This window comes from Stenotrophomonas sp. BIO128-Bstrain (genome assembly GCF_030128875.1).
Classification (GTDB): domain Bacteria; phylum Pseudomonadota; class Gammaproteobacteria; order Xanthomonadales; family Xanthomonadaceae; genus Stenotrophomonas; species Stenotrophomonas bentonitica_A.
Genome location: NZ_CP124620.1, coordinates 3,772,214 through 3,828,751, shown reverse-complemented (window position 1 = coordinate 3,828,751; position 56,538 = coordinate 3,772,214). Strand labels below are relative to the sequence as shown.

Below are 56,538 nucleotides of genomic sequence, written 5' to 3'. Positions count from 1 at the left end.
GCGCCAGGTCTTCCGGGCGCTCGAAATAGGCTTCGTCGAAGGCGTGCAGGGCGGCCTGCTCCTCATCGGTCATCGCGCCGTACAGGTCGGTCAGTTCCTTGATTTCCGGGTCGTCCTCCAGCCGGTCCAGCAAGCCACGCATCCCTGCCAGGATCGCGTGGGTCTGCACCGCACCCATTGCCTGCAGCGCGCGCAGCGCCAGCTGGCAGGTCGGGTCGCCCCAGTTGCACAGGAACTGCATGAAGCCCCCGTTGTTGATGTCCGCCTCCATGCGCCACAGCGCGACCAGGTGCTGGTCTACATCGGACAGCGCATCCAGCGCCCATCCGGCCGATTTCAGCCGCGCCAGGGCCGCCTCGTAGCGGTCGTCCCACACCTGGTTCGGCACATCGACCACGCCCTCCTTGCGCGCGGGAAGCAGTGCCGGCCAGTTCACGCCCAGCCCATCGGGCGTGAGCACCCACTGCGCGCGCTGCAGGGCATCGGCCTCGTGCAGCGCAGGTGCCCAACGTAAGGGTTGCCGGGTGCGCCGGCCATCGGCGAGGGCCAGCAGGACGAAGTCGTCGTCGAAATCGACGGTGGCCACGCGCAGGGAAGCGAAAACATCGGTCATGCGGGTCAGGATACCGGACCGGCCAGCGCGCTCACACGTCGCCGCCGTCTTCCCAGCCTTCGCCCGTGCCCTTCTGGAATACGCGGTCACCGTCCTGCACCTCACCGGCCGGCAGATGGTCCTTCGCCTCCAGCCCGGCATAGATCGGGGTGAAGTCCGGCGCGGTGGCCTGCATCAACTGCTCGAAGCTGTCGATGACGAAGTAGGTCTTCTGGAAGGTGTCGATCCGGTAGCGGGTGCGCATGATCCGCTCCAGATCGAAACCGATCCGGTTCGGTGCGGCCGACTCCAGCGAGTACAGCGATTCGCCCTTGGACGACACGATGCCGGCGCCGTAGATGCGCAGGCCCTCATCGGTGTTGATCAGCCCGAATTCCACCGTGTACCAGTACAGGCGGGTGAGGTGCTGCAGCGCCTCCGGGCCGATGGCATGTGCCTTGACGCCACCACGGCCGTACTCGGCCATGTAATCGGCGAACACCGGGTTCATCAGCAGGGGCACGTGCCCGAACAGGTCATGGAACATGTCCGGCTCGGCGATGTAGTCGATCTGGTCCGGGCGGCGGATCCACCAGGTGACCGGGAAACGGCGGTTGGCCAGGTGGTCGAAGAAATCCAGTTCCGGCAGCAGCCCCTCCACACCCACCAGGGTCCAGCCGGTGGCGGCGCCGAGCACCTCATTGAGCTGGTCGAAGCGCGGGATCATGTGCGCGCTCATGCCCATCTCGTCCTGCGCATGCAGGAACTCCTTGCTGGCGCGGCCGACCAGCAATTCGCGCTGGCGCTGGAACAGGGTGCTCCAGGTCGCGTGGTCGTCGGCGGTGTAGCTGTCCCAGGGCTGTTCCACGATAGCAGTGGTATAGACCGGCACGTATCCCTTGTCGGTCTGCTGGTGTTCGACGCGGCGGGGGGCGGTGGCGGTTTCCATCGTGGTGGTCTCCTGGGAAGTCATCTGTCGATGCTAGGGCAGGGCGCGCGCAAGAGGTTTGCAAAGTTGCGCGGATATGGCCTGTTGGCGCAATATCATTGCGTCCACATCATGTTGCGGGGCAGCAATGACCGGAGATGCCCAGTTCGACCGCACGGATCTGCGCTTGCTGGCGGAAATCCAGCAACACGGGCGTGCCACCAACGCCGAGCTCGCCGCCCGGGTCAACCTGTCTCCGTCGGCCTGCCTGCGGCGGGTCCAGCGGCTGGAAAGCGAGGGCGTGATTGCCGGGTATGGCGCCCGCCTTGAGCCGCGTCAGATCGGCCTGGGCCTGCAGGCCTTCGTCCGCGTGCAGCTGGAGAAACACGACCAGCACGCCATCGGCGTGTTCGCCGACAGCGTCGTGGAATGGGATGAGGTGGTGGCCTGCCACGCGCTCACCGGCGACATGGACTACCTGCTGCACATCTATGTGCGCGACCTGGAGCACTTCTCCAGCTTCCTGCTCGACAAACTGCTCAATGCCGCCGGCGTGGCCGACGTCAATTCCAGCTTCGTGCTGCGCACGGTCAAGGAATTCCGCGCGCTGCCGTTGTCGCAGCTGGAATGACGCCGATCGCCCTCGCGATCGCACGGTAGAGCCGACCGTTGGTCGGCTGCTCCAACCCCATGGCCCCGCGGCAACGTCGCTCGAACGGCAGCCGACCAACGGTCGGCTCTACCGGTGGCGGGGTTTCAGCCCTCGCACTTTTCCTTGCGCCCCATCAGCCGGCCCACGCGCGAAGGCGCATCGCACTTGGGCTTGGGCGGCGGCGGGGCGAGCGCGGCGGCACGCGCCTTCTGCAGCTGCTGGACCTTGGCGCGGATCTGCGGCATCGCCGCCATCGCGGCCTTCTCGCCTTCCAGGATCGCGTTGTTGCGCTGGCCGAAATCGGCCGCGCCGATGTCCAGCACCTTGGGCCGGATGATCACGTCCGCGCGTGCCAGTTCCTGCTCGCCCAGGCGCTGGCCCATGATCGAGATCGACTGGTTGACGATGCCGAGCATGCCGGTCGGCGCCTTGCCGCTGGCCTTGCTGGAGATGTCCACGGCGATCACGATGTCCGCGCCGAGCTGGCGCGCCGCATCGACCGGCACCGGGCTGACCACGCCGCCGTCGATGTAGTTGTACTTGCCGATCTTCACCGGCTCGAACACGCCGGGGATGCTGCTGGAGGCGCGCACGGCCTGGCCGACATTGCCACGCACGAACACGGTGCGCTCGCCGGTTTCCAACTGGGTGGCGACCGCGGCGAACGGCTTGCTCAGCTTCTCGGCGGGGCGGTTGTCGACCTGGGCGTTGACGTAGTCCTGCAGCTTCTGGCCCTGGACCAGGCCACCGGAGAACAGGCGCACGTCGCGGATGCTGGCTTCATCCAGGGCCACCGCCTTGGACTGCATCTGGAACGCGTCCATGCCGCTGGCATACAGCGCGCCGACCACGCTGCCGGCGCTGGTGCCGGATACCACCACCGGTTCGAAGCCGTTGGCCTCCAGCATCTTGATCACCCCGATATGGGCGAAGCCCTTGGCCGCGCCGCCGCCGAGCGCGATGCCGATCTTGACCGGCTTGGCCGGGGTCACCGGCACGGCCGCCGGCGGCGGGGTGGGGCGCACGGGATCACCGCCGCAACCGGCCAGCAGGCCGAGCAGGGCAACGGACAGCGTCAGGCGGGTACGGCGCAGTGAGGTCATCGGCGTGGCAACGTGAATGGGCATCGAGGGCCGCCAGCATACCGAAGCGCTGGCGGACCCGGCAGGGCGGCAGGGCAGGGCATTCAGGCGATGACCGGGGATGTCGGGACGCGATCGCCGTCACAACGCGCAGGCTCGGGAGCAGGTAATGAATAGCCGTTGTTTGCGGCTCTGTTGCTGTACTGCAACAATTGTCTGGTAGCGCCGGTCCACCACCCCTCCCAACACAGCCTAAACGCCATGTTCCCGAACCGCACTGCCCACGGCCGTTTCCCGTCCGTGCACCCGCTCGCTGTCGCGCTTGCCGCCCTGCTGCCATTGACGGCCGCAGCCCAGGACGCCCCCGCCACCAAGGATCCGGTTGCCCTCGATACGCTGCAGGTCACGGCGCAACGCCGCGTCGAAAACGCCAAGGACGTGCCGGTCTCGATCTCGGCCATCCAGGGTGAAAAGCTCGACGTGCTCGGTTCGGCCGGCGATGACATCCGCTTCCTGTCGGCGCGTGTGCCCAGCCTGAACATCGAATCGTCCTACGGCCGTGCCTTCCCGCGTTTCTACATCCGCGGCCTGGGCAACACCGATTTCGACCTCAATGCCTCGCAGCCGGTCTCGCTGGTGTATGACGATGTGGTGCAGGAAAGCCCGCTGCTGAAGGGCTTCCCGCTGTTCGACCTGGCCGGTGTTGAAGTGCTGCGCGGCCCGCAGGGCACGCTGTTCGGCCGCAACACGCCGGCCGGCGTGGTCAAGTTCGATTCGGCGCGTCCCTCGCAGGATGCCGACGGCTACATCAAAGTCGCCTACGGCAGCTACAACACCTGGAACACGCAGGGTGCTTACGGCGGCCCGCTGACCGACCGCTGGTCGGCACGCGTGTCCGCGCTGTACCAGCGCCGCGACGACTGGGTCACCAACACCCGCCAGGGCGCCCCGGCGCAGGGCTTCGAGGGGTATGACGAAGCCGCTGCCCGCGTGCAGTTCCTGTACGAAGGCGATGATGTCGAAGCGCTGTTCAACCTGCACAAGCGCAAGCTCAACGGCACCGCGCGCCTGTTCCGCGCCAACATCATCAAGCCGGGCACCAACCAGCTGGTCGAGAACTTCGACCGCGATGAAGTCTCCACCGATGGCCAGAACTTCTCCGACCTGGAAACCTGGGGCGGCAGCGCGCGCCTGAAGTGGGACCTGGGCCGCGTGACCCTGCACTCGATCACCGGTTACGAGACCGCCGAATCGCTGAACCACGGCGACATCGACGGCGGTTACGGTGCCAGCTTCCTGGGCGCCGGCAACTACGGTCCGGGCAACATCCCGTTCGCCTCCGAATCGGCCGATGGCCTGCCGCACCACCGCCAGTGGACCCAGGAATTCCGCGTGGAATCCAATGAGTGGGGCCGCTTCGACTGGCAGGCCGGCGTGTTCTACTTCGATGAAGACGTCACCATCGACAGCTTCAACTACGACTCGCTGACCCCGGGCAATCCGCAGACCGGCCACGCCGTGCAGCAGCAGCGCAACAAGGCGTGGGCGGCCTTCGCCTCCGGCGATTTCGACGTGACCGAGCGCTTCAAGCTGCGCGGTGGCGTGCGCTACACGCAGGACAGGAAGGACTTCAGCGCCAGCGTGCTGCAGGCCGTGCCGTTCGGTACGCCGGTCAGCGGCCCCTACATCGCCAAGACCGACGTCAACGACGTCAGCTGGGACCTGAGCGGCGTCTACCAGATCACCGACAACCTCAACGCCTATGCCCGCGTGGCGAAGGGCTTCCGCGCGCCGTCGATCCAGGGTCGCCTGGCCTTTGGTGGCGTCTCGCAGGCGGATTCGGAGAAGGTGATCTCGTATGAAGCCGGCATCAAGGCCGACCTGTTCGACCGCCGCGCACGCCTGGGCTTCAACGTGTTCCGCTACAACGTCGATGGCCAGCAGCTGATCGCCGTGGGTGGCAGCAACAACACCGCGACCCTGCTCAACGCGGACAAGACCATCGGCCAGGGCGCCGAGCTCGACTTCGAGGCCTACCTGACCGACCACGTCCTGCTGACCGTGGGCAGCAGCTACAACGACACCGAGATCAAGGACAAGGATCTGGCGGTGGCGATCTGTGGCGGCGGCTGCACCATCACCGACCCGACCACGGTCATCGATGGCGGCACCTACGCACTGGTCAACGGCAACCCGCTGCCGCAGGCGCCGAAGTGGATCCACAACCTGACCCTGCGCGCCGGCTTCCCGGTCAACGATGCCAGCGAGTTCTATGTCTACACCGACTGGGCTTACCGCAGCGAAGTGAACTTCTTCCTGTACGAGTCCCCGGAGTTCCGCAGCCGCTCCTCGCTGGAAGGTGGCCTGCGCCTGGGCTACAACTGGGATTACGGCCAGTACGACGTGGCCGTGTACGGCCGCAACCTGACCGACCAGGTCCGCGTGGTCGGTGCGATCGACTTCAACAACCTGACCGGCTTCCTCAACGAACCGCGCACGTTCGGCGTGGAGTTCACCGCGAAGTTCTGATGCACGACTTGCGGTAGGTGCCCACCGTGGGTGGGCACGCCCGTGAAAACGAAAACGGCGCGGAGAAATCCGCGCCGTTTTTTTTGTCATGCGCGGTAGAGCCGACCGTTGGTCGGCTGGCCTGCTTACAACGCGCTCGCCGGCCGCACCTTCAACACCGCTTCTTCGGCCGCGCAATCCCGCGCCGAATGCAGCCCTGCCTTGCGTGCCGCAGCGATCTCCTTGCGTGCCGCCAGCAGGTCACTGTTGAACGCAGCGTTGTCATGCAGGCGTGCCACGGCGGCAGCGCCCATGAAGCGGCCTTCCAGGATGTCGCTCTGCCAATGCACGTTGCAGACCAGGCGGCTCTCGCCATAGTTGCGGCCGCGTGCCTGGATCGCGTCGGCGCGGTCCGGGGCGATCTCCGAGAGGATCAGGGCCCAGGCCCAACCGATCGAGGTATGGCCGGACGGATAAGAACCATTGCCGCGCAGGTCCTTCTCGTCTTCCGGCGAGCAGGTCGGCTCTTTGTTGACCATGAACGGCCGTGCGCGCTGGTAGTGCTTCTTCGCCGTGCGGGTGGCCGCGCTGGCATCGATCCGGCTGCGTTCCAACAGACGGTACAGGGCGGGCGTCTTGACCGCATCCACGTCGACATCGATCGCGCAGGAGAACTGGTTGGCACCGGCCGGGAAGGCGAGCTCGGCGTCACGGTGGGCCTGCTCGAAGCGTGGGCTGCCGCGCAGGGCACGGGCTTCACGGCTGACCTGCTCATCCAGCGCGAAGCCGGCCGAGCCGGCCGCCGGCGGTGCCGGTACCAGTGCCAGGCTGTCCGGCACGGCGCTGCCCTGCAGGTAGCCGACCGCCTTGGTGGTGACCGACGCTTCCACCGCCGTGGTGTGCGGTGCCGCCGTTGACGAACAGCCGGCAAGGGCGGCGAGCAGGGCGGTCACCAGCATCGGGCGAACGGCAGCAGAGCGCGGGAACGACGACATCGACAGGTCTCGAAGAGGGGGAGCCGCATGATCGCAGCTTCATCCAGCCACGGGAGCGGCCGGGCGGCATCCGGCCAGATCCGGCATGGCCGTGCCGCAGTAGGGGGCCGCGGGGCCCCCTTTCGCGTTCACCCCGCGAACGCGCTCAACCGGCCGGCCTGATCCACCACCCGGATCGGTCCGCCGAACAGCTCGGACAACGGTCCATCGCGCAGCAGTTCCGCGCGTGAGCCATCGGCGAGGATCTTGCCACCGCGCAGCATCACCACCCGCTCGATCTCGGGAATGATCTCCTCGATGTGGTGGGTCACCAGCACCAGCGTGATGCCCTGGCGGGCGAGATCGCGCATGGTGGCGATCAACTGCTCGCGGGCGATCAGGTCCAGCCCGGTCGAGGGCTCATCCAGCAGCAGGGCCTGCGGCCGGTTCACCAGCGCCCGGGCGATCAGCACGCGCCGGGTCTCGCCGGCCGAGAGTTCGGCGTAGCCACGCTGCAGCAGGGGCAGGGCGCCGGTCATGGCCAGGGTTTCACGCGCGCGTTCGCGCATCTCCGGGGTCACTTCACGGAAGGCCGGCACCACGAAGCTGGCGAAGAAGCCGGTCAGCACCGCCTCTTCCACGGTCAGCCCGGGCATGTCCGAGAGATTGCTGCTCAGGTCGCCGGTGACGATGCCCAGCTGCGAGCGCAGCCGGTCCACCTGCCAGCGGTTCTGGCCGAGCACGCGCACCGCCACCGTGCCATCGCCATGCGCCAGCGGGTACAGCTCGCGGGTGATGAGCTTGATGAAGGACGACTTGCCGCAGCCATTGGGGCCCAGCAGGGCGGTGTGCTGGCCCTGTTCGATGCGAAGGCTGAGATCGTGCAGGACCCGGACCTGGCCGCGGATGACACAGGCGCGGTCGAGCTCGATCAGGGGGACGGAGGAGGCCGGCACCACCGGCGAGGCTGCGACTGTCATGAATGCGGGGGCATGCTCACGAAGGTAAGGGAGGAACTGAATGACTGCGCAAAAATGGCATCGAAGGGATGAAGTTTGCAACGTCAGGCCCCATCATGTCCGAAGGTGTACCCGTTTCCTTGCTGGCCGACTGCGGCCCGGAGTTCTGCGATGCTCGATACGCTCCTCAACTTCCTGACCGGCGGTGTCGTCGGCCTTGGCTGGTGGGGCATGGCGCTGGTGCTGCTGGTGTTCACGCAGCTCACCATCTTCGCCGTGACCCTGTATCTGCATCGCAGCCAGGCGCACCGGGGGGTGGATTTCCATCCGGTCATCGCGCACTTCTTCCGGTTCTGGACCTGGCTGACCACCTCCATGATCACCAAGGAGTGGGTGGCGATCCATCGCAAGCACCACGCCAAGGTGGAAACCGATGAAGACCCACACAGCCCGGTGACCAAGGGCATCGGCATGGTGTTCTGGCGCGGCGTGGAGCTGTACCGCGAGGCCCGCGCGATGCGTGCGGACATCGAGCAGTACGGCCGCGGCGCCCCGGATGACTGGATCGAGCGCCACCTGTACACCCCGCACGCCAATCTCGGCCCGGTCGCGCTGCTGGTCATCAACAGCGTGCTGTTCGGCCTGCCCGGCGTGGCCCTGTGGGCGATCCAGATGGCCTGGATCCCGTTCTGGGCCGCCGGCGTCATCAACGGCCTGGGCCACTGGTGGGGCTACCGCAACTTCGAATCGGCCGATACTTCCACCAACCTGACCCCGTGGGCGTTCTGGGTGGGTGGCGAAGAGCTGCACAACAACCATCACGCCTTCCCCAGTTCGGCGCGCTTCTCCATGCGCCGCTGGGAGTTCGACATCGGCTGGGCGGTGATCCGCGGCCTGCAGGCCCTGCGCCTGGCCAAGGTGCTGCGCGTAGCACCGAGCATGGACGTGCGCCCGAACATCGCCGTGCCGGATGCGGAAACCCTCAAGGCCCTGCTGTCGCACCGCTTCCAGGCGATGACCGATTACCAGCGCAACGTGTTCGTGCCGGCCCTGCGCGAAGAGGCCGCGATGGCTGGCGCCAAGCTGCGCAAGCTGCTGCCGCGCCGCATGCGCCGTGGCCTGGTCAACGACGGCCGCTGGCTCAAGCCGGATTGCCGCGCCCAGCTCAGCACGTGGGTCGAACAGCGACCGCGCATCCGCGTGCTGGTGGAACACCGTGCCCGCCTGGCGGCCCTGCTGGAAGCGCGTGGCAACGACGCCGCCGAGCGCCTGAAGCTGCTGCAGGCGTGGTGCCACGAGGCCGAAGCCAGCGGCATCGCCGCGCTGCAGAACTACGCCGCGCGCCTGAAGGGCTACGCACTGACGGCGCACTGATCGATGCGCCTCCCGACCGGGAACGTCTCCGCGAAACGCCGCCTTGTGCGGCGTTTTGCGTGTCTGGGCCTGGCCGTTGGCGTGCTGGGCGCGACGGCACAGGCGCAGGTCACCGATACCGGCAGCTACCTGCAGCGCATGGACACCGACGGCGACGGACGGGTCAGCGTGGAGGAATACGTGCAGTGGCTGCTGTACGCCTTCGATCACATGGACCGCAACGGCGATGGCGTGCTCCGTGCCGATGAACTGCCCGGCGGCAAGGGCGCCCCGATCACCCGCGAACAGCAGCGGCAGACCCTGATCCAGCGCTTCCACAAGCAGGACGCCAACGGCGATGGCTACCTGAGCGCGAAGGAACTGGCCGCGCCGCCGCGGTGAGTCTGGTCTGGCCGCCAGGTGGAGCGTTGGGCGATCATGCTCCGCATGGACGATCTGATCGACGAATGGTGTGAATTCTGCGCGGGACGCAGCGAACAGGAAACGTGGTACTTCTCCGGGCTGCTGCAGGGCGTTACCGAGGCGGAGGTCCTGACGCAGGTGTTCGCAGCCTTTCCTCACGCCGATGCGCTGGAGGCGCGCGCCTTGGACGTGCTCCAGGCCGGTCGCTGGGGCAATCATCTCTACCTCCAGCCCGCCCACGAAGGGAATGCACAGGCCCGAGCCGCCGCCGCGCGTGCGTGGCTGGACGAACTGGCGCGCGTTGCCGGCGCGAATGGCGAACCGGCGTTGCAGGCAACGCTGCTCAGCGTCCCGGTTGTCAGTACATCGTCTGATCGACTGGAAGCGGCTCGGTCCACGTCCGAACCGTCGGGCTACCTGCACGATGTGATCTGCGAGGTGGTGAGGGATGCGCGCACGCTGGACACCGCGCAGGTGGCCGCACTGGACGAGGCGCTGTACCACGTCGCTTCGGATCTGTATTTGGGCTGGTACATCTCCCAGCCGTTGGCACCTGACGCCATCGATTTCGCGCCCTATCTGGCGCTCTGGCGTTTAGGGGGAGGCAGCGCGCTGGTCCAGGATGCGTTCTTGGTCCAGGAGTGAACGGAGCGCGCGCGACGCGTTGAGTAGAATTGCCCCATGCCTGAACTGCCCGAAGTAGAAACCACCCGCCGCGGCCTGGCCCCGCATCTGGAAGGCCGCAGTGTGCACGGCGTGATCCTGCGCCGGCCCGACCTGCGCTGGCCGATTCCGCCGGAGGTCAGCGAGCAGCTGCCCGGCCAGGCAATTGAAGCGGTCCGCCGTCGCGCCAAGTACCTGCTGCTGGATACCGCCATCGGCAGCGCGGTGCTCCACCTGGGCATGTCCGGCAGCCTGCGCGTGCTGCCCGGCGATACGCCGGTGCGCGCGCACGACCACGTGGACATCAGCCTGGACAACGGCCGGCTGCTGCGCTTCAACGACCCGCGCCGCTTCGGCAGCCTGCTGTGGCAACCGGCCGGGGAAACCCATGCCCTGCTGGCCGGGCTGGGTCCGGAGCCGCTCGACGACGCCTTCGATGGCGACTACCTGTTCGCCCGCAGCCGCGGCCGCAGCGCGTCGGTGAAGACGTTCCTGATGGACCAGGGCATCGTGGTCGGCGTCGGCAACATCTACGCTGCCGAAAGCCTGTTCATGGCCGGGATCAATCCGCTGCGCGAGGCCGGCAAGATCTCCCGCGCGCGCTACCAGCGCCTGGCCGATGCGGTGAAACGGATCCTGGCCTATGCCATCACCCGGGGCGGCACCACCCTGCGCGATTTCATCAATCCGGACGGGGCGCCGGGGTACTTCGAGCAGGAGCTGCTGGTCTACGGGCGTGAAGGCGAGCCCTGCCGGCAGTGTGGCCGCCTGCTCCGCCACGCCACCATCGGCCAGCGCGCCAGCGTCTGGTGCGGGCACTGCCAGCGCTGAATCGTCGCGCGCCTGTCGCCCATCGGGCGGTATAGTCCGGCCAACGTCACCGGCGGGGGTGTGCGATGGACGAAGGACCGGATATCACCGTGTGGCTGGATTCGGCCCGGGCGGGCGACCGCGCCGCGCTCGACCGGGTCCTGACCCTGCTCTACCAGGAGCTGCACAGCATGGCCCGCCGGCAGCTGGCCGGTCAGCAGGGCCGCACCCTGGATGCCACCTCGCTGGTGCACGAGTCGTACCTGAAGCTGCTCGGCTCGCGGGGCGCCGCGCGCTTCGAGGACCGCGCGCATTTCTTCGCCTACGCCGCCTCGGCAATGCGCAGCGTGGTGGTCGATTACGCGCGCAACCGGCTGGCGCGCAAACGCGGCGGTGACCTCAAGCGGGTGGAGCTGCCCGAGAACAGCAGCAGCGGCGTGCGCCTGGATGAAGATCTGCTGGCGCTGGATGTCGCGCTGGCGCAGCTGCACGCGGTGGATGCACACCTGGCCAAGGTGGTGGAACTGCGGTACTTCGCCGGCCTGTCCGAGCAGGAAATCGCCGACCTGTGCCAACGCTCGGAGCGCAGCATCCGCCGCGACTGGCAGAAGGCGCGCATGTTCCTGCTGGCGTCGGTCGGGGAGCCCTGAAAGCCCACGCATCGTCCGGGGAGAGGACCGATGGAGGCGTCACGCTGGCGGCAGCTGTCCTGCCTGCTGGATCAATTGCTGGAACTGCCCGAACCGGCGCGTGAGCAGCGGCTGTCGCGCCTGCGTGTGGAGGATCCGGGCCTGGCCGAGGATGTGGAGCGCCTGCTCGCCCACGAGCGCGACAGCCACGAGTTCCTGGCCCAGCCGTTGTGGACCGCCGCGCCGGAGGACAGCCGGGTAGGCACGCGGGTCGGGCCGTACCGGCTGCTGCGCCCGCTCGGCGAGGGCGGCATGGGCGAGGTCTGGCTGGCCGAGCGTGCCGATGGCCTGTACGAGCGCCAGGTCGCCCTGAAGCTGCTGCGCAGCGGCTATGCCGATCCCGGCCTGCGCCAGCGCTTCAGCCGCGAACGCGAGATTCTGGCGCGGCTGCAGCACCCGAACCTGGCCCATCTGCTGGATGCCGGCGTGGATCTGCAGGGGCAGCCGTACCTTGCGCTGGCCTACGTGGAAGGCGAGCCGATCACCGAGCACTGCCAGCGCCTGGCGCTGCCGCTGGAGCGGCGCCTGCAGCTGATGCTGCAGGTCTGCGCGGTGGTCAGCCATGCGCATGCGAATCTGATCGTGCATCGCGACCTCAAGCCCTCCAACATCCTGGTCACCGCCGAGGGCGAGGTGAAACTGCTGGACTTCGGCATCGCCAAGCTGCTTGACGATGACGAGGGCAAACCGCCCGTGCATCCTCCCACCGAAGCGCGGGCGTTCACCCTGCACTACGCCGCGCCGGAACAGGTCCGCGGCGAGCCGGTCTCCACGCTGACCGATGTCTATTCCCTGGGCGTGGTGTTGTTCGAGGTGATCACCGGGCAGAAGCCCTATCGCCTGCGCCGGCACAGCGATGCGGAATGGGAGCGCTCGATCCTGGAGGTGCAGGCCCCGCGCGCCTCGGCGGTGGTGGCGCGCGTGGCGGCCGCCGGGGGTGAGCAGGCGGTGGCGGCCAGGCGCCTGTCGCGGCGGCTGCGCGGCGACCTGGATACCATCCTGCTCAAGGCCCTGCAGAAGGAACCCGGGCAGCGCTACGCCTCGGTGGAAGCGCTGGCCCAGGACCTGCGCCGCTTCCTCGAAGGCCGCCCGATCCATGCCCGGCCGCAGCACGTGGGTTACCGGCTGCGCAAATACCTGGGCCGCCACCGCTGGGGCGTGGCGCTGGGCAGCATGGCGGTGCTGGCCCTGCTCGCACTGGCGCTCACCGCGCTGTGGCAGATGCAGCAGGCCCGCCGTGAAGTGGCGCGCGCCCAGGCGATGGAGGATTTCACCGTGGGCTTGTTCGACCGGGCCGCCGGCGTGCGCCACGGCAGTTTCGATCTGCGCCAGCTGCTGGCCACCGGACAGCAGCGGGGCGAGGCGGAACTGCGTGATCAGCCACTGTCGCTGGCCGAGCTGGAAGGCGTGATCGGCCGCCTGCGGATCGGTATGGGCGACTACCAGCTGGCGCTGCAGACGCTCGATCACCAGCGCGCGCTGCTCGAGCAGGCCGGCGAGGTGCCACCGGCGCTGCAGCTGGAAGCGGTGACCCAGCGTGGGCGGGCCCTGCGCATGCTGGGGCGCTCGCGCGAGTGCGTGACCCACCTCACGCCGATGCAGGCATTGGCCACGCAGCAGCGTCTGCGGCTGCCGACGGTCGTGGCCGAGTACCACACCCAGTTGGGGCGCTGCCAACAGCTGCTGGGCTACCGCGACAACGCCCGCGCCTCCTTCGAGCAGGCGCGGGTGCTGCGCCGTGATGTGCTGCGTGATACGCAGGGCACTGCGGAGAGCCTGGCCGATCTGGCCGCGCTGGACAGCGACGATGGCCGTGCGGCGGCCGCATTGGCCGGCTACCGGCAGGCGCTGCAACTGCTGCAGGCCAAGGCCAGCGCGCGCAACCCGCAGTTGATCGCGCTGCGGCGGCACATGGGCGAGACGCTGGCCGCACAGGGCGACCTCGACGCTGCCGGGCAGGCGCTGCAATGGGCCGGCGCCGATGCGGTGGCGCTGTACGGGCCGGATCACCCGGAAACCCTGTCGATCCGTCGCCTGCGCGCGCTGCTGGCGCTGCAGCGCGGTGACCTGCAGCAGGCGCAGGCCCAGTTGCAGCAGGTGCATCGCCTGACCCGTCAGGCGCTGGGTGAACAGCATCGCGATACCGGCCTGACCTGGCATGCGCTGGGGCGGCTGGCGCTGGAGCGCGGTGACAGTGCCACCGCGATCGATGATCTGGGCCGCGCCGTGGCGATCTGGCGCCAACCCGATTGCGTCGGCCTGCTGCCGCAGGGCCTGTACGACTATGCCGCTGCCCTGGCCCAGGGCGGGCGTTGGCAGGCCGCCCTGGCCGCCCTGCATGAGGGACGCCAATGGCAGGCCGCGCAACGCGGCGACGACGATGCGTCCGTGCAGCAGGCCGATCGGCAGATGGCAGAGATCGTCAGTGCGCAGGGTGATCCACGCCAGGCCGGCGAGCAGTTGGCGGCGCTGATGCGTCGGGTGGACCGTGCCGGGCCCTCCAGCCCGGCGCTGCAGCGCGCGTTGCAGCTGGCCTGGGGCCGCAACCTGGGCCGGATGGGCCAGACCGTGGAAGCGCGCCGCGCGCTGGCGCCCTTGCTGGTGGGCGACGCCGCCGACCTGGACAGCCGTGCCCTGCGCTGGCGCGCGCGCGCGGCGATGGCGCAGCTGGACTGCGGCACCTCCCCGGCGCGTGCGCGCGAAGCACTGGGCCAGCTTCGGCAGGAGCTGCAGGCACAGTGGCCGCAGGGCGGGCAGTTGCTGCAGGAGGTGAACCGGCTGCGCCAGGACTGCGTGCCGGCGCAGGTCGCCGCCGGGCCCTGACCGTGCTGGCTGAACGCCGCCGCGCATTCACCTCGGCGAATTAACGTCTGCGTGCCTATGATGGCCGGCCCTTCCCTGCCATCGCTGCCTGCATGCAACGACGCGACTTCCTCCGCAATGCCTCCGTGGCCCTGGCCGCTTTCGGCCTGCCCGCACTGCCGGCCTGCGCCGCGCAGGGCAACCAGGTCGGCCTGCGCCGGCTGGGCCAGCCGCAGCCGTTCGATTTCGCCTCGCTCAAAGGGCAGGCCCGCGCGCTGTCCCAGGCCGCCTACCAGAGCCACAAGCGCACGTTGCCGGGCCCGGTGGAAGGGCTGGACTGGGACCAGTACCAGTCCATCCAGTACCGTCAGGACCACGCCCTGTGGGCCGACCAGCCCGGGCGTTACCAAGCCAAGTTCTTCCACCTGGGGCTGTACTTCCATTCCCCGGTGCGGATGTTCGACGTGACCGACGGCAAGGCGCAGGAACTGGCCTATGACGGCGCCGCCTTCGATTACGGCAAGAGCGGCCTGAAGGGCAGCCACCTGCCGGCCGACCTGGGCTTTGCCGGCTTCCGCCTCAATACCCGCAAGGACACCGACCGCGACTTCGCCGCGTTCCTCGGTGCCAGCTATTTCCGCGCGGTCGGCAAGGAGGGCCAGTACGGCCAATCCGCGCGCGGCCTGGCGATCGACACCGGCATGGGCAAGCCCGAGGAATTCCCGGATTTCATCGCCTACTACCTGGAGCAGCCGGCAGCGGACTCGAACACGCTGGTGGTCTACGCCCTGCTGGATTCACCCAGCACCACCGGCGCCTACCGCTTTGCGATCACCAACGGCGATGTGCTGTTGATGGACATCGACTGCGCGCTTTACCCCCGCAAGGCGATCGAGCGCCTGGGCATCGCCCCGTGCACCAGCATGTACCAGGTCGGCGAGAACGACCGCCGCATGGCCTGGGACTGGCGCCCGGAAATCCACGATACCGATGGCCTGTCGATGTGGACCGGCGCCGGCGAATGGATCTGGCGCCCGCTGTGCAACCCGTACAACCTGCGCTTCAACATGTTCGTGGACAACAACCCGCGCGGCTTCGGCCTGCTCCAGCGCGACCGCAACTTCGACCATTACCAGGACGACGGCGTCTTCTACGAGAAGCGTCCGTGCCTGTGGGTCGAACCGAAGGGGCAATGGGGCAAGGGCTCGGTGCAGTTGGTTGAAATCCCGACCGTGGATGAGACCTTCGACAACATCGTGGCGTTCTGGAATCCCGAGGCCAAGCCGCAGCCGGGCCAGGAGCTGCTGCTCGGCTACCGCCTGTTCTGGGGCGCGGAGCCGCCGGCGCGCCCGCCGCTGGCGCACTGCGTGGCCACCCGTACCGGCCTGGGCGGGGTGATCGGCAAGAAGCGCGAGTACTTCTCGTGGCGCTTCGCGGTCGATTTCGAAGGGGGCGAACTGGCCGCGATGATCGACAAGGGCGAAGTCGAGGCCGTCGTGCAGGTCAGCCGTGGCCGCACCGAGATCGTTTCGGCGCGCCCGCTGCGCGAGATCAGGGGCTACCGTGCGATGTTCGACGTGGTGCCGCCGGATGACTCGACCGAGCAGATCGACATCCGCCTGTACCTGCGCAGTGGCGGGAAAACGCTGACCGAAACCTGGCTCTATCAGTACAGCCCGCCGCCGAAGGGCGCGGCGGAGCGCACGTTGTACTGAGGCGCCGGCAACCGCCGACCCACCTCACCCGGCGCGCGGACAGGCGCCCGGGTGAAGCTGACGGGGAGGCGGGTCAACCGGCCTGCAACGGGTCGATACGGCCTTCACCGCGCATGATCTTTTTGAACTCTGCGCGGCTTACCGACACATAGCGCTCGTTGCCGCCGATCTCCACCTGCGGCCCGTCCTGCACCGCGTGGCCGTGCTCGTCCACGCGCACGGTCATCGTGGCTTTCTTGCCGCTGTGGCAGATCGTCTTGATCTCCTGCATCTCATCGGCCCAGGCCAGCAGGTACTGGCTGCCTTCGAACAGCTCACCGCGGAAATCGGTGCGCAGGCCGTAGCAGAGCACCGGGATGCGCATCTGGTCGACCACCTCGCTGAGCTGCCACACCTGGCTGCGGCTCAGGAACTGCGCCTCATCCACCAGGACGCAGCCCAGCGGGCCGTGCGTGCCGATGTCCTCGGCGATCAGCTGCTGCAGGTCGGTGTCGGGGTGGAACGCGATCCCGTCCGCCTTCAGGCCGATCCGCGAGGCGACCACGCCGTGCCCGGCGCGATCATCCAGCCGCGGGGTCAGGATGGCCACGCGCATGCCCCGCTCGCGGTAGTTGTGCGCCGACTGCAGCAGGGTCGTGGTCTTGCCGGCGTTCATCGCCGAATAATAGAAATAGAGCTTGGCCATGCCGGGATTTTATCCGTTCGGCGGCCCCGGCATGGCGCCGGATCGGTTCAGTCCCACAAGCCCGGTACCGTGGTCGGCATGCCGACCTCCACGCTCCCGGTGCCGATGGCACGCCCGGCCGCCTCCAGCTGCCGCGCCTGCCATTGCCAGTACTGGGCCGGCTGCCAGTATTCGTCCCGATAGAACACGTCCGGCTCCACGTAGCGCTGGCCGCGATCATCGCGGACCAGCATGCGCATGCCGCCGACCGAGCCGGTTCGGCTGCCGGTGACCTCACTCAGCCCGCGGCGGAGCTCACGCTCCAACCGGGGCTGGGCCACCGTGTCGCCAAACTCGGCGTACAGGGCCTGGCCTTCCTGCACCGCACGGGTCTGCTCGTCCGGGGTCAGCGCAGCCCAGTAGCGCTCACGCAGCACCAGCAGGAACTCGGTCCCGCGCTCGGCGGCCAGGTCCATCCAGGCATAGGCCAGCGCCCGGTCCTGCCCGCCGCCCTGGCCGTTCCACCACATCTCGGCCAGCGCGGCCTGGGACAGTTTGTCGGCATGGCGGGCGCCGAGGCGGTAGAAACGCCGCGCTTCCTCGAGGCGGCCGCGCGCCTGGGCCTCCTTGCCGAGCTTGCGGTAACGCAGGTCGGGGTGCCGGTTCAGGAAGGCGTCGGTGTCCTGTGCATCCTGGGCACGCAGGTCCGGCTGGCTCGACTGCCCCCAGGCGGGCAAGGCCGCGAGGGCCGCGACCAACATCCACACCCCGCGTCCTTTCCTGCTCATTGCCATGCGTCGCGTCCTCTGCGTCGATCAGGACAATGGATACCCCACCCCCGTGAAGGCGTCAATCCGGGCGGTGGCGCGTCGATGCGGGCCGACCAAGGCCGGTACAATGCCCCTCCCCTGGAGATGGCATGCACGGTCTCAATCCTCCCCAACACGCGGCAGTGATGCACTGCGAAGGTCCTCTGCTGGTGCTCGCCGGCGCGGGCAGCGGCAAGACGCGCGTGATCGTGGAGAAGATCGGCCAGCTGATCGCCAGCAAGCGCTACCCGGCGCGGCGGATCGCGGCGATCACCTTCACCAACAAATCGGCCAAGGAAATGCGCGAGCGCGTGGCCAAGCGCCTGCGCGGTGACGATGCCGATGAAGTGACGATCTGTACCTTCCACGCGCTGGGGCTGAAGTTCCTGCAGATCGAACACGCTGCGGTGGGGCTCAAGCGCGGGTTCTCCATCTTCGATGCCGACGATTCGACCGCACAGGTCAAGGACCTGATGTACGGGGCCAAGCCGGACGACATCGAGGACGTGAAGAACCTGATCTCGCGCGCCAAGAATGCCGGTCTCTCGCCCGAGCAGGCGATGGCCGCGGCACGCAGCACGCGCGAGAAGGAAGCGGCCAGCGTCTACGAGCGCTACCAGCTGCGGCTGACCGCGTTCAACGCGGTCGATTTCGATGATCTGATCCGCCTGCCGGTGCAGGTGCTGGAAGAAAACCCGGAGATCGCACTGGCCTGGCGCGAGCGCATCGGCTACCTGCTGGTGGACGAATGCCAGGACACCAACGATGCCCAGTACCGACTGCTCAAGCAGCTGGCCGGCAGCAAGGGCAACTTCACCTGCGTGGGCGATGACGATCAGTCGATCTACGCCTGGCGCGGTGCGAACCCGGAAAACCTGCAGCAGATGGCGCGCGACTACCCGGCGCTGGAAATCATCAAGCTGGAGCAGAACTACCGCTGCTCCAACCGCGTGCTGCGCGCGGCCAACGCACTGATCGCCAACAACCCGCACGAACACCTGAAGAAGCTGTGGAGCGACCAGGCCGACGGCGAGCGCATCCGCGTGTGGGAGTGCCGCAACAGCGAGCATGAAGCGGAAAAAGTGGCCGCGGAGATTTCGTTCCTGGCGACGTCCAGGAAGATTCCGTGGAGCGATTTCTGCATCCTGTTCCGCGGCAACTTCCAGTCGCGGCCGCTGGAAAAAGCGCTGCAGCTGGTGCGCGCGCCGTACCACATCACCGGCGGCACCGCGTTTCTGGAACGGCAGGAGGTCAAGGACACGCTGTCCTGGCTGCGCCTGCTGGTGAACCCGGACGACGATACGGCGTTCATGCGTGCGGTGCAGTCGCCCAAGCGCGAAGTGGGTGCCGGCACCCTGGCCAAGCTGGCCGAGCTGGCCTCGGAAAAGGATTTGCCGATGGCGCATGCCGCCGAAGCGATCGGTGCGCTCTCGCAGTTGCCGCCGCGCGCGGCCAATGGCCTGAGCCGCTTCACCGACATCCTGCGCGACCTGCGTGCGGAGATGCCCAAGCTCAGCTCCGGCGACCTGGTGCGCAAGCTGGTGAAGGAATCCGGGCTGGTCTCGGATCTGCGTAGTTCGTGCAAAGAAGAATCGGTGTACCAGCGTCGCCTCGGCAACCTGGAAGAACTGGCGCAGTGGTTCGAGGGCGGTCCGCGCGGAGCCTCCACCGCCGATCTGGCCGCGCAGCTGGCACTGCTCTCGCGCAACGACAAGGACGACGGTGGCAACCAGGTGCGGATGATGACCCTGCACGCCTCCAAGGGCCTGGAATTCCCGTACGTGTTCATCATCGGCTGCGAGGACGGCGTGCTGCCGCACCAGGTCAGCCTGGACGAAGGCAACCTGCAGGAAGAGCGACGCCTGCTGTACGTGGGCATCACCCGCGCCAAGGTGCAGCTGTGGATGAGCTACAGCAAGCTCACCCGCAAATTCGGCGAGCACGTGCGGCTCAAGCCCAGCCGCTTCTTCGAAGAGATACCGGCCGAGGAAATGCAGCGCGACGGCGCCGATCCCGTCGCCGACGCCGCGCGCAAGAAAGAGCGCGCCAACGCAGGCCTGGCCGCGATCCAGGCCCTCTTCGACTGACCCACCGCCGGGGTAGAGCCGACCGTTGGTCGGCTGCCCAAAGCGCGCCGGTTGCCGTATCCCGGCTCGAAGCGCAGCCGACCAACGGTCGGCTCTACCGGGTTTGCGGCGCGCATTGCACAATCGGCGTATCGCCTTCCACCGGAACCCGCATGTCCGCCGTGATCCAGACCGACCGCCTGCACCTGCGCCTGATCGACCCTGACCATGATGCCGCCGACATGCTGGCCCTGCTCAACGAGCCGGGCTTCATCCGCAACATCGCCGACCGCGGCGTACGCACCCTGGCGCAGGCGCGCGACTACACCGCCGAGCGCGTGCTGGGCAGCTACACCCTCAATGGCTTCGGCATGTACGCGATCATCCGCCGCAGCGACGGGGCGTGGCTGGGCAACGCCGGGCTGGTGCGCCGCGATGGATTGCCGGCGCCGGACATCGGCTACGCGTTGCTGGCCCAGTACGAGGGCAACGGGTACGCGTTCGAGGCCGCGCGCGGGGTGATGCATTACGCGCGCGATGTGCTCGGTCACACCGACCTGTACGGCATCGTGTCCCCGGACAACGTGCGCTCGGCCGCGCTGCTGCGCAAGCTGGGCATGGAGGATCGTGGCGACCTGCTGCTGCCGCCGCCACACGAGGAGGTGGTGCTGCTGTTCGCCACCCCGGGCGCGCCGGCGCCCTGACACCGGCGACGTGCACGCGCCACACCCACCCACCGGTAGAGCCGACCGTTGGACGGCTGCCCGTCACCAGCGAATCAATCAGCGACACGCGTAGAGCCGACCGTTGGTCGGCTGCGCCTCACCCGCCCAATTGCGCGCGCAATTCCGCCAGCTGCTCCTGCAGCTCGGCCACCGTGGCCTCCAGCTGCTGCACGCGCGCTTCCAGCGCCGGGCTGCCACCGCCACCACCACCGCCCGACGAAGACCCCTTGTAGCTCTCGGCCAACGCCTGCACATCCACCGGGCCACCCAGCAGGTGCATGTAGCGGTCTTCGCGCTGGCCGCTGGCGCGCGGCAGCTGCACCGCCAGACCGCGCTGGATCATGCGCTCGATGTGGTGGCGCAGTTCCTCCGCGTCCTGGAACTGGAACAGCCGCTCGCTGCGGGTCAGCAGCTCGTTCACCGTCTGCGGGCCGCGCAGCAGCAACAGGCCCGCGATGGCCAGCTGTTGCCGGGTCAGGTCCAGCGCACTGCCGGCGCGATGCTCGTAGCGCTCGGCGCGCGAGGAAAACTGCTGGCGGGCCAGGCCCATGCTTTCCAGCTGGCGCAGCGCATGGTGCACATCACCGGCGGACAGGGCCATCACCGGCTCGCGCGCGGTCTTCTGGTTGGCCGCCACCTGCGCGGCGTTGACCGTGAGCGGGTAGGCGTCCGGGGTGGTCGCCTCCTTCTCGATCAGGCAGCCCAACGCGCGGGCCTGGGCCGCGCTGAGCACGGGCAGGGCAGGGGTCTGGGTGTCGTCGGTCATGGGGCGCTCCGGGGTGTTTCAGGGGCGTGCAGCATAGCCGAGCCCCGCCTTGCGCATGAATGCCGCCGGACAAGCCGGTAAACTGGCGCGAATCTGTTGCCGGTGAATGCCATGCGTCGTAGTGCTGTTTCCCTGTCCGTGCTTGCCTGTGCCGTGCTGGCACTGAGTGCCTGCAAGCGCACCGAAACCCCGGCCGATGCCGCCCCGCCGGCCGTTGCGGCTGCCGCGAGCGCCCCGGCCGCCACCGGCGATGCCGCCGTGGCCGCCAATGACAACCTCAATGCCGTGCTGTGGATGCAGCGCGCGCAGGAATACCGCGCGATCACCGAGCAGACTTACCGCGCCGCCGCCGATCACCTGGACAAGGCGCTGAAGGAACCCAACTGGGACGCGCTGGTGCCGGAAGAACGCGGCAACGCCGCCAAGGGCCTGAAGCCGGCCGTGGTGCTGGACGTGGATGAAACCGTGCTGGACAACTCGCCCTACCAGGCGCGCCTGGTGCGCGATGGCAAGGAGTACGACGAGCTGAGCTGGGACCAGTGGGTGGCCGAAAAGAAGGCCAAGGCGATTCCGGGTGTGGTCGATTTCGCCAAGGCGGCCAACGCCAAGGGCGTGACCCTGCTGTACATCTCCAACCGCGCCGTGCATCTCAAGGAGGCCACCCTGGCCAACCTGCGCGAGCAGGGCCTGCCGGTGGCCGACGACAGCGTATTCCTCGGCCTGGGCACCGTGGTGGACGGCTGCGAGCAGGCCGGCAGCGAGAAGAACTGCCGCCGCCGCCTGGCGGGCCAGAAGTACCGCGTGCTGATGCAGTTCGGCGACCAGCTGGGCGACTTCGTGGAAGTCACCGCCAACACCAACGACGGCCGCGACGCGCTGCTGCAGCAGTACCACGACTGGTTCGGCGAGCGCTGGTGGATGCTGCCCAACCCGACCTACGGCGGCTTCGAGCCGGCCCAGTTCAACAACGATTACAGCCAGTCGCGCCAGGCCCGCCACGACGCCAAGCGCGCCGCGCTGGATTACGCACCGTGAGCCGCGCGCCGCTGCCGCTGCGGGACGACGAGCGCCTGATCTTCGCGCTCGACGTGCCCGGCCGCGATGACGCGCTGGCCTGGGTCGATCGCCTGGGCGATGCGGTGTCGTTCTACAAGATCGGCATGGAACTGCTGGCCTCCGGCGAGTACTTCGAGGTGCTCGATGCGCTGGCCGCGCGCGACAAGCGCGTGTTCGTCGACCTGAAGTTCTTCGACATCCCCGCCACTGCCGCTGCGGTGATCAAGCGGCTGTCGCAGTGGCCGGTGAGCTACGCCACCATCCATGGCTGGCACCCGGCGATGATGGAAGCCTGCGCGGCCGCCAACGGCAGCGACATGCGCCTGCTGGCGGTGACCGTGCTGACCTCGATGGGCCGCAGCGACCTGGCCGGCATGGGCATCGACCGCGAGCCGGTGGAGGTGGTGGTCGAGCGCGCGCTGGCCGCCCAGGCCGCCGGCATCGATGGCGTGATCGCCTCCGGCCAGGAGGCCGGCCCGATCCGCGCGGCCACCGGCGCCGGCTTCTCGATCGTGTGCCCCGGGATCCGCCCCGGTGGCCCGGTCGGTGATGACCAGAAGCGCACCGTGGGCGTGGCCCAGGGCTTTGCCGACGGCGCCGACGCGATCGTGGTCGGTCGCCCGATCCGGCTCGCCAGCGACCCGCAGGCCGCCGCCCGCGCGATCCAGGCCGAGATCGCCCAGGCGCTCGCCGCGCGCTGAGGCAGTGACGGGGCGGAGCTGCCCCGTCACCGCCGGTTTTTCTGTACATTCAAGGGCTTGCGCATAAAGCGCAGGGTCGGCAGGTCTGCCGGCTTGCCGCTGTCACCGAACAGGCCGCAAGATGCGGACCGGTCCGGGGAGTCCGAATTCATGTCCATGTCGTTGAAGCCGTGGCAGTACCGAGGGCAGGTGTTGGCGCTGGCCCTGTGCGGGTTGGTGCTGCTCAGTGCCTGCAAGGACAAGCAGATCGATCCGGACGCGCCGGCGTCCGAGCCGGTCGCGGCCCTGCAACAGCTGGCCCAGCGGGTCGCCGACAACGATCTGGTCGGGTATGCCAAGGCAGCGGTGCCGCCGAGCCAGTACGCACGCCTGCAGGGCGCGTGGAGGCAGGGCCACAGCCGCTGGCCGCTGACCGAGCTGCCGCTGGATGGGCAGTTGCTGCCGATGCTGGCCGCGCTGTCGCGGCCGGATGCGCCGCAGCGGCTGCAGCGCTCGTTCGATACCCAGATCGCCGGCCAGGCGACCCAGGTCCGCCAAGCCGCCCACTCGATGGGACTGTTCGGCGAGCAGTACCTGCGCAACCAGAGCGAGTACAGCGACAGCGAGCGCGCCCATTACACCCAGGTGGTGAACGCGCTGAGCCGCTGGGCTGCCGCCGCGCCACTGACGGACAAGCAGCGGGCCAGGACCACCATCACCCTGCTGACGGCCACCGCGCGCACCGCCGGGCTGTCCACCGATGCGGAGCTGCAGGCGGCCGGCATGGAAGAGAGCCTGCGCCGGCTGAGTCCCTTCATCAAAGCCTTCAAGACGGCCCTGGCCAGCTACGGGCTGTCCCTGGATGAGGCGCTGACCGGGCTGCGCGGCGAGCTGACCTCCGAGCTCGGCGACGACGCCGTGGTGCGCATCCAGTACACGTTGGCCGGCGAGCAGATCGAAGCGCAGGTGCGGATGACCCGGCGCGAAGGCCACTGGTATGTGACCCGCACGCTGGAAGACACCGACGCGCTGCTGCAGGCCGCCGACGCCGCACAAGCTGAACATGACGCCCGCCAGGCGGCCGAGGCAGAAGCCGCTGCAGCGGTCAAGGACGATGCTTCCGCATCGGCTAAGCCATAATGAAGCCGATGCCGAACCAGAATCCCCTGCCTTTCCCCGGCGAAGAGCCGCCCAAGACGCCGGACGCCACGTCCTCGTCGCCCGCTACCGTGCCGTCCGACGGTGCTGCCGCCCCGGTCCCGCCGGCCGCTGGCGCGCCCGCGGAGGCCGTTGCCGTCGATGCGGAGCCGGCGGCCATCGTGCCGTCGGCGATCGTGCCCGGCACCCGCGCGCCCAGCGGCCGCCCGCCGTGGTGGTCGCGCCTGCTCGGCCGCCTGGTCGAGCCGTGGCTGTCGCTGAAGATCGAACCCGAACATCCCGGCCAGTACAACGATGGCCGGCCGGTGGTCTACGTGCTGGAGGACTACGGCCTGTCCAACGCGCTGATCCTGGACAAGGCCTGCCGCGAGGCCGGCCTGCCATCGCCGCTGGTGCCCATCGCCGGTGACCCGACCGGGCGCAAGCGCGCCTACCTGGCCCTGTCGCGCCGGAGCAGCAGCAACTCGCTGATCCCCGAGCAGCGTGGCGCCAAGACCCACTCCGACTCGCTGGCCAAGGTCCTGCAGGCGCACCGCGCCCGCGGCGAGCTGGACGTACACCTGGTGCCGGTCTCGATCTTCGTCGGCCGCGCGCCGGACAAGCAGAGCGGCTGGTTCGCGGTGCTCTTCTCCGAAAACTGGGCCCTGGTGGGTCGCTTCCGTCGCCTGTTGGCGGTGCTGCTCAACGGCCGCAGCACGATCGTGCGCTTCGCCCCGCCGATCTCGCTGCGCACCACGGTCGATGAGGGGCTGGACCCCGAGCGCACCGTGCGCAAGCTGCAGCGCGTGCTGCGCACCCATTTCCGCCGCATCCGCGAATCGGTGATCGGGCCGGACCTGTCGACCCGCCGCCTGCTGGTGGACAAGGTGCTCGACGCGGACACCGTGCGCGAAGCGATCGCCTCGCAGGCCAAGCGCGACAACTCCAAGCCGGCCGATGCCTGGAAGAAAGCCCACGCCTACGCGTGGGAAATCGCGGCGGACTACTCCAGTCCCGTGGTGCGTTCGGCCAGCTTCATGCTCAGCCATGTCTGGAACCGCATCTACGCCGGCGTGCTGGTCCACCACCTGGACAAGTTCAAGGCCGCCGCGCCCGGGCACGAAGTGGTCTACGTGCCCAGCCACCGCAGCCACATGGACTACCTGCTGCTGTCCTACCTGCTGTACGACCGCGGCATCGTGCCGCCGCACATCGTCGCCGGCATCAACCTGAACCTGCCGGTGGTCGGCACGCTGCTGCGCAAGGGCGGTGCGTTCTTCATCCGCCGTTCGATCCGCGGCAACGCGCTGTACTCGGCGGTGCTCAGCGAATACGTGGCGCAGCTGGTCGCCGGCGGTTACTCGATCGAGTACTTCGTCGAAGGCGGCCGCTCGCGCACCGGGCGCCTGCTGCAGCCCAAGGGCGGCATGATCTCGATGACGCTGCGCGCGTTCCTGCGCCAGCCGCGCAAGCCGGTGCTGTTCCAGCCGGTCTACATCGGCTATGAAAAGCTGATGGAAGGCGGCAGCTACCTGGACGAACTGTCCGGCCGGCCGAAGGAGAAGGAATCGATCTGGTCCCTGCTGTGGTCGATCCCCAAGGTGCTCAAGCAGAACTACGGCCAGGTGGTGGTGAACTTCGGCGAGCCGATCGCGCTCAACGACGTGCTCGCCCAGCGTGCGCCGGAGTGGAACGGCCAGCCGGTCGGCGAAGACGAGAAGCCCTCGTGGCTGTCCGGCACGGTGGATCACCTGGCCGAACGCATCCAGGTGCATATCAACGGCGCCGCCGACGTCAATCCGATCAACCTGCTCGCGCTGGCGCTGCTGTCCACGCCCAAGCATGCGATGGGCGAGGCGGACCTGATCGCGCAGATCGAACTGTGCAAGACCCTGTTGGTGGAGATGCCGTACTCGGACCGGGTGACGGTGACCCCGCACTCGCCGGAGCGGATCATCGCCCACGCCGAGGAGATCAACGTCCTCACCCGCATCAAGCATCCGCTCGGCGATGTGCTCAGTGTGAGCGGCGATACCGCGGTGCTGCTGAGCTACTTCCGCAACAACGTCATCCATCTGTTCACCGCCTCCTCGTGGGTGGCCTGCTGCTTCCAGAACAACCGCCGCATGAGCCGCACCGGGCTGGTCCAGCTGGGCCGTACGGTGTACCCGTTCCTGCAGGCCGAGCTGTTCCTGCCGTGGACCGAAGACGAGTTCGCCCAGCGCATCGAGCAGACCATCAACGTGTTCGTGCGCGAAGGGCTGCTGCAGAACATCAACGACGACGACGGCGGCATCCTGGCGCGCAACACCGGGCAGACCGATGAAGTCTTCCGCCTGCGTGCGATCGGCCATTCGCTGCAGCAGGCGTTCGAGCGTTATTACATCGCGATCTCGGTGCTGGTGAAGAACGGCCCCGGCACGCTGGGCGCAGCCGAGCTGGAAAGCCTCTGCCAGCAGGCCGCGCAGCGCCTGAGCCTGCTCTATGCGCCGGCCGCGCCGGAATTCTTCGACCGCACCCTGTTCCGCGGCTTCATCCAGAAGCTGCGCGAGCTGCGCCTGGTGTGGCCGGATGAAAACAGCAAGCTGCTGTTCGATGCGCGCCTGGATGCGTGGGCCAAGGATGCGAAGTTCATCCTCGGCCGCGAACTGCGCCACACCATCGAGCGTGTCAGCCCGGAAGCAGCAAAGCCGGAAGAGCCGGTCAGCACGGATTGACGACGGCACGTCGTCGATCCGACGTATCCGACGTATCCGGCCGTATCCGACGCATCGGGCGCACCGGGCGCATCCGGGCGTATCCGGATCTTGTTGCGTTCGCCAGCAATTCGTAGGTACCGACCGTTGGTCGGTACCCGCGCGCAAGCGCGGCACAAGCGTCCGGAGACCGGGCAACACGGCGTGCCCCGGCTGACCGACGCTGACCACCGTCCGAAGCCTCACGCCAAGGGTTCATGCCGCCGGGAGCAACAGCAGCCGACCAACGGTCGGCTCTACGCCGGCTCGTCTGGAATCAACATGTCTTCGAGCTTGGCGATGCAGTCCTTCAGCTGCAGCTTGCGCCGCTTCAGGCGCTTGGCCTCCAGCTCATCGTCGCCGTTGGCGGCCATGCCCAGGATCTGCTCATCCAGCGCACGGTGCTCCTGCCGGAGCGCGGCAAGGCGGGCACTGATATCGGTGGGTGTCATGGTGTCCACAAGCGCCGAGCATACACATCTGCGGTGACCGCCGGGAGTGAACGCAGTCACTTCCCGGCCCCTGTGAGGGTGCGCCCCAGCCGGTAGAATGAAGGGATGAGCGCTGCTGTCATCCGTCTGCCCGATCCCGTTCCGCGCGCCCGCGATCCGCGCGCGCCCGGCGGCGTGCAGGACCGCCTGGCACGGCAGCTGCGGCGCCAGGTGGGCCAGGCGATCGCCGACTTCGGCATGATCGAGGCGGGCGACAAGGTGATGGTGTGCCTGTCCGGTGGCAAGGACAGTTACACCCTGCTCGACATCCTGCTGCAGCTGCAGAAAAAAGCGCCGGTGCCGTTCGAACTGGTCGCGGTGAACCTGGACCAGAAGCAGCCGGGCTTTCCCGAGCAGGTGCTGCCCACCTACCTGGCCTCGATCGGCGTGCCGTTCCAGATCATCGAGCAGGACACCTATTCGGTGGTCAGCAGGGTGATCCCGGAAGGCCGCACGATGTGTTCGCTGTGCTCGCGCCTGCGCCGTGGCGCGCTGTACCGGCACGCGGCCGAACACGGCTTCACCAGGATCGCGCTGGGCCACCACCGCGACGACAGCGTGGCCACGTTCTTCCTCAACCTGTTCCACCACGCCAAGCTCTCGGCGATGCCGCCCAAGCTGCGCAGCGACGACGGCCAGCACATCGTGATCCGCCCGCTCGCCTATGTGAGCGAAGCGGATATCAGCGCCTACGCGCAGGCGCGCGCGTTCCCGATCATTCCGTGCACCCTGTGTGGCAGCCAGGACACCCTGCAGCGCCGCCAGGTGGAGCAGATGCTGCAGCAGTGGGAGCGCGACCAGCCCGGCCGCATCGACCAGATCGCACGCGCGCTGGGCAACATCCATCCTTCGCAGCTGGCCGATCCGGCGCTGTTTGATTTCATGGCATTGGGGCGCGCCGCGGCCGCGTCGTTGCCCGACCCGCCGGCCTGGGCCGGCACTGCCCACGACCCCGGGCACGCCCCCGGCCCGGCCTGAGCCACGCCGGTGCGCCCGCCCTTCCTTTCACGCTCTTACCCTGGACGTCCATGTTCTTTCGCAACCTGACGCTGTTCCGCTTCCCGACCGCCACCGATTTTTCCGAAGTGGACACCCTGCTGCCGCAGGTGCTGCTCAAGCCGGTCGGTCCGCTTGAAATGAATTCGCGCGGCTTCATCTCGCCGTTCGGCCGTGAAGAAAAAGCCGTGTTCTCGCACCGCGTCGGCGATGCGCTGTGGCTGACCGTTGGCGGTGAGGACAAGATCCTGCCGGGCGCGGTGGTCAATGATCTGCTGGCCCGCAAGCTCGAGGAGATCGAAGAGAAGGAAGGCCGCAAGCCCGGCGGCCGCGAGCGCAAGCGCATGAAGGACGACCTGCTGCACGAACTGATGCCGCGCGCCTTCGTGAAGAGCTCGCGTACCGATGCGCTGATCGACCTGACCCACGGCTACGTGGCGGTGGACTGCTCGAGCAGCAAGAAGGGCGAGAACATGATGTCCGACATCCGTGGCCTGCTCGGCAGCTTCCCGGCGATGCCGTTGAACGCCGAAGTAGCGCCGCGCTCGATCCTCACCGGCTGGATCGCCGGCGAACCCCTGCCGACCGGCCTGAGCCTGGGCGAAGAGTGCGAGATGAAGGACCCGGCCGAGGGCGGTGCGGTGGTCAAGTGCCAGCACCAGGAACTGCGCTGCGACGAGATCGACAAGCACCTGGACGCCGGCAAGCAGGTGACCAAGCTGGCCCTGGTGTTCGAGGACAACCTGTCCTTCGTGCTGGGCGACGACCTGATCGTGCGCAAGCTGAAATTCCTGGATGGTGCGCTGGACCAGCTCGAGCATGCCGACGATGACGGCCGCCGCGCCGAACTGGACGCCCGTTTCGCCCTGCAGAGCGGTGAAGTGCGCCGCCTGTTCCTGCTGCTGGAAGAGGCCTTCAAGCTGAGCAAGGCGGACTGACCGGTACCGATCAGTCCCCAGTCATGCGCCGGTCACGGCCGGCGCTATGCTGTACCCATGTCCGGATTCCTCCGCCGCCTGATTTCGCCGGCTGTCAGCACGCTGCAGCGCGATACGGTACGGCTGCGCCTGGAGGATGCCGAGATCGACGTGCTGCGGGTGCGCGATCCGCGGGCGCGCCGGATCAAGCTGAGTGTCGATGAGCGCGGTGTCCGGCTGACCCTGCCGCCGCGCGCCAGCCTGGTGATGGGCGAGCGTTTCCTCGAGCAGCATCGCGGCTGGTTGTCCGAACAGCTGCGCGGCTACCAAGCCACCAACCTCCCGCCACCGCTGGTGATCGGCGAGCCGGGTGTGCTGCCGTTGCGCGGCGAACTGCTGCCGCTGCGCTGGGAAGCCGGCCGCTACGCCACGCTGCGGGTGGACGAGCGCGGTGCCTGCCTGCACTGGCCCGCGCGCGGGACCGACGCCACCCTGCGCCGCACCCTGCGCGAGTTCTATGAAGCACAGACGCGTGCCGACGTCGGCCAGTGGCTGCCGCGCTACCTGCCCGGCCTGCCACGTGCACCGGCGCGGCTGCGGCTGAAGGTGATGTCCTCGCAATGGGGTTCGCTGGCGCCGGACGGCAGCATGGCGCTGGATCTGGCCCTGGTGCTGGGGCGGCCCTCGGCCTTTGAGTACGTGCTGGTGCACGAGCTCTGCCACCTGATCCAGGCCAATCACTCCCCGGCATTCTGGGCCGAAGTGGAGAAGCGCTTCCCGGCGTGGCACGCCGAGCGGGATTACTTCCAGCTCGAAGGGCGGCGCCTCAAGGCCACGCTGCGGCAGCTGCTGACCCCGACACCGTAACGGCGGCGGCAACGCGTGCTCCCAGCGGCCGGCACTACCGGTGCGACGGTTCCGTCAGTTCCCCATCCGCAACGCGGCCGCCTGCGCCCAGCGCGCCGCCACGCGCGGCGCGGTGATGCACACGGCCTGATCGGTCACGGTGGTGACGGCACGCTCCAGCAGCTGGATGTCAGCTTCGTGCTGGCGAGCCACGTGCGGGTCCTCGAAGAAGATCGCGCGCTGGCAATGGCCTTCCAGCACGCGGTCGGCGATCTGCGCATCACCGCCCATCGGGCCGCTCTGGTAGCGCGTCACCCATTCCTCGCCCTGTGGCCAGCCGCGGCTCCACGCCAGTTCATTGAGGCGCTGGCCGGTAGTGCCGGTGCCGACCCGGTTGCGGAAGCGTGACAGCACCTGGAAATGCTCGTCGGCGAAGGCCAGCATCGCCGGCTTCATCGCGTCGTGCGCGATCAAGGCCAGCGTGTGCTGCTCGAAAGCGTGCAGATCATCGGCGCCCGGGTCCGGCGCGAGGCCAGCGTGCAGGCGCTCGACTTCCACCCAGTCGCGCGCGGTGGCGACGGTGGAGATGAAGGGTTTGCCGTGGATCACGCACTGGCGCTTGAGCGCGGTCGCTTCGGGAAAGACCGAGGACGGGTCGACCGGGTCCATCAGATAGATGGCACCGTCCAGGGTGCGCTCCGGCGTGCCCATGCCCACCACCTCGGCGACCAGCTTCATCAGGCCGCCCTCGCGCCCATTCGGGTAGCGGCGCAGCGGCGCGAAGTCCTGCAGGAAGCCCAGCCGCTGGATCGCATCGAAGGTGCGCCCGACCGCATGCAGCTCGACACCCAGTTCGCGCAGGCCGGTATCGCTGGCGCGCAGCCAGCGGAACAACGCGGCGTGCTTGTCGTGGTGGTGCAGGCGGTTCGCGGCCAGGCCGATGCGCATGAGGGCAGTCCAGAGAAAGGCCGCGCCAGTGTAATCCGCCCAGGTTGCGGGGAAGCAAGCGTCGAACAGTGATGGAGATCACGCGTCTTCACGCAGTTTCGTAGTTGTTGCATGGTCTCGGGAGGGGCCGTATCCGACAGTGGTGGTCGTCCGTCAATCAGGAAACCCCCTGCCATGACCCTCCCCCCTTCCCCCGCCGTCTCCTCATCTTCGCCAGCCGCCTCGGAGACGGGCCGCCGCATCCGCGCGCTGGCCACGGTGCTGCGCGAGGCGCCCCAGGCCGATGCCGAGGTGCTGCTGGCCGGGCTGGCGCGCATGCTCGATGCACACATGGGCCGCGGCCACGATGATGTGGTCAGCAACCGCCGCATCCGCGACCAGCTGGACAACATCGAGCTGCTGATGGCACTGGAGATCGAGCGCGCCGGCGTGCGTCAGACGCCGGTACCGGCGGTATCGCGCGCCGCCTGAGCGGCCGCACGCGCAGTACGTGAGGGCCCGGGCGCGAGGCGACGCGCCCGGCATCGCCTCACCCCGGCACCGCAACGGCGCCGTTACGCCGAGAGCAGCTGCACGATGCTGCCGGCCGCGTCGCGGCCCTCGGCCACGGCCGTCACCACCAGGTCCGCGCCGCGCACTGCATCGCCACCGGCGAACAGGCGCGGGTGGGCGGTCTGGAACGGCAGGCGACCACTGCCACCGGCCACGATGCGGCCGTTGTTGCCGGCCTCCACGCCCTGCTCGGTCAGCCAGCCCGGCGCACTCGGCGAGAAGCCGAAGGCGATGATCACCACGTCCGCTTCCAGCAGCGATTCGCTGCCGGCGATCGGCACCGCGTTGCGGCGGCCCTGTGCATCCGGTTCGTCCAGATGCGTTTCCACCACCATCACGCCGATCACTTCATCGTCCGCGCCGGCCTCGATCGAGAGCGGCTGGCGGTTGAACAGGAAGCGCACGCCTTCCTCGCGGGCGTTGGCCACCTCGCGCGCCGAGCCGGGCATGTTGGCCTCGTCGCGGCGGTAGGCACAGGTCACCTTGGCCGCGCCCAGGCGGATCGCGCTGCGCACGCAGTCCATGCCGGTATCGCCGCCGCCCAGCACCACCACGCGCTTGCCTTCCAGGTTGGGCAGGGCGATCTGGTCCTCCCAGCCGGCGATCGGCCGGCCGTGTGCGTCGCTGCCACTGACGATGCGGCTGTTCTGCACCAGGAACGGCAGCGCCGGCAGCACGCCCTTGAGGTCCTGGCCGAGCAGGCCACCATCGGTATAGCGGTAGGCACCGGTGCCGACGAACACCGCGTCGTACTCGGCCAGCAGGTCATCGATGCTCACATCGCGGCCGATCTCCACGCCGAGGCGGAACTGCACGCCCATGCCTTCAAGCACGTTGCGGCGGCGGCTGATCACCGATTTGTCCAGCTTGAAACTGGGGATGCCGAACTGCAGCAACCCACCGATCTGTTCGTAGCGGTCATACACCACCGCCTGGATGCCGGCATGCGCCAGCTTGTCGGCACACGCCAGCCCGGCCGGGCCGGCACCGATCACCGCCACGCGCTTGCCGGTGGCTTCCACCGCGCTCATGTCCGGGCGCCAGCCGGTGGCCAGCGCGGTATCCACGATGTACTTCTCGACCGCGCCGATGGTGACCGCGCCGAATTCCTCCAGCGTGCAGCTGCCCTCGCACAGGCGGTCCTGCGGGCACACGCGGCCACACACTTCCGGCAGCGGATTGGTCGAGTGGCACAGCGTGGCCGCTTCGTGGATGCGGTTCTCCTGCACCAGCTGCAGCCACTGCGGGATCGCGTTGTGCACCGGGCACTTCCAGCTGCAGTAGGGGTTCCCGCAATCCAGGCAGCGCCCCGCCTGGAACTGCGCGTCTTCCTTGCCGAACTTGCCGTACAGCTCGCCCCAGTCGCCGGAGGTGCGCAGTTCGACCGGGATGCGCTGCGGCATCGTCCGGGGCAGATCGAGGAACTGGAAAGCTTGCTTGCGGCTCATGGGTGGGCCCTGCGGTGATGAGTTGCCGGCCAGCGGCCGGCACTGCAATGTGAGGTTGCCGGCCAGCGGCCGGCACTACAGCGGTGGGATGTGCGGCGCCGGCGCGGGGCCGGCGCCTTGACCCCGGTCAGGCGGCGCGGCGCAGCGAGTCGGTCAGCGATTCGATGCTGGCGGCCTTGGGTTTGACCAGCCAGAACTTGCCCACGTAATCGCGGAACTCGTCGAGGATCTGCTGCGCCCAGATGCTGCCGGTCAGTTCGCGGTGGCGGCTGATCAGCGTATGCAGATGCTGGCGATGGTTCTCGAAGCCCTCGGCCGAGATGCGGTGGATGTCGATCAGCTCGTGGTTGTAGCGGTCCACGAAATCACGGTCGATATCCAGCACGTAGGCCAGGCCGCCGGTGAAGCCGGCGCCGAAGTTGAGCCCGACCTTGCCCAGCACCAGCACGATGCCGTCGGTCATGTATTCGCAGCAGTGATCACCGGCGCCTTCGATCACCGCCAGCGCGCCGGAGTTGCGCACGCCGAAGCGCTCGCCGGCGCGGCCCGCGGCGAACAGCTCGCCGCCGGTGGCGCCGTACAGGCAGGTGTTGCCGATGATCGCGGTGTTGCGCGCCTCGAAGCGTGCGCCACGGGGCGGACGCACCACCAGGCGGCCGCCGGCCATGCCCTTGCCGACGTAGTCGTTGGCTTCGCCTTCCACTTCCAGCTGCAGGCCACCGACGTTGAACGCGCCGAAGCTCTGCCCGGCGGTGCCACGGAAGCGCAGCGTCAGCGGTGCATCGGCCATGCCCTCGTTGCCGTGCGTGCGGGCGATCTCGCCGGACAGGCGGGTGCCGATCGACCGGTCGGTATTGTGGATCAGGAAGCGGTGTTCGCCGCCGAGCTTGCCGGCGATCGCCGGGGCCAGCAGGCCATCCATCTGCGTGGCCAGGCTGTCCGGCGATTCGTACAGGCGCTGCGCGGCGCAGTGGCTGCCGGCGTACTCGGCCGGGTTGAGCAGGCGCGACAGATCCACCTTGACGCCCGGGCGCGGCGAGACGTCCAGCTGCTGCAGCAGGTCGGTGCGGCCGACGATCTCGTCCAGCGAGCGCACGCCCAGGTAGGACAGCCAGCCACGCACTTCCTCGGCCAGCAGGCGGAAGAAGTTCTCCACGCGCTCGGGTAGGCCGGTGAAGTACTGCGCGCGCAGGCGCTCGTCCTGGGTGGCCACGCCGGTGGCGCAGTTGTTGAGGTGGCAGATGCGCAGGTACTTGCAGCCCAGCACGATCATCGGCGCGGTGCCGAAGCCGAAGCTGTCCGCGCCCAGCAGCGCGGCCTTGATCACGTCCAGGCCGGTCTTCAGGCCGCCGTCGGTCTGCAGCAGGGTACGCCCGCGCAGGTCGTTGGCCACCAGTGCCTGGTGCGATTCGGCCACACCCAGTTCCCACGGCACGCCCGCATAGCGGATCGAACTGACCGGGCTGGCCCCGGTGCCGCCGTCATGGCCGGACACGGTGATCAGATCGGCGCCGGCCTTCACCACGCCCGCGGCGATGGTGCCGACACCGGCATGGCTGACCAGCTTCACCGAGACTAGCGCGGTGGGGTTGACCTGCTTGAGGTCGTAGATCAGCTGGGCCAGATCTTCGATGGAGTAGATGTCATGGTGCGGCGGCGGCGAGATCAGGCCGATGCCCGGCTTGGCGTAGCGCAGCCGCGCGATCAGTTCGTTGACCTTGTGCCCGGGCAGCTGGCCGCCTTCGCCGGGCTTGGCACCCTGCGCGACCTTGATCTGCAGCACTTCGGCGTTGACCAGGTACTCGGCGGTGACGCCGAAGCGGCCCGAGGCCACCTGCTTGATCTTGCTGCGCTTCTCGGTGCCGTAGCGCACCGGGTCTTCGCCGCCTTCGCCGGAGTTGCTGCGGCCGCCAAGGCGATTCATGGCGATCGCCAGCGCTTCGTGCGCTTCCGGTGACAACGCACCGAGGCTGATCGCGGCGGTGTCGAAGCGGCGGAACAGGTCTTCGGCCGGGGCCACCTGGTCCAGCGGGGTGGGCGTGGGCGCGGCCTTGAGCTGCAGCAGGTCGCGCAGCGCTGACACCGGCCGGCCATGCACGGCTTCGCAGTAACGCTGCCAGTCCGTGGCATCGCCACTGCGCGCGGCGCGCTGCAGGGTCATGACCACGTCCGGGTTGTACATGTGGTATTCGCCGCCGTGCACGTACTTCAGCACGCCGCCGACATCCGGGCGCAGCAGGTCGTTCCAGGCGCGCACGGTGAGCTCGCGGGCCTCATCGTCCAGACGGGCGAAGCCGACGCCGGCCACGCGCGAGGCGGTGTCCGGGAAGCACAGGTCCACGACCTCGTCATCCAGCCCGACGATCTCGAACAGCTGCGCGCCGCGGTAGCTGGCCACGGTACAGATGCCCATCTTGGAGATGATCTTGGACAGGCCCTTGTAGATGCCCTTGCGGTAGCGGCGGCCGATCTGCGACTGCTCGCCGCCCTTGCTCAGCTGCAGGATGCCGCGCCGGCCCAGGTCGAACAGGGTCTGGTAGGCCAGGTACGGATACACCGCGGTGGCACCGAAGCCGAGCAGGCAGGCCATGTGGTGCGGGTCGCGCGCGGTGCCGGTTTCCAGGATCAGGTTGACGTCGCAGCGCAGCCCGGCGTTGGAGAGGTGGTGATGCACCGCGCTGGTGGCCAGCAGGGCATGCACCATCGGCCGGTCGGCCACCGGATAACGGTCGCTCAGCAGCAGCATGACGATGCCTTCGCGTGCAGCCGTTTCAGCCTCGGCGCAGATGCGCTCGATGCCGGCCTTCAGGCCCTCGTCCAGGCTGTAGGACAGATCGATCAGGCGGTTCTTGTCGGCGTACTGCTCCATCTTGATCAGCTGGCGCAGCTTGCGCTGGCTGAGCACCGGCGAATTGAGGATGACGTGGTTTACCGTCTCCGCGCCGGCATGGAAGATGTTGGTCTCCTTGCCGAGCTGGGTGGACAGCGACATGACGCAGTCTTCGCGCAGCGGATCGATCGGCGGGTTGGTGACCTGCGCGAACGCCTGGCGGAAATAATCGTAGAGCGGACGGCTGTGCTGGCTCAGCACCGCCATCGGGGTGTCATCGCCCATCGAGCCGGTGGCTTCCTGCTCGGTCTCGGCCAGCGGGCGCAGGATCTGCTCGACTTCCTCGGTGCTGAGCTGGAACAGCTTGTGGTAGCTGCGCAGGGTGCGCTCGTCGAAGGGCTCTTCCACCAGCGACGGATCGATCAGCTCGGTCTGCAGGTAGGTCACGCCCTGCTGCAGCCACTGCTTGTACGGCGCGCGGCCACGGTTGATGCGGTCGATGGCGTCCGAGTCGAGCAGGTCACCACGCTTGAGGTCGATGGCCATCATCTCGCCCGGCCCCAGCTTGCCCTTGCGCACCACGCGCTCGGCCGGCACTTCCCACACGCCCGCTTCGGAGGCGACCAGGAAGTGGCGGTCGGAGGTCAGCATCCAGCGCGCCGGGCGCAGGCCGTTGCGGTCCAGGGTACAGGCGGCATAGCGACCGTCGCAGGCCACGATGCCCGCCGGGCCGTCCCACGGCTCGCTGTTGAGCCCGTAGAACTCGTAGAAGGCGGCCAGGTCGGGATCCTTGAACTCCAGCGACTGGGTCGCCGGCGGCACCAGGATGCGCAGTGCCTGGATCAGCTCCATGCCGGCGCTGACCATCAGCTCGAGCATGTTGTCCAGGCTCTGCGAATCCGAGCCGTGCATCGAAATCACCGGATCGAACTCGGCGATATCGAAGCGCGGGGTCTTCCACACCTTGCTGCGCGCCTGGGCCCAGCGGCGGTTGCCCTCGATGGTGTTGATCTCGCCGTTGTGGGCGAGCATCCGGAACGGATGCGCCAGCGGCCAGCGTGGCAGCGTGTTGGTGGAGAAGCGCTGGTGGAACACGATCGCGCTGGAGGCCAGGTCGTTGCGCTGCAGGTCCACGTAGAAGCGGCTCAGCTTGTCCGGCAGCACCATGCCCTTGTAGCTGATCGCATTCGGGCTGAGCGTGGTGACGTAGTAATCGGCGTGGTCACGCAGCTGCTGTTCGCTGCGGCGGCGGGCCAGGAACAGGGCCAGGGTGAAGGCAGCCTCGTCCTGCGTGGCACCGGCATCGACGAACACCTGTTCGATATGCGGCAGCGTGTCGCGGGCGAGCTGGCCGCAGACGCTGGGATCGGTGGGCACCACGCGCCAGCCGACCGGCTGGCAGCCGGCGTCGCGCAGCTGCTGTTCCAGCGTGTCGCGGCAGGCCTGTGCGGCGGTGGGCTCGTGCGGCAGGAACACCACGCCGGCGGCGAACCGCGCGCCAAGGGTGAGGCCGGCCTCGGCGGCGAGCGCGTTGAGAAACACGTCGGGACGGCGCAGCAACAGGCCGCAGCCGTCACCGGTGACACCGTCGGCGGCGACGCCGCCGCGGTGGGTCATGCGCGATAGCGCGGCGATAGCGGTGTCGACCAGCAGTCGGGACGGCTGGTCGTCGAGCTGGGCGACCATGCCGAAACCACAGGCATCTCGCTCATCTTGCGGGTCGTAAAGCCCTTGGCGGTTGCGGGGGGCCATCTCTGCCTCAATGTCGGGTGAGCGGCGACACTCGTCCCCGCTCAATCCGTTGAGCGCATCTGGAGGCACCGGATGACTCGACTAGAGCATAGTTGCTGCAACGCCGCAATACACGGTTGCAGGCGCAACCAAACCCTTGTGTTTCAGGGGTTTCCGCAGCGCCTGTTCAGCCGCAACGGACGCCGGCCACGACATTCTTGGCATCCACTTCCACGTTCAAGCGCTCGCCGATGAACTCCATCGTGGTCATGTCGTTGGGCTTGAGCACGCGCAGGCTGCTGGCACCGGCATCCTGCTGGGCCTGGCTGCCGATCTCGTCGGTGTAGGGCTGGCCGACCAGGCTCTGCACCTGGGTGGCATCGCAGTTGCCAACCGGCGGGGCTTCGGTGGCTTTGCCGGCTTCGTCGGTCGGCGCGGCAGCCGCTTCGGCGGCCTTCTGTGCATCGGTGGCGACCGCTTCCTGTTCGTCCATGGGCGGTGCGCTGCAGGCACCGAGGACCAACAGGGCGGGGAACAGGGCCATCAGCCCGAAAGAACGCCGCAGGCGGCGGAACGACAAGGACGACATCGGTACTCCAGGAAGCGAGCCAGTAAACCTGGGAGGATATCGCCAAGCGCGGTGTGAGGTGTTTGTGTTGCGTTATTGACGCGGTGCCGCACCGGCAGCGGCGACACTGCGCTTCCCTGATCCGCGTCGCGTCCATGAGCCCGAGCCGCACCGTCACCCCCGAAGCCGCCGCTGCCCGCCAGGCCGGCCTGCGTTACGTCAGCGATGAACTGCCCGGCATCGCCCGCCGCAAGGCCGGCAAGGGCTTCGCCTACCGCGATGCCGACGGCGCGGCGGTGCGCGATGCGGCCACCCTGGCCCGGATCCGCGCGCTGGCCATCCCGCCGGCCTACACCGACGTGTGGATCTGCGCGCTGCCCAACGGCCATCTGCAGGCCACCGGCCGCGATGCGCGAGGGCGCAAGCAGTACCGTTACCACGCTGATTGGGCGCGGGTGAGGGGCGATGGCAAGTTCGATCGCATCATTGCCTTTGGTACCGCCCTGCCCACGCTGCGCCGGCGGCTGCGCCGCGATCTGAAGCTGCCCGGCTTCCCACGCGACAAGGTGCTGGCGATCGTGGTGGCGCTGCTGGCACAGACGCTGGTGCGCGTTGGCAATGAAGTCTATGCACGTGACAACCGCTCTTACGGGCTGACCACGCTACGCAACCGCCACCTCGCGCTGGTCAAGGGCGGCCGGGCGCAGATGCGCTTCCGGGGCAAGTCCGGGCAGGCGCATGAGGTGGATGTGGATGATCGCGAACTGGTCAAGCTGATCCGTGGCTGCCAGCAGCTGCCCGGGCAGGCGCTGTTCCAGTATCGCGATGACGATGGCGCGGTCCAACCGGTGGACTCGGGCATGGTCAACGACTATCTGCACGATGCGATGGGCGAGGATTTCAGCGCCAAGGACTTCCGCACCTGGGGCGGCACGCTGGAGGCGATCCGTCAGCTTGCCGTGACCGAGCTGCCCGAACCCTCCAGTGAGCGCGCGCTGGCAGCATTGCAGAAACAGGTGGTATGCGAGGTCGCCAACCTGCTGGGCAATACACCGTCGGTGTGCCGCAAGGCGTATATCGATCCTTGCGTATTCGATGGCTGGCGGGCCGGCTCATTGAAGGCCCTTGCCGGCCTGCGTGGCGAGCGCCAGTGGGAACTGGCCACGCTGAAAGTACTCAAAGCCGCGCGGCGCACCGTCCGGCGTGCCCGCGCGGGATGAGCGTAGCGATCAGCCGCAATAGATCGCGGTGATGTTGTTGGTATTGCCGGTTTCGATGGTCAGCCGCTCGCCACCGCTTTCCGCACCGGTGGTGGATGGCACCGCGCCGCTGGCGGTCGGGCCGCTTTCCAGGCGCTGACCGCGCAGCACGATCACTTCCAGGCTGTCGCTGTCCACGCGTGCCCTTTCGACGGTTGCCGCCGACGCAGCCAGCCCGGTCGCACCGCGGACCTTGTCGATATGGCACTGGCCGGAAATGACGCCGTCGATCGGCTGGACCTGCGCGACGGGGGTGCTGCTGCAGGCGGACAAAGCGAGGACGGCCACAGCCGCGGACAGGTAACGAAGCATGCGACGTACTCCATGGGAATTGCGCTCAGGGTGCATCGGCGCCCGTATGCAGCGGATGAATCCTCTACACGGTGTGGGCACGCTCCATTCACCGTGCCTGGCCGCCCGGTTGACCATAGTGGAAGTGCGCACTGCCGACACGGGATCCCCGACACGGCGCGCATTCGAGTTTGATCCACGCATCTGATCCGGCAACAGGAGTCGAGCATGGCCACGGCCAAAACCCGTAAGACCACCAAGACCCCCACCTCCCGCAAGCGCCCGCGCCCGGCCGAAGCAGCCGCGACCGCGGCCGAACCGCGCAGCCGCACCCCGGTCGTCAAAACCGCGACCCGCAAGGCCGCCGCCACCGATCCGCGCGCTGCGCGCGTGGCGGCCCGCCAGCGCCGTCTGCAGGACCAGGAAAAGGCCAAGGACGCGCGTGCGGCGAAGAAGGCCGCCAAATCCACGACCAAGAAGGCGACCCAGGCAGGCCCGCGCCGCCAGCCGGAGAAGATGCCTGCCGAACAGTTGGCCAAACCCGGCAACGAACACGCGATGCAGCTGGCCCCGCGCTTCCTCGCGCCGGATTACCAAGGCAGCGGCAAGCTCAAGGGCAAGCGCGCCATCATCACCGGTGCCGACTCGGGCATCGGCCGCGCGGTGGCCGTGCTGTTCGCCCGCGAAGGCGCCGATGTCGCCGTGCTGCACCTGGATGAAAAGAAGGACGCCAAGATCACCCGCGAGCACGTCGAGAAGGAAGGCGCCCGCTGCCTGGTGATCGCCGGCGACGTGCGCGACCCGGCGTTCTGCAACAAGGCGGTCAAGCAGGTGGTCAAGGCGTTCGGTGGGGTGGACATCCTGGTCAACAACGCCGCCTTCCAGCTGCATTGCGACCGCCTTGAAGACCTTGAGGACGAGCACCTGCAGGAAACCCTGCAGACCAACATCGGCGGTTACATCCAGATGGCGCGCGCGGTGCTGCCGCACCTGGGCGAAGGCGCCTGCATCATCAACAGCGGCTCGGAAACCGGCCTGTTCGGCAGCAAGTCGCTGGTGGACTATTCGGCGACCAAGGGCGCGATCCATGCCTTCACCAAGGCGCTGGCCAGCCAGCTGCTGCTGCGCGGCATCCGCGTCAATGCGGTCGCGCCCGGCCCGGTCTGGACCCCGCTGAATCCCGCCGACAAGAAGGCGCCGGACGTGGCCGAGTTCGGCCAGGACAGCGACATGGGCCGACCGGCGCAGCCGGAAGAGCTCTCGCCGGCGTACGTGTTCCTCGCCTCGCCGATTACTGCCAGCTACATCAGCGGCGTGATCCTGCCGGTGATGGGCGGGCCGCGCGGCTGACGGTCGGCACCGGCGCACCCGCGCCGTAGAACGCGGCGATCTGCGGAATGAAGTTCTGCGGGTTGGCCCCGACCAGGTTGGTCAGCACCACGATGGCCAGCCCCTGGTCGGGGTAAGCAATGAACGCCGAGCGCGCGCCGCCCATGCCGGCCACCTGGCGTTGCGGGGCTCCCTGCAATACCGCCCAGCCGTCTCCCCAGGCGGAAAGGTTTAACGCCCCGCGCGGGGGACATCACCCCCAACGACCGTTCGTCGGCGCGCGCCATCCGGCACTTGACGACACCTGTAGTCACTGGCACGGTAGCGACACGTGTAGTCATAGGGAGTGCGCCATGCGCGGCAAGACCATCGGGGACCAGGAACTGGCCCTGCTGCAGTACATCGCGGAACAGGACCGCCCCAGTGTCGGGGAGGTCGCCACCGGCTTCGGGGAGCCGCGCGGGCTGGCACGCTCGACCGTGCTGACCATGATGGAGCGCCTGCGCGCCAAGTCGTACCTGAGCCGCAAGCAGGTGGACGGCGTGTACCGCTATGCCACCACCAGTGGCCAGGACAGCGTGGTGCAGGGCGCCGTGGCCAGCTTCGTGGAGAAGACGCTGCAGGGCTCGGTCTCGCCGTTCGTTGCCTTCATGTCGCACAAGGTGGATGTCAGCGATCAGGAACTGGCCGAGCTGGAAGCGCTGGTCGCACAGTTGCAGTCACGCAAGCGGGAGGGCTGAGCCATGGACACGATGATGAGTGAGCTGTTGATGCGGCTGGGCTGGACCAGCGTGCAGAGCGCGGTGCTGGTGGCGCTGGTGTGGGGCGTGTGCCGCCTGCTGCCGCAGCTGCCGGCCGCCACCCGCTGCCGCCTGTGGTGGCTGGTGGCCGCACAGGCGGTACTGGGCCTGGTGTGGAGCAGCCCGCTGGAGTTGGCCGTGCTGCCCGCACCCGCCACCATGACGGCACCCGCGGTGGCGTTGCCCGCGTTCGATGCCGCCGTGCAGGCGGCCCCGGTCGCCTACGCGCCGGCCGCGGTCGAGACGGCGACGATGGCGTGGTCCTGGCCCTCGCTGCTGCTGGCCTTGTGGGCCGCCGGCGTGCTGTTGATGGTGGCGCACAGCCTGCGGGGCTACCGCGCCAGCCGCGCGCTGGTGCGCAGCGCCACCGAGTGCACCGACGCCGGGCTGCAGCAGGCATTGCAGTTGGCTGCCGAAGCCCACGGCCTGCGCCGTGCGCCGCGCCTGAAGCTCTCCGCGCAGATCCGCTCGCCGCAGTTGATCGGCCCCTGGCGGCCGGTGCTGCTGTTGCCAGCGCGCGAGCTGCCGGCGATGTCGGCCGACGACCTGGACATGGCGCTGACCCATGAGCTGATCCATCTGCAGCGCCGTGACCTGTGGTGGGGCCTGCTGCCGGCGGTGTCGCAGCATCTGTTCTTCTTCCACCCGCTGGTGCACGTGGCAGCCCGCGAGTACGCGCTGGCCCGCGAAGAAGCCTGCGATGGCGCCGTCGTGGCCGGGCATGGCCATTGCCGCCATGACTATGGCCGCCTGCTGGTGCAGCTCGGTGTCGCGCCGCGTCCTGCGGTGGGCGTGGCCAGCGCCTCGCCCAACCTGCGCAGTCTCAAGCGCCGCCTGGTGACCCTGCAGCAGACCCGCAACGTGCCGCGCGTGGCTTCGTTGGCGATCACTGCGTTGTTCGTGGTGGTCGGCGTGGCGCCGCTGCGTCTGGTGGCTGCGCCGCCGCCGCCGCCGGCCGCACCCCAGGCACCGGTCGCGCCCAGCGCACCCACCCCGCCGGCAGCGCTGCCGGCACCGGCACCGCGACCGGCCCCTGCGGCGCTGCCCGCGCCTGAGCCTGCTCCCGCGCCGGAACCGCTGTCGGCCCCGGAACCGCCGGCCGCGCCTGCCGCACCCCGTGCGCCGGAGCCGCCGAAGGATCTGGACGACGGCATGTCCTACGTCACCCACGGCCGGCTCGACATCGGCCGGCAGCCCGCGCAGGCCTTCGTGCTGATGGGCGGCGACGACAACTTCGTCGATGCGTCCGTCGCCGACCTCAAGCAGGCCCGACGCGACGTGGGCGGCAGCGCGCCGGCGCTGTGGGTACGCCGTGGCCAGGCGCGCTATCTGATCCGCGATCCTGCCGTGCTCAGCCAGCTCAGCCGCAGCCAATCCGACGTGGCCGCGCTGGGCAACGCACAGGCTGAACTGGGCGACCGCCAAGCCGTGATCGGGCAGCAGTTGGCCAACGTCTCGATGCAGGTCACCGCAGATGCTCTGGCGGCGGTGGATGTCGAGGCGGTAGCCGATCACGTCACCCGCCAGGCCGGCCTGGATGCGGCCGCCGAGGCCAACCAGGCCGCTCGGCAGGCGGGTGCGGCGTCAGCCAGCGCCAGCCAGTCAGCACGCCAGGCGCGCGTCGCCACAGCCAAGGCGGTGGATGCCCGCCAGATCACCCTGGTGGCACGCGAGCAGGCGCAACTGGGCCGCGAACAGGCGCGTCTGGCGCAGCAGCAGAGCCTGGCCTCGGCCCGCGCCGTGCGCGAGGTCCGCACGGCCATCGATCAGGCGCTGGCCAGCGGCAAGGCCAAGCGCCTGCGCGACTGACCCCGCCTGCCTGGCACGGCGGCCCGCAGATGATGGCGGGCCGCCGCCTTCAGTCGCAGCACGCGGCAGGGTTCAGCCGGTCACCCGCAGTTGGCGCGCACGATCCTGTTCTGCGCGTCCACTTCGATGCTGAGCCGGTCTTCGCGGAAATCCATCGTCATCGCCATGCCCGGCTTGAGCACGCGGGCGTTGCGCGCACCGCTGTCCTTCACCGCTTTCTGGATCACCGCCTCGGTGGCGGTCTGCCCGGTCAGGCCGGTGAGTTTTTCCGGGTCGCATTGGGAGGCGCTGCCGGCCACCGCGGGCGGCGCGGTGGAGGTGGGGCTGTCAGCCGGCGTCACCGCCGTCTTGCCGGGATGGCTGCACGCGGCCAGCGGCAGGGCGCAGCCCAGGGCGAACAGAAGGTTCAGACGCATGTGGTGGTCCTCCCACGGTAAGGACCCGCAGTGTCCGTGGGCCGGCCTTTACACCGCGTCAATGGCCTGCAGCGCCAACGTCTCCCGGTCACGCTGTTCCTCGGCCACCAGCCGTCGCATCAACAGCGCCAGGGTCACCACGTCCTGGTGGTTGTGCTCGGCCACGCGGCGCAGGTTCACCGCGCTGCCGCCGCGCAGGTAGTTCAACCACGCCGCCGGGGCTTCCGAGCCGGGCAGGTCGTCTTCGCGCACGATCTGCAGCAGCTGGCGTTCGATCGTGGCCAGCCGGCAGTTTTCCCAGGTACCGCGATAGCGGCGGCGGGTCGGGAACAGCAGGTCGACGTGATCCAGCGGGGTGATCGGGCAGCGCTGCCGCGCCAAACGGTAGCGGGTCTTGAGCAGCGGGGCGTCGTAGCAGCGGCCGTTGTAGCTGGAGAACACCGTGCTCGGCCGCAGCCACCCGGCGAACTCGCGCAGCATCGCGGTTTCGGCGGCCATCGTGGTCATCAGCAGCTGGCGGATGCGCAGGCCATCGCCGCGCTCGGGATGGGCGTGCCAGTCCGCGGCGCCGATCATGAAGGCGCGGGTGCCGGTACCGCCGGCCAGGCCAGTGGTTTCGGTATCGAAGAACAGCAGGTCCTGTGGCTGCACCTGTTCGCCCTCGCGCTTGGCGAAGGCGAGCGACAAGGGCTCGGTGGGAATGGCCTGGGCGACGAACGACTCGATCAGGAACAGGCCCGGCGCGATCTCCTCGCCCGGTACATGGCGGTCCTTGGCGTCCTCACGCGGGTGGGCGGTGCTGAGGCTCCGCTCGCGCAGGCCGAGCAGCCGGCGCAGGCCACCGATCTCGGGCTTGCGCAGCGCGGGCGCCGGGAGGGCAGGCGCTGCCGGTGCGGTATGGCGTGCGGCCTCACCGGTGGGCTTGTGGCGGATTTCCTGCTCCACCCAGCCGAACACGGAGGCGGGCGCGGGCGTGCGCGCGCGCGCGTCGTTGGCGGCGGCCGGGAGGGGCGCGGGGGCGGCGCCGCCGGTAGCGATGGTGTCACCCGCATCGGATCGGCCCGCAGTGGCGATGGACGGATCACGGGCCGGCGCGGGCGTTGCATCACCGGCCTGCCGGCGCAGCAGGCGCAGCTTGTCCAGGCTCAGGCTCACGGGGCGACCATCTCGGCGCTCTGGCGCTCACGCTCGGCGGCAGACGGCAACGCCGCGCTGTCGAACAGCGCCAGCACCTTCAGGGCCAGTGCCTTGGGCGTGGTGGCATCGTCTTCCTGGCCGGCCAGGACCGGCCCCACGCAGGCGGGGCAGCCGGCCTTGCAGTCGCAGCCCTGCACCAGCTCGCGCGCGCGCAGCAGCAGCTCCGCCTGGCGCAGCCACAGCGGCTCGCTCAGGCCCACACCGCCGGGGAAGTTGTCGTACAGATACACCGTCGGCACGAACTGCTGCTGCAGCTCGATCGCGCTGGCATCGAACTCGGCGCCCCGCAGCTGCCCGCGGCCACTCTGGTCGGCCACCGCGAACCACGCGCCATCGCCATTGCCGACCGCCTTCTGCAGGTCGCGCGCATCGGCCATCACCGCCACCGTGGCGACGATGTGCAGCGCATACGCCGCGCCGAGGAAGCCGTCCAGCGCTTCCTGCTTGCTGTCGAACGCGGTCAGCAGCAGCGCCTGCGGCAACTGCCACCACACCGCCGTGGTGTGCAGCTCCTGGTCGGGCAGGTTGACCGGGCCGTAGCCGATGTTTTCATGGGTGTAGTAGCGGATCTTCTTGTAGCCGGCCACGCGGCGCACCACGTGCACTTCGCCGTGGTGCGAATCGCCGCGCCCGGCAATGCAGCCATCGAAGCGGTCCAGCACCTTGAGCTTGGTGAAGTCGATGCTGTCGGTGTAGTAGTCCACGTGGGTACGCGTGACATAGGCCTTGCGGCCTTCCCAGTCCAGCCGCTCCACCTGGTAGGGCGTGGACTGCACCATGTGGATGGCACCTTCGTACAGCGTCAGCGCGGCGGCGGAGTAATCCACCTCGGCGATGATCTGCTGCTTGCCGTCGCTGCGGTCCACCACCACGAAGTTGCCGTCGGCGACCGAGCGCAGGCTGACCGCGTTGGCCGGGTAGCTGTCGGCGATCCACTCCCAGCGGTCGCCCTCGCGATGCACGACCTCGGTTTCGGCCAGCGCTTCGAGGAACACCAGCGGGTCGATCGGCCCGAACGGATCGCCGGCCAGGAAGGGCAGCTCGAAGGCGGCGCAGCGGATGTGGTCGAACAGGATCAGCGGCTGGTCCGGTGCGATGCGCGCATGCTCGGGCGAGGCCTCGGCGAAGAAGTCCGGATGCCGCACCACGTACTGGTCCAGCGGCTGCGAGCTGGCCACCATCACCCCCAGCGCGGGCTGCTGGCGACGACCGGCGCGGCCGAAGCGCTGCCAGGTCGCGGCGACGCTGCCCGGGTAGCCGTTGAGGATCACCACGTCCAGGCTGCCGATATCCACGCCCAGTTCCAGCGCCGAGGTGCTGACGATGCCGTCGATGTGCCCGGCGCGCATCGCCCGCTCGGTCTCGCGCCGTTCGGTCGGCAGGTAGCCGCCGCGGTAGGCGCGGATGCGGGCCGGCTTGCGCGGGTCGTGGTCGAAGATGTCCTTGAGGTACTTGGTCAGTACTTCGACCATCAACCGGCTCTGCGCGAAGATCAGCGTCTTCAGGCCGGATTTGATCGCGATGCGGGCAATGCGGTTGCTCTGCGAGCGGGCGGACGCACGCAGGCCGAGATCGGCGTTGACCACCGGCGGGTTCCACAGCAGCACGTGCTTGGGCCCGCTGGGCGCACCGGATTCGGTGATCGCGGTGACCGGCGCTTCAATCAATGCCTCGGCATGCGCCTGCGGATTGCCGATGGTCGCCGAGCACAGGATGAACTGCGGCTCCACCCCGTAGAACGCGCAGATCCGCTTGAGCCGGCGCAGCACGTTGGTAACGTGGCTGCCGAACACGCCGCGATAGGTGTGCACCTCATCGATCACCACATAGCGCAGGTTCTCGAAGAACTGCGCCCATTTGGTGTGATGCGGCAGGATCGCCTGGTGCAGCATGTCCGGGTTGGAGACCACGATGTCGCCGTGCAGGCGGATCGCCTGGCGCGCATCGCCTGGCGTATCGCCATCGAAGGTGAAGGCTTTCACGCCCAGGTCGCCGGCGCGATTGAGCTCCAGCAGCTCGGCCACCTGGTCCTGGGCCAGCGCCTTGGTCGGGAAAAGGTACAGCGCCTTGGCCTTGCCCTGCATCGCCGCGCTGACCACGGGCAGGGTGTAGCACAGCGACTTGCCGCTGGCGGTGGGGGTGACGATGGCCACGTGCTCGCCGCGCTGGCTGGCCTCCCAGGCCTGCGCCTGGTGGCTGTAAAGCTGCTCGATGCCGCGCGCCTTCAGCGCATTGACCAGCGCGGCGGGCACATCGGCCGGGATCGGCGCGTACTGGCCCTCGCGGGCGGGAATCGTGAAGCTGCCGGTGATGCGGTCGTTGTAGCGGCGCTGCAGGCGTGCGGTCAGCAGCGCACCATCGCGCGAGGGCAGCCCATCGGTGGTGGCGAGGCGGCGTTCGGCGTCCTCGGTCCGCTTGGCGAGTTCGTAAGCCATGGTCACAACGGTCTGCAAAGGACGCTATGGAAACATGACCGCGTCTCAATGTCTGAGACATCGCGATGCGGGCCGGTGAATGGTTCAGTGCCCGCCGCGCCGGCCGGACAGCTGCCATCAACGAAACCTGACGCCGGCCTCCGTATGCTTTGAGGCCAGCCCGCAACCAACATGGATGGAGTCGCTGTGGCATTACGTGGAGAGCAAGGTGCAGCGTTGCTGGCCGGCCTGGTGCTGGCCGCTGCCGTGCAGGCACAGCAGGTGGCGCCACCCGACCCCGTGGAGCCGCCGCCTGCACCGACGCAGGGGGATGTCACCACGCTGGGCGAGGTGCGTGCGCTCAAGCCCGACGACGAACCGCTGGATCTGTACCGCTTCAAGAATCCGGTACAGGTGCAGCCGAACCGCTTCAGCCGCACCTGGAGCGAACCCCCCTCGCCCGAGCAGGTCAGCATGAGCGGTGGCTATCTGATGATGGGCATCAACAAGGGGCTGGCCGCCGCGGCGCAGGGTGTGAACAAGCTCACCGGCGGACCGGATCAGATCCAGTCCGCGAGCGCCCGCCCACCGCCGGAGTTGACCGACGACGAGCAGCGCCGGGCACAGGAGGTGTGTGTGCAGCAGGGGGGATGCCCGGCGCCGCCGGCGCGCTGATCTGGCAGGGCAGTATCGCTCCGTCGCGCGTCAAGCGGGCCTCGCCCCCCGCCGCCGCTCCATCCACCACAGCAGCCCGGCGGCAAGCACGAAGCCCAGCAACCACGGCCAACGGGCCCCCGGCGTTTCGATCACCCCGGCCGACGTCGTGGCGGCGCCCGCCGCCAGGCGCTGCGCGGTCGCGTCGCGCAGCTGCTGGCGATGCAGCGGGCGTGCCTTGGCCGGATCGAATACGTAGAACGCCTGGCTGCGCTCACCCTGCTGCAGCTGATGCCAGCCAGCCTGGTCGGGCCAATAGCCGGCGCACCGCTCGGCACCGCTGGCTGGATCGATCCGCAGGGGAATGTGCGCGCCATCCGGTGCGCGCACCTGCGCGGCCTCCTGCAGCTGGCACAGCGCCATACGCTCGCCCGCCCATGGGGTGACCGCGTCGATCCGGGGCGCCTGCGCGGCAGCAATCGGGCGGGCCACGCTGGCCAGCACGCTGCTCCACAGCTCGGCGTGGCGATCGTCGCGACCGGCCAGCACCAGTCGATAGCTGTCGGTGACCGGCAGCAGCGCAACACGGCCCCGGCCCAGCGGGCGATAGCCGCCGATCGCGTTGCCCTTGTCATCGTGCAGCAGCGGTGTCGCGTCGTTGACCGTCACACCCAGTCGCTCCAGCACCGGCAGCGCGGCCTGGTGCGAGGCCATGTCGGCTTCGTCGATGTAGGTGGTGGTGTCCGCTGCAGGTCGTTGCGGGCCACGACGCGCCTGCAGCAACGCGGCATCGGCATCGGCCGGCAGTGACAGGGGCGCGGCCTGGTTGCTGCCGGTGACGGACAGGCCCCAGCTGCGTAGCGTCTGGCGGGCGCTGTCGCCAAGCGGGCCACCGGTGCGGACGAGAACGCCCAGCCCGCTACGGGCGGCCTGCTGCAGCGTGCTGCGCTGGGCAGCGGACAGGGTGCCCAGGCTGCGCTCATCGAGCAGCACGGCATCCGTCGCCGCCAGCGTCGCCGCGGTCAGCGCGACCGGCGCATCGCCGAGCGACACCCCACCGCCGGCATGGGCGTGCGCTTGTACGGCCAGCCCCGCATCGGTCGCCCAGCGACGCAGGTACTTCAACTCGGGCCCCGGCGCACCGGCGAGGATCAGCAGCCGCGGCGCTGCCGCGCCCACAGTGTCCACCGGTACCTCCAGCGTATCGACCACGTGCTGCCCGGCATCCAGCAGGCGCAGACGGAACGTGCTCTGCCCCGGCACGCGCGCGACACCATCAAGCTGCACGCGACCATCGGCCCCGGGCATTGCGCGGTCAACCACCAGCCCGGCCGGGTCCACCAGCTCGGCGCGTGCATTCGGCACGCCCTGCGCACGCGCGTTGACGGTGAACACCGCACCGGGCGCAGCAACCGGTGGCGGCTGCAGTGCGATCCAGCCCTGTGGTGCGCTGGGCCATTCGATACGCACGCCACGGGGCAGCGCGGCATCGCGATCGCGGGCCGACAGGCCATCGCCGATCAACCGAAGGGAGGTGGGACCGGGATGCTGGCGCAACACGGTGGCCAGGTCGGGTGCGGCGAGGGCGTCTGCTGCTTTCGTCGCTTCCGGCAGTGCGACCACGGTTTCGCCCGGCGCCGCTGACCAGCGCACCTGATCGGCCGCGCCAGTCAGCACGGTCAGCTGGCCACCGGCCACGCGCTGCATCGGTGGCACCAGGGTCAGGTAGAGCAGCACGGTCGCCACGGCCTGCAACACCAGCAGGCTGGCGAACACACCGGGTGCCCGCGCCGGTCCACGCCATTGCTGCCAGCACAGACGCGCGCTGCTCAGCAGCAGCACGGCGAACAGCGCGATCAGGGTCCAGCGCGGGTCGCTCACGGGGTGGCCTCCAGTGCATCCAGGTAGCGCTGACCCATGGCATCGGCGGCGTTGCGCCGGGCGACCTGCGGCAGTGGTCGCAGCAGCGCACGCCACAGCTGCGCGCGCAGGGCCTGATGGCAGTTGGCGCAGTCCGGGGTGATGCGCAGTGTTTCGATGGCGGCGGCCAGGCTCAGCGGGTCCGGCAGGCGCGCTTCATTGCGTCGCAGCCAGTGGGTCAGTGCATCCAGATCCGGCGCGCTGGCCGGATCGGCCAGCTGCTGCCAGACCTGCACGATGGCCTGGTCGGGTGCCTCCAGCGCACGCAGTGGCAAGGTGCGGCTGGCCAGGTCGGCGCGATCGCCGCTCATGCGTCGGCTCTCGTCGATCGGCGGCAGTTCCGGGCCGACCCGTGCCAGGTAGATGCGCTCGGCCTGCTGCACTTCCTTGATGAAGCCCAGCGCCTTGTAGGCGTAGGGCAGGGCACGCTCGGGCTGGCCCTGGCGCAGCTCGCCTTCCGACGACCACATCTGATCGAGCGCCGCCTTCAGCGTGGCGCGCGTCTTGGGATCGAGCAGGGTGGCGGCCTCGGCGTGATCGTGGGTATGGCCGTATTCGGAGAGCACGTCGGTGGCGCTGCCGAACACCGGGGCGCTGCCATCGGTCGGCGCGCCATGATCATGGTCGTCGTGGCCGGCCTGCGCCTGGGTCCTGGCATGGTCGCCATCGTGATCGTGATCGTCATCGTGCGCGGCCGCCGGTGTGTCACTGGTCGGCAGGGCATCGCTGGTCGGCGGTGGCTTGGCCCCGCCTTCGCTTTCCTCGCCGAGGAACTGGCCATAGCGCAGGCGCAGGATCCGCTGGTCCACGCCGATCGCATCGGCACGCTTCACGAATTCCTCTGCCGGCAGCTGGCGACGCTGTTTGATCAGCGCTTCAGCGTCGATGATGATCTGGCGCTGGCTGCGGAAATACGCGGGCAGGGTCTTCTTGACCATGCCCTCCATGTCGGTGCCCTGGATCTCCGCTGCGCTGGGCAGGCGCAGGATCACGCTGCTGCTCTGGGCGCTCTGCGCGCCGGGCGTGTGGGTGTCGCGCACGGTCAACTGCGCGATCACATCGTTGCCTTCGGTGGCGCCCAGCGCGGCGAGATCGAGCGTGCGCGCGAAGCGCCGCTGCGTCGCCGGTCCGGTGCCGGCGAGGTTGAAGGTCTGCTCGCGGAAGGTGATGTTCTCGCCGCTGCCCTGGGCCAGGGTGACCTTCAACTGTGCCGTGGCGACCACGCCGTAGTCGTCGGTAGCCTCGAACTGCAGCGGCCACTGGCGTTGGCCGGGCGTCCCCAGCACGAGACTGCGGTCCGGAGCGATCACGCGCACCACGGGCGGGCGATCGGGCACCACATCGAGCCGGTACAGGCGGGTGTCGCGCAGGGCAGGCTCGGTGATCACGCGGTACAGCGCCGGACGCGTGGCGGTCCACTGCGTGGTCCATTGGTCGCCATCGCGTTGCAGCGCGATGCGCTGGCCATCGTGGAACTGGAGCGCAGCGGCCTGCGGTTGCGCCGAGAAGCGCAGCGACCAGTGCAGGCGGCTGTCCTGCGGGACCTTGCCGTCCAGCGTGCTCTGCACCCGCGCGGCCTGCCCGGTGTAGGCCGGGGCGGTGATCTCCAGCCGGGCGGAACGCAGCTGCGGGGGCTGCGCAGGTGTGGCCGGCGGTGCCGCCGTGCCCGGCAACAGGGGCGCCGCGTCCGGGCCGCGCGGCCAGCCCAGCGCAAGCGCCATCACCACCACCGACGTGATCACCGAGGCCAGCAGCCACCGGCCCGGCCAGCGCGACCGCAGATCGGGCATGCGCGACTGCAGGGCGGCGGCGACATGTGCGCGCTGCCGCTGCTGCAACGGGTTCAATGCCGCCGGTAGGGCAAACAGCAGGTCGGCACTGTCCTGTGCGACCGGGTGGTCGTTCAGCCGGCGGACCAGCCATTGGCGATCCAGACCACGTGCGCGCCAGGTCGCCACGCCGGCGCTGACCAGCAACGTCAACAGCAGGACCACCGTAGCCGCGTTGAAGCCGGCCAGCCGCCACGCCACCGCGCTGATCGCCGACGCGACCGGCACCGCGAGCAGGGTGGTGATCCACCACTGGCGCCGGCGCGCGCGCTGCCAGGCGTGCTGGATGGCAGCGTTCATGCGCCTGCTCCGCGGCGCGGTGAGGTCGCCATTGCCCGTTCCAGCGCGAACAGCAGCACGATCAGCGCCAGCAGCCAGGGGCTCAGCTCGCGCGGTGCGGGCAGCGGCGTGGCGCCGCCGCGCAGCGGCTGCTGTGTCGCTGCCGCCGCGAGGGTCGGCGGGGCGGGTGCGGCGAGGACGGCCAGCAACTGGCGCGGGAAACCGGGATCGCGCAGCACCGGCAGGGCCGTCGGTGTCAGCGGCGACGCGAAGCGCAGCAGGCGACCCTGTCCTTCGGACCGCTGTTCCAGCACCACTGCACCCTCTGCATCGCGCAGGATGGGCATCCAGCCGGCCTCCGCAGCACCGGGCGCGACCAGTACGCTGCCGCCCTGGTGCACCCACGCCTGCCAGGCAGCAGGCAGCGGCGCAGCGGCGAGCCACACGCCGGTCTGCCCGGCATCGGGGGCGGTACCGGCACCGCGGGCAGGAGACAACGCCTGGTTGGACCAGGCACGCTGCAGCGCGGCCAGCACGCGCTGCTCGCCTTCTGCGATCTCGCCACCGACCTGCAGCACCGGCGGTGCGGCGGTGCGCGTGCTGGCCGGCGCCAACGGCACCGGCCGCCAATCCACGGCACGCGACAGGCGCGGGCGCTCGCCATCCAGTCCGGGCATCGGGTCGGGCACGTACACCGTCAGCGGTGCGCCGGCAGGCAGTGTCTGGTCCAGCTCACGCAGCAGGCTGGACAGCGCGGAAGCGGTCGCCGGGGCGGCATCGGCCAGTGCGGGGAAGCCCGGAGCCAGCCAGCGCCAATCTCCCTTCGCGTCCTGGCCACGCAGGGCCGTACCGTCCAGACCAGGGGCGACCACCGTGACCGGGTGGATGTCGGCGGCGCCACCGTACAGCACCGGCCGCGCCAGCAACAGGGCCAGTGCAGCCAGCAGCAGCAGCCGCACCAGCAGCAGCGGCCACGCGTCGAAGCGGATCTTCTGGTGCGGCCGGATCCGGGCCTGCAGCCAGCGCAGCGCGGCGAAGTCGAGTGGCGCGTACTGATGCCGCCGCGCCAGGTGGATCAGCAGCGGGACCAGCCAGGCGGCCAGTGCCAGCAGTCCGAGCGGAAACAGCAGGCTCACGCGCCGCCTCCGGCACCGAGCAGCGCCCGCAGCGGCTGATCCAGCGGCTGGTCGAGATAGCCGGTGGCATGCACGATGCCGCTGCTCTGCAGCCGCGCCTGCAACGCGCGCTGGGCGGTATCGAAACGGGCCAGGTATTCGGCACGGATCGCACGGCCATCGCCCAGCAGCTCATCGCCGGTTTCCGGATCGCGGAAGCGGTGGCCGTCGGTGAACGGGAAATCGCGCTCTTCGGCGGTCAGTACCTGCAGGTGCAGCACCTCGCGGCGGGCGGCGGCCAGCCGTTCCAGCAGCACGATGCCGCCCTCGTCGAAACCGTCGCCCAGCGCGACCAGCAGGTCGCCGGCCTGCACCCGCTCCCAGACCGGGGCCAGGGAAGTGACCGGCGGCCACGTGCCGCTGGCCAGGAGTTGGCGCAGCAGCAGGTGCACGCGGTCACGCTGGCGCGGGCCGTGCCCGGCGGGGACCAGTTGCACGCCCTCGCCGCCGATGGCGATCACGCCGAAGCGGTCGCTTTGCTGCAGGGCCAGTTCGACCAGGCAGGCGGCGGTGGCGCAGAGGTGGTCCAGGCGCGACCAGTCCGGTCGCGCACGGTCGCTCTGGCGCGCCGAGGCGGTCGCATCGATCAGCACCCAGGCCGTGATCGGGCTTTCGCGTTCGGATTCACGCACGAAGAAGCGGTCCGAGCGCGCGTAGAGCTTCCAGTCGATCTGGCGCAGTTCATCGCCAGGTTCATAGGCGCGGTACTGCGCGAACTCCAGCCCGGCGCCGCGGCTGCGGCTGGCGTGCTGGCCGATGCCGTGCGCGCCGCGTGCACGCCGTGGCAGCAGCCGCAGCGCCTTCAGGCGGCTGCGGACATCGGCGGGGATCGCGATCGGTGCGTTGCGGCTCACGGTGTGCGGATCAACCCGGGAACGGCACGGCCTGCAGCAGCGCGGCGACCACGTCGTCGGCGCTCTTCTGCTCGGCCTCGGCAGCGAAGGACAGCAGCAGGCGGTGACGCATCACCGGTGCCGCCAGCGCCTGCACGTCCTCGCGGGTGGCCGCGAAGCGGCCCTGCAGCAGCGCGCGCGCCTTGGCCGCCAGCACCAGCGATTGCCCGGCACGCGGGCCGGCGCCCCACTTGATCCACTGGTTCACCGCCGCCGGTGCGTCGCTGCCCGGGCGGCTGGCACGCACCAGGCGGGTGATCCAGGTGAGTACGTCGTCGCTGATGTGGACCTCGCGCACGGCTGACTGCAGCGCCAGGACCTCGTCAGCCTCCATCACCTTGGGGACGCTGCCGTTGGCGCTGCCGGTGGTCTGCAGCAGGATGTCGCGCTCTTCCTGTTCGGTGGGGTAATCCACCCGCACGTGCAGCAGGAAGCGGTCCAGCTGGGCTTCGGGTAGCGGGTAGGTGCCGGCCTGTTCGATCGGGTTCTGCGTGGCCAGCACGAAGAACGGCGCCGGTAGCGCATAGGTGGTGCCGGCGTAGCTGACGGTGCGCTCCTGCATCGCCTCCAGCAGTGCGGCCTGGGTCTTGGGCGGGGTGCGGTTGAGCTCGTCGGCCAGCAGCAGGTTGGTGAAGATCGGGCCCTTCTGGAACCGGAAGTGACGGTGCCCGGTGCCGTGGTCCTCTTCCAGCAGCTCGGTACCGAGGATGTCGCTGGGCATCAGATCGGGCGTGAACTGCACGCGCCGGAACTGCAGCTCCAAGGCCTGGCCTAGCGAGCGCACCAGCAGGGTCTTGCCCAGCCCGGGGGCGCCCTCGAGCAGGCAGTGGCCGCCGGCCAGCAGGCCGATCAGCAGCTGTTCGACCACCGCGTGCTGGCCGACCACGGCCTGGGCCAACGCACCGCGCAGCTGCTGCAGTTTGGGAAGAAGGGCATCAAGGCGGTCGGTCGTCATAAGGCACTCGCAGGATCGGCGTAGAGCCACGCCATGCGTGGCTGAAAAAGCAGGAAGAAGCTCAGCTGTTCAAGGCATACATCACGATGTTGACCGCAAAACGGGTGTTGTCTTCGGCCAGGAAGCGCTTGTTGCGCCAGTCGTAGTCCCACTCGCACCCGTAATCCTTGTTGCTGTAGAGCACGCCGAGGCGGCCATCGATCTGGATGCCCTTGAGGTAATCGTGGACCAGATCATCGCCCCAGCCATTGAGCTCGAACCCGGTGGCCGGCGGGCCATCGGGGAAGCGGAAGAAACTGCGGTAGAGCGCGTGGTTGTTGGGCAGCTTGTTCAGCGCCTTCGGCCCGAACAGCTTGGCCATCTGTGCTTCGAAGGACTTCGCGAACAGACCATCGATATCGTGGTTGCAGTCATCGACGAACACGAAGCCGCCATTGCGCACGTAACGCACGAAGTTCTGCCGCTCGGCGGCATTGAACTCGACCAGCTTGTGCCCGGCCAGGTAGCAGAACGGTGCCTCCAGCATGCGCGGATCGGACAGCGCGATCACGTGCTCTGTCGGGTCAACGCGCAGGGTGGTGTAATCGATCAGCGAGGTGATCACGTTGGACGGCATGCGCGCGTCCACGTCCCAGTCGCCGGAGTCGTACTTGAGGCGGGTGAACCAGAAGTCGTACCGCCCGGCCTGGGCGCGCGCCGGCGCGGGCAAGGCCGCGAACGCGGCACTGCCCAGCATCAGCCGCAGGAACTGTGCACGGTTCATCGCCGCGCACGTTCCCGGAAGCGACCGGCCAGACGAAGAGACGGCCAGTGGCCGTCACGACCGTTCATCAGACCGCGTCGGACAACGAGGTGAAGGTGAAATCGCGCAGTTTCATCGGCGGGATCATCATCACCAGGCTGGATTCGTCACCGGCCACACGCACCGGCTTGCCCAGCTCTTCGATGTTGTTGAGCATGATCACCGGCGACTCGTTGAAGCGGAAGTTCTTCACCGGGTGCTTGATCTGGCCGTTCTCGATGTAGAAGGTGCCATCGCGGGTCAGGCCGGTCAGCAGCACGGTCTGCGGATCGACCATGCGGATGTACCAGGTGCGCGTGACCAGGATGCCCTTCTGGGTGCCACGGACCAGCTCGGCAGTGCTCTTGTCGCCACCGGACATCAGCAGGTTGCCCGGGCGCGCGTTGGCGGTCTTGCCCTGC

Annotated in this window: 49 protein-coding genes and 1 pseudogene (2 of these 50 only partly in view); 24 read left to right on the top strand and 26 right to left on the bottom strand. The window is 68.9% G+C overall.

Features of this window, described 5'->3' with window-relative positions:
* Both POS15_RS17475 and phhA read right to left on the bottom strand, forming a co-directional pair.
* Positions 1–613, bottom strand: the 5' portion of a protein-coding gene (locus POS15_RS17475) for a DUF4375 domain-containing protein (protein ID WP_284128575.1). Its footprint begins 38 nt before the window's first position; 613 of the gene's 651 nt are visible here — the first part of the coding sequence; its start codon is at positions 611–613; its stop codon lies beyond the left edge, outside the window.
* Between the two features lie 31 nt (positions 614–644).
* Positions 645–1,541 (bottom strand): phenylalanine 4-monooxygenase, encoded by an 897-nt coding sequence (gene phhA / locus POS15_RS17470; RefSeq protein ID WP_284129664.1) that lies wholly within the window; start codon positions 1,539–1,541, stop codon positions 645–647.
* A 127-nt stretch (positions 1,542–1,668) separates the two neighbouring features.
* Between phhA and POS15_RS17465 the strand changes: the two genes are divergently transcribed.
* Positions 1,669–2,151 (top strand): Lrp/AsnC family transcriptional regulator, encoded by a 483-nt coding sequence (locus POS15_RS17465; protein WP_019184100.1) that lies wholly within the window; start codon positions 1,669–1,671, stop codon positions 2,149–2,151.
* Between the two features lie 125 nt (positions 2,152–2,276).
* Here the strand turns inward: POS15_RS17465 and POS15_RS17460 are convergent, their stop codons facing one another.
* Positions 2,277–3,275: a patatin-like phospholipase family protein gene (locus POS15_RS17460; protein ID WP_070472724.1), complete on the bottom strand. Its 999-nt coding sequence runs from the start codon at positions 3,273–3,275 to the stop codon at positions 2,277–2,279.
* A 240-nt stretch (positions 3,276–3,515) separates the two neighbouring features.
* Between POS15_RS17460 and POS15_RS17455 the strand changes: the two genes are divergently transcribed.
* Positions 3,516–5,783 carry a TonB-dependent receptor gene (locus POS15_RS17455; RefSeq protein WP_284128574.1) on the top strand — a complete coding sequence of 756 codons (2,268 nt, stop codon included), beginning with the start codon at positions 3,516–3,518 and terminating at the stop codon, positions 5,781–5,783.
* Positions 5,784–5,908: 125 nt separating this feature from the next.
* On the opposite strand, the gene POS15_RS17450 is transcribed toward POS15_RS17455, so the two are convergent.
* Both POS15_RS17450 and POS15_RS17445 read right to left on the bottom strand, forming a co-directional pair.
* Entirely contained in the window at positions 5,909–6,757 is an 849-nt protein-coding gene (locus tag POS15_RS17450; protein ID WP_284128573.1) for a phosphatase PAP2 family protein, read from the bottom strand.
* Positions 6,758–6,885: 128 nt separating this feature from the next.
* Positions 6,886–7,671 (bottom strand): ATP-binding cassette domain-containing protein, encoded by a 786-nt coding sequence (locus POS15_RS17445; RefSeq protein ID WP_026069924.1) that lies wholly within the window; start codon positions 7,669–7,671, stop codon positions 6,886–6,888.
* Between the two features lie 195 nt (positions 7,672–7,866).
* Here POS15_RS17445 and POS15_RS17440 point away from each other — a divergent pair, with 195 nt between their 5' ends.
* The 7 genes from POS15_RS17440 to POS15_RS17410 all read left to right on the top strand — a co-directional run bounded on the left by POS15_RS17440 (position 7,867) and on the right by POS15_RS17410 (position 16,150).
* Positions 7,867–9,069, top strand: coding sequence for a fatty acid desaturase (locus tag POS15_RS17440; RefSeq protein ID WP_019184105.1), 1,203 nt, complete (start codon positions 7,867–7,869; stop codon positions 9,067–9,069).
* Positions 9,070–9,072: 3 nt separating this feature from the next.
* Positions 9,073–9,450, top strand: a complete 378-nt coding sequence (locus POS15_RS17435; protein WP_284128572.1) for an EF-hand domain-containing protein — start codon at positions 9,073–9,075, stop codon at positions 9,448–9,450.
* A 45-nt stretch (positions 9,451–9,495) separates the two neighbouring features.
* Positions 9,496–10,116, top strand: coding sequence for a hypothetical protein (locus POS15_RS17430; protein ID WP_019184107.1), 621 nt, complete (start codon positions 9,496–9,498; stop codon positions 10,114–10,116).
* Positions 10,117–10,152: 36 nt separating this feature from the next.
* A complete protein-coding gene (mutM, locus tag POS15_RS17425) occupies positions 10,153–10,965 on the top strand; it encodes a bifunctional DNA-formamidopyrimidine glycosylase/DNA-(apurinic or apyrimidinic site) lyase (RefSeq protein ID WP_284128571.1) in 813 nt (270 codons plus the stop codon).
* Positions 10,966–11,030: 65 nt separating this feature from the next.
* Complete coding sequence (locus tag POS15_RS17420) at positions 11,031–11,594, top strand: ECF-type sigma factor (protein WP_019184109.1); 564 nt, start codon at positions 11,031–11,033, stop codon at positions 11,592–11,594.
* Positions 11,595–11,624: 30 nt separating this feature from the next.
* Positions 11,625–14,456 carry a serine/threonine-protein kinase gene (locus tag POS15_RS17415; protein ID WP_284128570.1) on the top strand — a complete coding sequence of 944 codons (2,832 nt, stop codon included), beginning with the start codon at positions 11,625–11,627 and terminating at the stop codon, positions 14,454–14,456.
* 92 nt (positions 14,457–14,548) lie between these two features.
* Complete coding sequence (locus POS15_RS17410; protein ID WP_019184111.1) at positions 14,549–16,150, top strand: glucan biosynthesis protein D; 1,602 nt, start codon at positions 14,549–14,551, stop codon at positions 16,148–16,150.
* 73 nt (positions 16,151–16,223) lie between these two features.
* On the opposite strand, the gene POS15_RS17405 is transcribed toward POS15_RS17410, so the two are convergent.
* Positions 16,224–16,835: a thymidine kinase gene (locus POS15_RS17405; RefSeq protein ID WP_019184112.1), complete on the bottom strand. Its 612-nt coding sequence runs from the start codon at positions 16,833–16,835 to the stop codon at positions 16,224–16,226.
* A gap of 47 nt (positions 16,836–16,882) precedes the next feature.
* Positions 16,883–17,575, bottom strand: a complete 693-nt coding sequence (locus POS15_RS17400) for an SEL1-like repeat protein (protein WP_019184113.1) — start codon at positions 17,573–17,575, stop codon at positions 16,883–16,885.
* 158 nt (positions 17,576–17,733) lie between these two features.
* Between POS15_RS17400 and POS15_RS17395 the strand changes: the two genes are divergently transcribed.
* Both POS15_RS17395 and POS15_RS17390 read left to right on the top strand, forming a co-directional pair.
* Positions 17,734–19,710 (top strand): UvrD-helicase domain-containing protein, encoded by a 1,977-nt coding sequence (locus POS15_RS17395; RefSeq protein WP_046274220.1) that lies wholly within the window; start codon positions 17,734–17,736, stop codon positions 19,708–19,710.
* 152 nt (positions 19,711–19,862) lie between these two features.
* Positions 19,863–20,393, top strand: coding sequence for a GNAT family N-acetyltransferase (locus POS15_RS17390; protein ID WP_019184115.1), 531 nt, complete (start codon positions 19,863–19,865; stop codon positions 20,391–20,393).
* A 118-nt stretch (positions 20,394–20,511) separates the two neighbouring features.
* On the opposite strand, the gene POS15_RS17385 is transcribed toward POS15_RS17390, so the two are convergent.
* Positions 20,512–21,180: a DUF480 domain-containing protein gene (locus POS15_RS17385; RefSeq protein ID WP_284128569.1), complete on the bottom strand. Its 669-nt coding sequence runs from the start codon at positions 21,178–21,180 to the stop codon at positions 20,512–20,514.
* 111 nt (positions 21,181–21,291) lie between these two features.
* On the opposite strand from POS15_RS17385, the gene POS15_RS17380 reads away from it, so the two are divergent.
* Together POS15_RS17380 and pyrF are read left to right on the top strand one after the other, a co-directional pair.
* Complete coding sequence (locus tag POS15_RS17380) at positions 21,292–22,215, top strand: 5'-nucleotidase, lipoprotein e(P4) family (RefSeq protein ID WP_046274237.1); 924 nt, start codon at positions 21,292–21,294, stop codon at positions 22,213–22,215.
* The gene (pyrF, locus tag POS15_RS17375) at positions 22,212–22,937 is read left to right on the top strand and encodes an orotidine-5'-phosphate decarboxylase (protein WP_284128568.1); all 726 of its coding nucleotides are present in this window, start codon (positions 22,212–22,214) and stop codon (positions 22,935–22,937) included. The genes POS15_RS17380 and pyrF overlap by 4 nt, the downstream gene beginning before the upstream one ends.
* Before the next feature lie 26 nt (positions 22,938–22,963).
* Here the strand turns inward: pyrF and POS15_RS17370 are convergent, their stop codons facing one another.
* Positions 22,964–23,089, bottom strand: a complete 126-nt coding sequence (locus POS15_RS17370; protein WP_261798221.1) for a hypothetical protein — start codon at positions 23,087–23,089, stop codon at positions 22,964–22,966.
* Here POS15_RS17370 and POS15_RS17365 point away from each other — a divergent pair.
* Both POS15_RS17365 and plsB read left to right on the top strand, forming a co-directional pair.
* Positions 23,088–24,056, top strand: coding sequence for a hypothetical protein (locus tag POS15_RS17365; RefSeq protein WP_284128567.1), 969 nt, complete (start codon positions 23,088–23,090; stop codon positions 24,054–24,056). The genes POS15_RS17370 and POS15_RS17365 overlap by 2 nt on opposite strands.
* A complete protein-coding gene (plsB, locus tag POS15_RS17360) occupies positions 24,056–26,770 on the top strand; it encodes a glycerol-3-phosphate 1-O-acyltransferase PlsB (protein WP_284128566.1) in 2,715 nt (904 codons plus the stop codon). Before POS15_RS17365 ends, plsB begins: the two co-directional genes overlap by 1 nt.
* A gap of 275 nt (positions 26,771–27,045) precedes the next feature.
* Here the strand turns inward: plsB and POS15_RS17355 are convergent, their stop codons facing one another.
* The gene (locus POS15_RS17355) at positions 27,046–27,249 is read right to left on the bottom strand and encodes a DUF465 domain-containing protein (protein WP_026069927.1); all 204 of its coding nucleotides are present in this window, start codon (positions 27,247–27,249) and stop codon (positions 27,046–27,048) included.
* A gap of 96 nt (positions 27,250–27,345) precedes the next feature.
* Here POS15_RS17355 and ttcA point away from each other — a divergent pair, with 96 nt between their 5' ends.
* From ttcA to POS15_RS17340, 3 genes are read left to right on the top strand one after another with little or no spacing between them, the layout of a single operon-like run.
* Positions 27,346–28,257 carry a tRNA 2-thiocytidine(32) synthetase TtcA gene (gene ttcA, locus POS15_RS17350; RefSeq protein ID WP_284128565.1) on the top strand — a complete coding sequence of 304 codons (912 nt, stop codon included), beginning with the start codon at positions 27,346–27,348 and terminating at the stop codon, positions 28,255–28,257.
* 50 nt (positions 28,258–28,307) lie between these two features.
* On the top strand, positions 28,308–29,213 hold the full coding sequence (locus POS15_RS17345; RefSeq protein ID WP_228884748.1) for a recombination-associated protein RdgC: 906 nt from the start codon (positions 28,308–28,310) through the stop codon (positions 29,211–29,213).
* A 57-nt stretch (positions 29,214–29,270) separates the two neighbouring features.
* Positions 29,271–30,059 (top strand): SprT family zinc-dependent metalloprotease, encoded by a 789-nt coding sequence (locus POS15_RS17340; protein WP_070426334.1) that lies wholly within the window; start codon positions 29,271–29,273, stop codon positions 30,057–30,059.
* 54 nt (positions 30,060–30,113) lie between these two features.
* Here the strand turns inward: POS15_RS17340 and POS15_RS17335 are convergent, their stop codons facing one another.
* Positions 30,114–30,986: a methylglyoxal synthase gene (locus tag POS15_RS17335; protein WP_019184125.1), complete on the bottom strand. Its 873-nt coding sequence runs from the start codon at positions 30,984–30,986 to the stop codon at positions 30,114–30,116.
* A gap of 174 nt (positions 30,987–31,160) precedes the next feature.
* Between POS15_RS17335 and POS15_RS17330 the strand changes: the two genes are divergently transcribed.
* Entirely contained in the window at positions 31,161–31,457 is a 297-nt protein-coding gene (locus POS15_RS17330; protein WP_046274226.1) for a hypothetical protein, read from the top strand.
* Positions 31,458–31,540: 83 nt separating this feature from the next.
* On the opposite strand, the gene POS15_RS17325 is transcribed toward POS15_RS17330, so the two are convergent.
* The 3 genes from POS15_RS17325 to POS15_RS17315 form a co-directional block, all read right to left on the bottom strand.
* Positions 31,541–32,986 (bottom strand): FAD-dependent oxidoreductase, encoded by a 1,446-nt coding sequence (locus POS15_RS17325; protein ID WP_284128564.1) that lies wholly within the window; start codon positions 32,984–32,986, stop codon positions 31,541–31,543.
* Between the two features lie 127 nt (positions 32,987–33,113).
* Positions 33,114–37,568, bottom strand: a complete 4,455-nt coding sequence (gltB, locus tag POS15_RS17320; protein ID WP_284128563.1) for a glutamate synthase large subunit — start codon at positions 37,566–37,568, stop codon at positions 33,114–33,116.
* Positions 37,569–37,734: 166 nt separating this feature from the next.
* Positions 37,735–38,091, bottom strand: coding sequence for an I78 family peptidase inhibitor (locus tag POS15_RS17315; RefSeq protein ID WP_235319035.1), 357 nt, complete (start codon positions 38,089–38,091; stop codon positions 37,735–37,737).
* Positions 38,092–38,270: 179 nt separating this feature from the next.
* Between POS15_RS17315 and POS15_RS17310 the strand changes: the two genes are divergently transcribed.
* The gene (locus POS15_RS17310) at positions 38,271–39,335 is read left to right on the top strand and encodes a DNA topoisomerase IB (RefSeq protein ID WP_019184130.1); all 1,065 of its coding nucleotides are present in this window, start codon (positions 38,271–38,273) and stop codon (positions 39,333–39,335) included.
* A 9-nt stretch (positions 39,336–39,344) separates the two neighbouring features.
* On the opposite strand, the gene POS15_RS17305 is transcribed toward POS15_RS17310, so the two are convergent.
* Complete coding sequence (locus POS15_RS17305) at positions 39,345–39,686, bottom strand: hypothetical protein (protein WP_019184131.1); 342 nt, start codon at positions 39,684–39,686, stop codon at positions 39,345–39,347.
* 207 nt (positions 39,687–39,893) lie between these two features.
* Here POS15_RS17305 and POS15_RS17300 point away from each other — a divergent pair, with 207 nt between their 5' ends.
* Positions 39,894–41,015: an SDR family oxidoreductase gene (locus POS15_RS17300; RefSeq protein ID WP_284128562.1), complete on the top strand. Its 1,122-nt coding sequence runs from the start codon at positions 39,894–39,896 to the stop codon at positions 41,013–41,015.
* Here POS15_RS17300 and POS15_RS17295 read toward each other — a convergent pair.
* A pseudogene (locus tag POS15_RS17295) lies at positions 40,972–41,205 on the bottom strand (serine hydrolase); the annotation flags it as partial. The gene POS15_RS17300 and the pseudogene POS15_RS17295 sit on opposite strands and share 44 nt — an antisense overlap.
* A gap of 142 nt (positions 41,206–41,347) precedes the next feature.
* On the opposite strand from POS15_RS17295, the gene POS15_RS17290 reads away from it, so the two are divergent.
* Both POS15_RS17290 and POS15_RS17285 read left to right on the top strand, forming a co-directional pair.
* Positions 41,348–41,734 (top strand): BlaI/MecI/CopY family transcriptional regulator, encoded by a 387-nt coding sequence (locus tag POS15_RS17290; RefSeq protein ID WP_019184134.1) that lies wholly within the window; start codon positions 41,348–41,350, stop codon positions 41,732–41,734.
* Positions 41,735–41,749: 15 nt separating this feature from the next.
* Positions 41,750–43,603 (top strand): M56 family metallopeptidase, encoded by a 1,854-nt coding sequence (locus POS15_RS17285; protein WP_343313387.1) that lies wholly within the window; start codon positions 41,750–41,752, stop codon positions 43,601–43,603.
* A gap of 80 nt (positions 43,604–43,683) precedes the next feature.
* Here POS15_RS17285 and POS15_RS17280 read toward each other — a convergent pair whose 3' ends face one another.
* The 3 genes from POS15_RS17280 to POS15_RS17270 are packed head-to-tail and all read right to left on the bottom strand — an operon-like array spanning position 43,684 to position 47,651.
* Complete coding sequence (locus tag POS15_RS17280) at positions 43,684–44,019, bottom strand: I78 family peptidase inhibitor (RefSeq protein ID WP_284128561.1); 336 nt, start codon at positions 44,017–44,019, stop codon at positions 43,684–43,686.
* Positions 44,020–44,067: 48 nt separating this feature from the next.
* A complete protein-coding gene (locus tag POS15_RS17275) occupies positions 44,068–45,174 on the bottom strand; it encodes a ribonuclease H-like domain-containing protein (RefSeq protein WP_019184940.1) in 1,107 nt (368 codons plus the stop codon).
* Positions 45,171–47,651: a DEAD/DEAH box helicase gene (locus tag POS15_RS17270; RefSeq protein WP_026070064.1), complete on the bottom strand. Its 2,481-nt coding sequence runs from the start codon at positions 47,649–47,651 to the stop codon at positions 45,171–45,173. Before POS15_RS17270 ends, POS15_RS17275 begins: the two co-directional genes overlap by 4 nt.
* A 171-nt stretch (positions 47,652–47,822) precedes the next feature.
* Here POS15_RS17270 and POS15_RS17265 point away from each other — a divergent pair, with 171 nt between their 5' ends.
* Positions 47,823–48,305: a hypothetical protein gene (locus POS15_RS17265; RefSeq protein ID WP_019184938.1), complete on the top strand. Its 483-nt coding sequence runs from the start codon at positions 47,823–47,825 to the stop codon at positions 48,303–48,305.
* 30 nt (positions 48,306–48,335) lie between these two features.
* Here the strand turns inward: POS15_RS17265 and POS15_RS17260 are convergent, their stop codons facing one another.
* The 7 genes from POS15_RS17260 to POS15_RS17230 all read right to left on the bottom strand — a co-directional run.
* The gene (locus tag POS15_RS17260; protein ID WP_284128560.1) at positions 48,336–50,165 is read right to left on the bottom strand and encodes a hypothetical protein; all 1,830 of its coding nucleotides are present in this window, start codon (positions 50,163–50,165) and stop codon (positions 48,336–48,338) included.
* A complete protein-coding gene (locus tag POS15_RS17255) occupies positions 50,162–52,333 on the bottom strand; it encodes a hypothetical protein (protein WP_284128559.1) in 2,172 nt (723 codons plus the stop codon). The genes POS15_RS17260 and POS15_RS17255 overlap by 4 nt, the downstream gene beginning before the upstream one ends.
* The gene (locus POS15_RS17250; protein ID WP_284128558.1) at positions 52,330–53,448 is read right to left on the bottom strand and encodes a BatA domain-containing protein; all 1,119 of its coding nucleotides are present in this window, start codon (positions 53,446–53,448) and stop codon (positions 52,330–52,332) included. The genes POS15_RS17255 and POS15_RS17250 overlap by 4 nt, the downstream gene beginning before the upstream one ends.
* Positions 53,445–54,341: a DUF58 domain-containing protein gene (locus POS15_RS17245; RefSeq protein ID WP_284128557.1), complete on the bottom strand. Its 897-nt coding sequence runs from the start codon at positions 54,339–54,341 to the stop codon at positions 53,445–53,447. The genes POS15_RS17250 and POS15_RS17245 overlap by 4 nt, the downstream gene beginning before the upstream one ends.
* 10 nt (positions 54,342–54,351) lie before the next feature.
* Entirely contained in the window at positions 54,352–55,335 is a 984-nt protein-coding gene (locus tag POS15_RS17240; protein ID WP_019184930.1) for a MoxR family ATPase, read from the bottom strand.
* 61 nt (positions 55,336–55,396) lie between these two features.
* Entirely contained in the window at positions 55,397–56,098 is a 702-nt protein-coding gene (locus POS15_RS17235; RefSeq protein WP_284128556.1) for a DUF4159 domain-containing protein, read from the bottom strand.
* 67 nt (positions 56,099–56,165) lie between these two features.
* On the bottom strand, positions 56,166–56,538 hold the final stretch of the coding sequence (locus tag POS15_RS17230) for a TldD/PmbA family protein (protein WP_019184928.1). It continues 962 nt past the right edge of the window; 373 of the gene's 1,335 nt are visible here — the last part of the coding sequence; the start codon falls outside the window, past its right edge — the gene reads right to left on this strand; it ends in the stop codon at positions 56,166–56,168.

What these genes read in the sequence shown, in the direction of transcription:
- phhA (WP_284129664.1), bottom strand. Translation starts at nt 1,541, where the DNA reads ATGGAAACCGCCACCGCCCCCCGCCGCGTCGAACACCAGCAGACCGAC.
- POS15_RS17465 (WP_019184100.1), top strand. Translation starts at nt 1,669, where the DNA reads ATGACCGGAGATGCCCAGTTCGACCGCACGGATCTGCGCTTGCTGGCG.
- POS15_RS17460 (WP_070472724.1), bottom strand. Translation starts at nt 3,275, where the DNA reads ATGACCTCACTGCGCCGTACCCGCCTGACGCTGTCCGTTGCCCTGCTC.
- POS15_RS17455 (WP_284128574.1), top strand. Translation starts at nt 3,516, where the DNA reads ATGTTCCCGAACCGCACTGCCCACGGCCGTTTCCCGTCCGTGCACCCG.
- POS15_RS17450 (WP_284128573.1), bottom strand. Translation starts at nt 6,757, where the DNA reads ATGTCGTCGTTCCCGCGCTCTGCTGCCGTTCGCCCGATGCTGGTGACC.
- POS15_RS17440 (WP_019184105.1), top strand. Translation starts at nt 7,867, where the DNA reads ATGCTCGATACGCTCCTCAACTTCCTGACCGGCGGTGTCGTCGGCCTT.
- POS15_RS17435 (WP_284128572.1), top strand. Translation starts at nt 9,073, where the DNA reads ATGCGCCTCCCGACCGGGAACGTCTCCGCGAAACGCCGCCTTGTGCGG.
- POS15_RS17430 (WP_019184107.1), top strand. Translation starts at nt 9,496, where the DNA reads ATGGACGATCTGATCGACGAATGGTGTGAATTCTGCGCGGGACGCAGC.
- mutM (WP_284128571.1), top strand. Translation starts at nt 10,153, where the DNA reads ATGCCTGAACTGCCCGAAGTAGAAACCACCCGCCGCGGCCTGGCCCCG.
- POS15_RS17420 (WP_019184109.1), top strand. Translation starts at nt 11,031, where the DNA reads ATGGACGAAGGACCGGATATCACCGTGTGGCTGGATTCGGCCCGGGCG.
- POS15_RS17415 (WP_284128570.1), top strand. Translation starts at nt 11,625, where the DNA reads ATGGAGGCGTCACGCTGGCGGCAGCTGTCCTGCCTGCTGGATCAATTG.
- POS15_RS17410 (WP_019184111.1), top strand. Translation starts at nt 14,549, where the DNA reads ATGCAACGACGCGACTTCCTCCGCAATGCCTCCGTGGCCCTGGCCGCT.
- POS15_RS17405 (WP_019184112.1), bottom strand. Translation starts at nt 16,835, where the DNA reads ATGGCCAAGCTCTATTTCTATTATTCGGCGATGAACGCCGGCAAGACC.
- POS15_RS17400 (WP_019184113.1), bottom strand. Translation starts at nt 17,575, where the DNA reads ATGTTGGTCGCGGCCCTCGCGGCCTTGCCCGCCTGGGGGCAGTCGAGC.
- POS15_RS17395 (WP_046274220.1), top strand. Translation starts at nt 17,734, where the DNA reads ATGCACGGTCTCAATCCTCCCCAACACGCGGCAGTGATGCACTGCGAA.
- POS15_RS17390 (WP_019184115.1), top strand. Translation starts at nt 19,863, where the DNA reads ATGTCCGCCGTGATCCAGACCGACCGCCTGCACCTGCGCCTGATCGAC.
- POS15_RS17385 (WP_284128569.1), bottom strand. Translation starts at nt 21,180, where the DNA reads ATGACCGACGACACCCAGACCCCTGCCCTGCCCGTGCTCAGCGCGGCC.
- POS15_RS17380 (WP_046274237.1), top strand. Translation starts at nt 21,292, where the DNA reads ATGCGTCGTAGTGCTGTTTCCCTGTCCGTGCTTGCCTGTGCCGTGCTG.
- POS15_RS17365 (WP_284128567.1), top strand. Translation starts at nt 23,088, where the DNA reads ATGTCCATGTCGTTGAAGCCGTGGCAGTACCGAGGGCAGGTGTTGGCG.
- POS15_RS17370 (WP_261798221.1), bottom strand. Translation starts at nt 23,089, where the DNA reads ATGAATTCGGACTCCCCGGACCGGTCCGCATCTTGCGGCCTGTTCGGT.
- plsB (WP_284128566.1), top strand. Translation starts at nt 24,056, where the DNA reads ATGAAGCCGATGCCGAACCAGAATCCCCTGCCTTTCCCCGGCGAAGAG.
- ttcA (WP_284128565.1), top strand. Translation starts at nt 27,346, where the DNA reads ATGAGCGCTGCTGTCATCCGTCTGCCCGATCCCGTTCCGCGCGCCCGC.
- POS15_RS17345 (WP_228884748.1), top strand. Translation starts at nt 28,308, where the DNA reads ATGTTCTTTCGCAACCTGACGCTGTTCCGCTTCCCGACCGCCACCGAT.
- POS15_RS17340 (WP_070426334.1), top strand. Translation starts at nt 29,271, where the DNA reads ATGTCCGGATTCCTCCGCCGCCTGATTTCGCCGGCTGTCAGCACGCTG.
- POS15_RS17335 (WP_019184125.1), bottom strand. Translation starts at nt 30,986, where the DNA reads ATGCGCATCGGCCTGGCCGCGAACCGCCTGCACCACCACGACAAGCAC.
- POS15_RS17330 (WP_046274226.1), top strand. Translation starts at nt 31,161, where the DNA reads ATGACCCTCCCCCCTTCCCCCGCCGTCTCCTCATCTTCGCCAGCCGCC.
- POS15_RS17325 (WP_284128564.1), bottom strand. Translation starts at nt 32,986, where the DNA reads ATGAGCCGCAAGCAAGCTTTCCAGTTCCTCGATCTGCCCCGGACGATG.
- gltB (WP_284128563.1), bottom strand. Translation starts at nt 37,568, where the DNA reads ATGGCCCCCCGCAACCGCCAAGGGCTTTACGACCCGCAAGATGAGCGA.
- POS15_RS17315 (WP_235319035.1), bottom strand. Translation starts at nt 38,091, where the DNA reads ATGGCCCTGTTCCCCGCCCTGTTGGTCCTCGGTGCCTGCAGCGCACCG.
- POS15_RS17310 (WP_019184130.1), top strand. Translation starts at nt 38,271, where the DNA reads ATGAGCCCGAGCCGCACCGTCACCCCCGAAGCCGCCGCTGCCCGCCAG.
- POS15_RS17305 (WP_019184131.1), bottom strand. Translation starts at nt 39,686, where the DNA reads ATGCTTCGTTACCTGTCCGCGGCTGTGGCCGTCCTCGCTTTGTCCGCC.
- POS15_RS17300 (WP_284128562.1), top strand. Translation starts at nt 39,894, where the DNA reads ATGGCCACGGCCAAAACCCGTAAGACCACCAAGACCCCCACCTCCCGC.
- POS15_RS17290 (WP_019184134.1), top strand. Translation starts at nt 41,348, where the DNA reads ATGCGCGGCAAGACCATCGGGGACCAGGAACTGGCCCTGCTGCAGTAC.
- POS15_RS17285 (WP_343313387.1), top strand. Translation starts at nt 41,750, where the DNA reads ATGAGTGAGCTGTTGATGCGGCTGGGCTGGACCAGCGTGCAGAGCGCG.
- POS15_RS17280 (WP_284128561.1), bottom strand. Translation starts at nt 44,019, where the DNA reads ATGCGTCTGAACCTTCTGTTCGCCCTGGGCTGCGCCCTGCCGCTGGCC.
- POS15_RS17270 (WP_026070064.1), bottom strand. Translation starts at nt 47,651, where the DNA reads ATGGCTTACGAACTCGCCAAGCGGACCGAGGACGCCGAACGCCGCCTC.
- POS15_RS17265 (WP_019184938.1), top strand. Translation starts at nt 47,823, where the DNA reads ATGGATGGAGTCGCTGTGGCATTACGTGGAGAGCAAGGTGCAGCGTTG.
- POS15_RS17255 (WP_284128559.1), bottom strand. Translation starts at nt 52,333, where the DNA reads ATGAACGCTGCCATCCAGCACGCCTGGCAGCGCGCGCGCCGGCGCCAG.
- POS15_RS17240 (WP_019184930.1), bottom strand. Translation starts at nt 55,335, where the DNA reads ATGACGACCGACCGCCTTGATGCCCTTCTTCCCAAACTGCAGCAGCTG.
- POS15_RS17235 (WP_284128556.1), bottom strand. Translation starts at nt 56,098, where the DNA reads ATGAACCGTGCACAGTTCCTGCGGCTGATGCTGGGCAGTGCCGCGTTC.